Source organism: Ruegeria sp. CDSB117 (genome assembly GCF_059611005.1).
This window is the reverse complement of record NZ_JBXWOS010000020.1, coordinates 1-54220: the sequence shown is the minus strand read 5'-3', so window position 1 is coordinate 54220 and position 54220 is coordinate 1. Positions and strand designations below refer to the sequence as shown.

At 56.9% G+C, this 54220-nt stretch carries 70 protein-coding genes, 1 tRNA gene and 1 pseudogene (1 of these 72 cut by a window edge); 18 read left to right on the top strand and 54 right to left on the bottom strand.

Annotated features, from left to right (window positions below):
• Positions 1–228: the 3' portion of a hypothetical protein gene (locus AC2FJC_RS19140; protein ID WP_496740824.1), read on the top strand. Its footprint begins 30 nt before the window's first position; 228 of the gene's 258 nt are visible here — the last part of the coding sequence; the start codon falls outside the window, past its left edge; it ends in the stop codon at positions 226–228.
• Positions 229–550: 322 nt separating this feature from the next.
• Here the strand turns inward: AC2FJC_RS19140 and AC2FJC_RS19135 are convergent.
• The 4 genes from AC2FJC_RS19135 to AC2FJC_RS19120 all read right to left on the bottom strand — a co-directional run bounded on the left by AC2FJC_RS19135 (position 551) and on the right by AC2FJC_RS19120 (position 4247).
• Positions 551–627: transfer RNA gene (locus AC2FJC_RS19135), tRNA-Arg, on the bottom strand.
• Between the two features lie 64 nt (positions 628–691).
• Complete coding sequence (locus AC2FJC_RS19130; RefSeq protein WP_282120566.1) at positions 692–2074, bottom strand: ATP-binding protein; 1383 nt, start codon at positions 2072–2074, stop codon at positions 692–694.
• Positions 2075–2092: 18 nt separating this feature from the next.
• Complete coding sequence (locus tag AC2FJC_RS19125) at positions 2093–3511, bottom strand: dihydrolipoyl dehydrogenase family protein (RefSeq protein WP_496740822.1); 1419 nt, start codon at positions 3509–3511, stop codon at positions 2093–2095.
• Positions 3512–3515: 4 nt separating this feature from the next.
• A complete protein-coding gene (locus AC2FJC_RS19120) occupies positions 3516–4247 on the bottom strand; it encodes a TVP38/TMEM64 family protein (protein WP_496740820.1) in 732 nt (243 codons plus the stop codon).
• 296 nt (positions 4248–4543) lie between these two features.
• Here AC2FJC_RS19120 and rpmH point away from each other — a divergent pair, with 296 nt between their 5' ends.
• The 14 genes and pseudogenes from rpmH (at position 4544) to AC2FJC_RS19050 (ending at position 16942) form a co-directional block, all read left to right on the top strand.
• Positions 4544–4678: a 50S ribosomal protein L34 gene (gene rpmH, locus AC2FJC_RS19115; protein WP_005632162.1), complete on the top strand. Its 135-nt coding sequence runs from the start codon at positions 4544–4546 to the stop codon at positions 4676–4678.
• Positions 4679–4703: 25 nt separating this feature from the next.
• Positions 4704–5130, top strand: a pseudogene (gene rnpA / locus AC2FJC_RS19110) (ribonuclease P protein component).
• A complete protein-coding gene (gene yidD / locus AC2FJC_RS19105; RefSeq protein ID WP_496740818.1) occupies positions 5127–5366 on the top strand; it encodes a membrane protein insertion efficiency factor YidD in 240 nt (79 codons plus the stop codon). Before rnpA ends, yidD begins: the two are co-directional and overlap by 4 nt.
• Before the next feature lie 76 nt (positions 5367–5442).
• A complete protein-coding gene (locus AC2FJC_RS19100) occupies positions 5443–7059 on the top strand; it encodes an acyl-CoA dehydrogenase family protein (protein WP_496740816.1) in 1617 nt (538 codons plus the stop codon).
• Between the two features lie 44 nt (positions 7060–7103).
• The gene (gene ttcA, locus AC2FJC_RS19095; RefSeq protein ID WP_496740814.1) at positions 7104–7997 is read left to right on the top strand and encodes a tRNA 2-thiocytidine(32) synthetase TtcA; all 894 of its coding nucleotides are present in this window, start codon (positions 7104–7106) and stop codon (positions 7995–7997) included.
• A gap of 71 nt (positions 7998–8068) precedes the next feature.
• The gene (locus AC2FJC_RS19090) at positions 8069–9601 is read left to right on the top strand and encodes a putative bifunctional diguanylate cyclase/phosphodiesterase (protein WP_496740812.1); all 1533 of its coding nucleotides are present in this window, start codon (positions 8069–8071) and stop codon (positions 9599–9601) included.
• Positions 9602–9724: 123 nt separating this feature from the next.
• Positions 9725–11554 carry a membrane protein insertase YidC gene (gene yidC, locus AC2FJC_RS19085; protein WP_496740810.1) on the top strand — a complete coding sequence of 610 codons (1830 nt, stop codon included), beginning with the start codon at positions 9725–9727 and terminating at the stop codon, positions 11552–11554.
• Positions 11551–12288, top strand: coding sequence for an MOSC domain-containing protein (locus AC2FJC_RS19080; protein WP_496740808.1), 738 nt, complete (start codon positions 11551–11553; stop codon positions 12286–12288). The genes yidC and AC2FJC_RS19080 overlap by 4 nt, the downstream gene beginning before the upstream one ends.
• A complete protein-coding gene (gene yihA / locus AC2FJC_RS19075; RefSeq protein ID WP_058276193.1) occupies positions 12285–12938 on the top strand; it encodes a ribosome biogenesis GTP-binding protein YihA/YsxC in 654 nt (217 codons plus the stop codon). Before AC2FJC_RS19080 ends, yihA begins: the two co-directional genes overlap by 4 nt.
• A complete protein-coding gene (locus tag AC2FJC_RS19070; protein ID WP_496707453.1) occupies positions 12935–13303 on the top strand; it encodes a DUF2946 family protein in 369 nt (122 codons plus the stop codon). Before yihA ends, AC2FJC_RS19070 begins: the two co-directional genes overlap by 4 nt.
• Before the next feature lie 67 nt (positions 13304–13370).
• Positions 13371–14774: a PepSY-associated TM helix domain-containing protein gene (locus AC2FJC_RS19065; RefSeq protein WP_496740806.1), complete on the top strand. Its 1404-nt coding sequence runs from the start codon at positions 13371–13373 to the stop codon at positions 14772–14774.
• Between the two features lie 105 nt (positions 14775–14879).
• Positions 14880–15743 (top strand): acetylglutamate kinase, encoded by an 864-nt coding sequence (argB, locus tag AC2FJC_RS19060; RefSeq protein ID WP_496740804.1) that lies wholly within the window; start codon positions 14880–14882, stop codon positions 15741–15743.
• Positions 15744–15761: 18 nt separating this feature from the next.
• Complete coding sequence (locus AC2FJC_RS19055; RefSeq protein ID WP_496740802.1) at positions 15762–16448, top strand: ferredoxin; 687 nt, start codon at positions 15762–15764, stop codon at positions 16446–16448.
• Positions 16445–16942, top strand: coding sequence for a SixA phosphatase family protein (locus tag AC2FJC_RS19050; RefSeq protein WP_496740800.1), 498 nt, complete (start codon positions 16445–16447; stop codon positions 16940–16942). Before AC2FJC_RS19055 ends, AC2FJC_RS19050 begins: the two co-directional genes overlap by 4 nt.
• Positions 16943–16990: 48 nt before the next feature.
• Here AC2FJC_RS19050 and AC2FJC_RS19045 read toward each other — a convergent pair whose 3' ends face one another.
• The 21 genes from AC2FJC_RS19045 to AC2FJC_RS18945 all read right to left on the bottom strand — a co-directional run bounded on the left by AC2FJC_RS19045 (position 16991) and on the right by AC2FJC_RS18945 (position 35958).
• Entirely contained in the window at positions 16991–17782 is a 792-nt protein-coding gene (locus AC2FJC_RS19045) for an amino acid ABC transporter ATP-binding protein (protein ID WP_058272392.1), read from the bottom strand.
• Between the two features lie 12 nt (positions 17783–17794).
• Positions 17795–19099 (bottom strand): amino acid ABC transporter permease, encoded by a 1305-nt coding sequence (locus AC2FJC_RS19040; protein ID WP_496740798.1) that lies wholly within the window; start codon positions 19097–19099, stop codon positions 17795–17797.
• A gap of 1 nt (position 19100) precedes the next feature.
• A complete protein-coding gene (locus AC2FJC_RS19035; RefSeq protein ID WP_496707458.1) occupies positions 19101–20369 on the bottom strand; it encodes an amino acid ABC transporter permease in 1269 nt (422 codons plus the stop codon).
• Between the two features lie 126 nt (positions 20370–20495).
• Complete coding sequence (locus AC2FJC_RS19030) at positions 20496–21512, bottom strand: amino acid ABC transporter substrate-binding protein (protein WP_496707460.1); 1017 nt, start codon at positions 21510–21512, stop codon at positions 20496–20498.
• Positions 21513–21720: 208 nt separating this feature from the next.
• Positions 21721–22428, bottom strand: coding sequence for an ATP12 family chaperone protein (locus tag AC2FJC_RS19025; RefSeq protein WP_496707462.1), 708 nt, complete (start codon positions 22426–22428; stop codon positions 21721–21723).
• Positions 22429–22432: 4 nt separating this feature from the next.
• A complete protein-coding gene (locus AC2FJC_RS19020) occupies positions 22433–23104 on the bottom strand; it encodes an HAD-IA family hydrolase (protein WP_496707464.1) in 672 nt (223 codons plus the stop codon).
• Positions 23101–24144 (bottom strand): RluA family pseudouridine synthase, encoded by a 1044-nt coding sequence (locus AC2FJC_RS19015; protein WP_496740795.1) that lies wholly within the window; start codon positions 24142–24144, stop codon positions 23101–23103. Before AC2FJC_RS19015 ends, AC2FJC_RS19020 begins: the two co-directional genes overlap by 4 nt.
• A gap of 106 nt (positions 24145–24250) precedes the next feature.
• Positions 24251–25564 carry a replication-associated recombination protein A gene (locus tag AC2FJC_RS19010; protein ID WP_496740793.1) on the bottom strand — a complete coding sequence of 438 codons (1314 nt, stop codon included), beginning with the start codon at positions 25562–25564 and terminating at the stop codon, positions 24251–24253.
• A 4-nt stretch (positions 25565–25568) separates the two neighbouring features.
• Positions 25569–26957, bottom strand: coding sequence for a trypsin-like peptidase domain-containing protein (locus tag AC2FJC_RS19005; RefSeq protein ID WP_496740860.1), 1389 nt, complete (start codon positions 26955–26957; stop codon positions 25569–25571).
• Between the two features lie 79 nt (positions 26958–27036).
• Positions 27037–28092, bottom strand: coding sequence for a TauD/TfdA family dioxygenase (locus tag AC2FJC_RS19000; protein ID WP_496740791.1), 1056 nt, complete (start codon positions 28090–28092; stop codon positions 27037–27039).
• Between the two features lie 158 nt (positions 28093–28250).
• Entirely contained in the window at positions 28251–28673 is a 423-nt protein-coding gene (rplQ, locus tag AC2FJC_RS18995) for a 50S ribosomal protein L17 (RefSeq protein ID WP_058272384.1), read from the bottom strand.
• 119 nt (positions 28674–28792) lie between these two features.
• Positions 28793–29809, bottom strand: a complete 1017-nt coding sequence (locus AC2FJC_RS18990) for a DNA-directed RNA polymerase subunit alpha (RefSeq protein ID WP_058272456.1) — start codon at positions 29807–29809, stop codon at positions 28793–28795.
• Positions 29810–29923: 114 nt separating this feature from the next.
• Positions 29924–30313 carry a 30S ribosomal protein S11 gene (gene rpsK, locus AC2FJC_RS18985; protein WP_037311698.1) on the bottom strand — a complete coding sequence of 130 codons (390 nt, stop codon included), beginning with the start codon at positions 30311–30313 and terminating at the stop codon, positions 29924–29926.
• 14 nt (positions 30314–30327) lie between these two features.
• Positions 30328–30696, bottom strand: a complete 369-nt coding sequence (gene rpsM, locus AC2FJC_RS18980; RefSeq protein WP_058272383.1) for a 30S ribosomal protein S13 — start codon at positions 30694–30696, stop codon at positions 30328–30330.
• A gap of 201 nt (positions 30697–30897) precedes the next feature.
• On the bottom strand, positions 30898–31566 hold the full coding sequence (locus AC2FJC_RS18975; RefSeq protein WP_282153877.1) for an adenylate kinase: 669 nt from the start codon (positions 31564–31566) through the stop codon (positions 30898–30900).
• On the bottom strand, positions 31563–32927 hold the full coding sequence (secY, locus tag AC2FJC_RS18970; RefSeq protein ID WP_058276180.1) for a preprotein translocase subunit SecY: 1365 nt from the start codon (positions 32925–32927) through the stop codon (positions 31563–31565). The genes AC2FJC_RS18975 and secY overlap by 4 nt, the downstream gene beginning before the upstream one ends.
• A gap of 109 nt (positions 32928–33036) precedes the next feature.
• Positions 33037–33510, bottom strand: coding sequence for a 50S ribosomal protein L15 (gene rplO, locus AC2FJC_RS18965; RefSeq protein WP_058272380.1), 474 nt, complete (start codon positions 33508–33510; stop codon positions 33037–33039).
• A gap of 142 nt (positions 33511–33652) precedes the next feature.
• Positions 33653–34492, bottom strand: a complete 840-nt coding sequence (locus AC2FJC_RS18960; protein WP_496740789.1) for a hypothetical protein — start codon at positions 34490–34492, stop codon at positions 33653–33655.
• Positions 34493–34692: 200 nt separating this feature from the next.
• Positions 34693–34908: a DUF1127 domain-containing protein gene (locus AC2FJC_RS18955; protein ID WP_496740787.1), complete on the bottom strand. Its 216-nt coding sequence runs from the start codon at positions 34906–34908 to the stop codon at positions 34693–34695.
• A gap of 213 nt (positions 34909–35121) precedes the next feature.
• The gene (locus AC2FJC_RS18950) at positions 35122–35568 is read right to left on the bottom strand and encodes a hypothetical protein (RefSeq protein WP_496740785.1); all 447 of its coding nucleotides are present in this window, start codon (positions 35566–35568) and stop codon (positions 35122–35124) included.
• A 21-nt stretch (positions 35569–35589) separates the two neighbouring features.
• Entirely contained in the window at positions 35590–35958 is a 369-nt protein-coding gene (locus tag AC2FJC_RS18945) for an antibiotic biosynthesis monooxygenase family protein (protein WP_496725252.1), read from the bottom strand.
• Positions 35959–36035: 77 nt separating this feature from the next.
• Here AC2FJC_RS18945 and AC2FJC_RS18940 point away from each other — a divergent pair, with 77 nt between their 5' ends.
• Positions 36036–36467 carry a MarR family winged helix-turn-helix transcriptional regulator gene (locus AC2FJC_RS18940; protein WP_496740783.1) on the top strand — a complete coding sequence of 144 codons (432 nt, stop codon included), beginning with the start codon at positions 36036–36038 and terminating at the stop codon, positions 36465–36467.
• A 101-nt stretch (positions 36468–36568) separates the two neighbouring features.
• Here AC2FJC_RS18940 and rpmD read toward each other — a convergent pair whose 3' ends face one another.
• The 21 genes from rpmD to AC2FJC_RS18835 all read right to left on the bottom strand — a co-directional run bounded on the left by rpmD (position 36569) and on the right by AC2FJC_RS18835 (position 47006).
• Positions 36569–36757, bottom strand: a complete 189-nt coding sequence (rpmD, locus tag AC2FJC_RS18935; protein ID WP_008757946.1) for a 50S ribosomal protein L30 — start codon at positions 36755–36757, stop codon at positions 36569–36571.
• Between the two features lie 12 nt (positions 36758–36769).
• Complete coding sequence (rpsE, locus tag AC2FJC_RS18930; RefSeq protein WP_058272455.1) at positions 36770–37339, bottom strand: 30S ribosomal protein S5; 570 nt, start codon at positions 37337–37339, stop codon at positions 36770–36772.
• A 115-nt stretch (positions 37340–37454) separates the two neighbouring features.
• Complete coding sequence (gene rplR, locus AC2FJC_RS18925; protein ID WP_010437103.1) at positions 37455–37814, bottom strand: 50S ribosomal protein L18; 360 nt, start codon at positions 37812–37814, stop codon at positions 37455–37457.
• Between the two features lie 11 nt (positions 37815–37825).
• Positions 37826–38359 (bottom strand): 50S ribosomal protein L6, encoded by a 534-nt coding sequence (gene rplF, locus AC2FJC_RS18920; protein WP_058272374.1) that lies wholly within the window; start codon positions 38357–38359, stop codon positions 37826–37828.
• Positions 38360–38371: 12 nt separating this feature from the next.
• Positions 38372–38764, bottom strand: coding sequence for a 30S ribosomal protein S8 (gene rpsH / locus AC2FJC_RS18915; RefSeq protein ID WP_008757119.1), 393 nt, complete (start codon positions 38762–38764; stop codon positions 38372–38374).
• A gap of 13 nt (positions 38765–38777) precedes the next feature.
• The gene (gene rpsN / locus AC2FJC_RS18910) at positions 38778–39083 is read right to left on the bottom strand and encodes a 30S ribosomal protein S14 (protein ID WP_010437098.1); all 306 of its coding nucleotides are present in this window, start codon (positions 39081–39083) and stop codon (positions 38778–38780) included.
• 19 nt (positions 39084–39102) lie between these two features.
• On the bottom strand, positions 39103–39663 hold the full coding sequence (gene rplE / locus AC2FJC_RS18905; RefSeq protein WP_472724504.1) for a 50S ribosomal protein L5: 561 nt from the start codon (positions 39661–39663) through the stop codon (positions 39103–39105).
• Positions 39656–39967, bottom strand: coding sequence for a 50S ribosomal protein L24 (gene rplX, locus AC2FJC_RS18900; protein ID WP_058272372.1), 312 nt, complete (start codon positions 39965–39967; stop codon positions 39656–39658). Before rplX ends, rplE begins: the two co-directional genes overlap by 8 nt.
• A gap of 2 nt (positions 39968–39969) precedes the next feature.
• Positions 39970–40338, bottom strand: a complete 369-nt coding sequence (gene rplN / locus AC2FJC_RS18895) for a 50S ribosomal protein L14 (protein ID WP_008757934.1) — start codon at positions 40336–40338, stop codon at positions 39970–39972.
• A gap of 76 nt (positions 40339–40414) precedes the next feature.
• Entirely contained in the window at positions 40415–40645 is a 231-nt protein-coding gene (gene rpsQ / locus AC2FJC_RS18890; RefSeq protein ID WP_058272371.1) for a 30S ribosomal protein S17, read from the bottom strand.
• A gap of 4 nt (positions 40646–40649) precedes the next feature.
• Positions 40650–40856 (bottom strand): 50S ribosomal protein L29, encoded by a 207-nt coding sequence (gene rpmC / locus AC2FJC_RS18885; protein WP_037311745.1) that lies wholly within the window; start codon positions 40854–40856, stop codon positions 40650–40652.
• Between the two features lie 196 nt (positions 40857–41052).
• Positions 41053–41478 (bottom strand): ester cyclase, encoded by a 426-nt coding sequence (locus tag AC2FJC_RS18880; protein WP_298937828.1) that lies wholly within the window; start codon positions 41476–41478, stop codon positions 41053–41055.
• 199 nt (positions 41479–41677) lie between these two features.
• Complete coding sequence (locus tag AC2FJC_RS18875) at positions 41678–41884, bottom strand: cold-shock protein (protein WP_010437077.1); 207 nt, start codon at positions 41882–41884, stop codon at positions 41678–41680.
• Positions 41885–42141: 257 nt separating this feature from the next.
• Positions 42142–42762 carry a 2OG-Fe(II) oxygenase family protein gene (locus tag AC2FJC_RS18870; RefSeq protein WP_058272454.1) on the bottom strand — a complete coding sequence of 207 codons (621 nt, stop codon included), beginning with the start codon at positions 42760–42762 and terminating at the stop codon, positions 42142–42144.
• A 49-nt stretch (positions 42763–42811) separates the two neighbouring features.
• Entirely contained in the window at positions 42812–43360 is a 549-nt protein-coding gene (locus AC2FJC_RS18865; protein ID WP_496740781.1) for an amino acid synthesis family protein, read from the bottom strand.
• Positions 43361–43522: 162 nt separating this feature from the next.
• Positions 43523–43936, bottom strand: a complete 414-nt coding sequence (gene rplP / locus AC2FJC_RS18860) for a 50S ribosomal protein L16 (RefSeq protein WP_058272368.1) — start codon at positions 43934–43936, stop codon at positions 43523–43525.
• Between the two features lie 12 nt (positions 43937–43948).
• The gene (rpsC, locus tag AC2FJC_RS18855) at positions 43949–44659 is read right to left on the bottom strand and encodes a 30S ribosomal protein S3 (protein ID WP_058272367.1); all 711 of its coding nucleotides are present in this window, start codon (positions 44657–44659) and stop codon (positions 43949–43951) included.
• The gene (gene rplV, locus AC2FJC_RS18850; protein ID WP_039538267.1) at positions 44659–45039 is read right to left on the bottom strand and encodes a 50S ribosomal protein L22; all 381 of its coding nucleotides are present in this window, start codon (positions 45037–45039) and stop codon (positions 44659–44661) included. The genes rpsC and rplV overlap by 1 nt, the downstream gene beginning before the upstream one ends.
• Before the next feature lie 3 nt (positions 45040–45042).
• Complete coding sequence (gene rpsS, locus AC2FJC_RS18845) at positions 45043–45321, bottom strand: 30S ribosomal protein S19 (protein WP_010437056.1); 279 nt, start codon at positions 45319–45321, stop codon at positions 45043–45045.
• A gap of 3 nt (positions 45322–45324) precedes the next feature.
• On the bottom strand, positions 45325–46167 hold the full coding sequence (rplB, locus tag AC2FJC_RS18840) for a 50S ribosomal protein L2 (protein WP_008757664.1): 843 nt from the start codon (positions 46165–46167) through the stop codon (positions 45325–45327).
• 266 nt (positions 46168–46433) lie between these two features.
• A complete protein-coding gene (locus AC2FJC_RS18835; RefSeq protein ID WP_496737488.1) occupies positions 46434–47006 on the bottom strand; it encodes a TetR/AcrR family transcriptional regulator in 573 nt (190 codons plus the stop codon).
• Between the two features lie 146 nt (positions 47007–47152).
• Between AC2FJC_RS18835 and AC2FJC_RS18830 the strand changes: the two genes are divergently transcribed.
• Positions 47153–48292, top strand: a complete 1140-nt coding sequence (locus AC2FJC_RS18830) for an MBL fold metallo-hydrolase (RefSeq protein ID WP_282153869.1) — start codon at positions 47153–47155, stop codon at positions 48290–48292.
• 189 nt (positions 48293–48481) lie between these two features.
• Here the strand turns inward: AC2FJC_RS18830 and AC2FJC_RS18825 are convergent, their stop codons facing one another.
• From AC2FJC_RS18825 to rpsJ, 7 genes are all read right to left on the bottom strand, one after another.
• A complete protein-coding gene (locus AC2FJC_RS18825; RefSeq protein WP_050605905.1) occupies positions 48482–48658 on the bottom strand; it encodes a hypothetical protein in 177 nt (58 codons plus the stop codon).
• Between the two features lie 243 nt (positions 48659–48901).
• Positions 48902–49936, bottom strand: coding sequence for a fatty acid desaturase (locus AC2FJC_RS18820; protein WP_496740779.1), 1035 nt, complete (start codon positions 49934–49936; stop codon positions 48902–48904).
• A 272-nt stretch (positions 49937–50208) separates the two neighbouring features.
• Entirely contained in the window at positions 50209–51219 is a 1011-nt protein-coding gene (locus tag AC2FJC_RS18815; RefSeq protein ID WP_496740777.1) for an aldose epimerase family protein, read from the bottom strand.
• A 132-nt stretch (positions 51220–51351) separates the two neighbouring features.
• Positions 51352–51648 carry a 50S ribosomal protein L23 gene (locus AC2FJC_RS18810; RefSeq protein WP_058272362.1) on the bottom strand — a complete coding sequence of 99 codons (297 nt, stop codon included), beginning with the start codon at positions 51646–51648 and terminating at the stop codon, positions 51352–51354.
• Positions 51645–52262 (bottom strand): 50S ribosomal protein L4, encoded by a 618-nt coding sequence (gene rplD / locus AC2FJC_RS18805; protein ID WP_050605826.1) that lies wholly within the window; start codon positions 52260–52262, stop codon positions 51645–51647. Before rplD ends, AC2FJC_RS18810 begins: the two co-directional genes overlap by 4 nt.
• Positions 52259–52984: a 50S ribosomal protein L3 gene (gene rplC, locus AC2FJC_RS18800; protein ID WP_058272361.1), complete on the bottom strand. Its 726-nt coding sequence runs from the start codon at positions 52982–52984 to the stop codon at positions 52259–52261. Before rplC ends, rplD begins: the two co-directional genes overlap by 4 nt.
• A gap of 18 nt (positions 52985–53002) precedes the next feature.
• The gene (gene rpsJ / locus AC2FJC_RS18795) at positions 53003–53317 is read right to left on the bottom strand and encodes a 30S ribosomal protein S10 (protein ID WP_008756422.1); all 315 of its coding nucleotides are present in this window, start codon (positions 53315–53317) and stop codon (positions 53003–53005) included.
• Positions 53318–53742: 425 nt separating this feature from the next.
• Here rpsJ and AC2FJC_RS18790 point away from each other — a divergent pair, with 425 nt between their 5' ends.
• The gene (locus AC2FJC_RS18790) at positions 53743–53934 is read left to right on the top strand and encodes a hypothetical protein (RefSeq protein WP_496740775.1); all 192 of its coding nucleotides are present in this window, start codon (positions 53743–53745) and stop codon (positions 53932–53934) included.
• A gap of 190 nt (positions 53935–54124) precedes the next feature.
• Here AC2FJC_RS18790 and AC2FJC_RS18785 read toward each other — a convergent pair.
• Positions 54125–54220: EF-Tu C-terminal domain-related protein (locus AC2FJC_RS18785; RefSeq protein WP_480636862.1), on the bottom strand; the 96-nt coding region annotated here is incomplete at its 5' end.

Below are 54220 nucleotides of genomic sequence, written 5' to 3'. Positions count from 1 at the left end.
ACCGTGCTTGGGAACGGGTACTCACGCCTAGGTCTGAGCCGTCGTCTCGGAAAAGACCTTGATGATATCCGGTGGCTTGGCAATTGGCCACGCTATCACGACATCACCTGTCACACGCGTCCAACGAGACGCAAAACCAAGGCTCTTGCGTTCGGCATCCTGAAAGGCGCTGATCCTGACGACCTAGTCTGGCCCGATGGGCGCAAGCCCCACCACTATTATTGGTGAGTATGTGCGGCGGAAGCATTCCATAACTCCGCCGAGCACTTTGGCTCAGGTGGCCGTTGAGACGACCGAAGCAGTTTAGCGGGAACAGGCAGCTTCGCTGTCTGACCTACAAATCAGCTCTGATTTTCCGAAAGGGAAGCCAAAACAAATCAAACAGCGTGCGGGAGCATAATATGGGGGCGGTGTGTTAGTTGATGACGCAAAGATCAAATTCAACTGATGTCCAACGTTGGGGGCGCCTTCTGATGTCGAACGTTCACTGCTTTTCTGGTCCAACTGTGACGGTTGGGTCAGGTTTGTGTGACGTTCAACAGGGGGGAAGTGGCGGACCGAGGAGGATTCGAACCCCCGACCCCTTGATTCGTAGTCAAGTACTCTATCCAGCTGAGCTATCGGTCCGCGTTGGTGAGGCGGTATTTAGACCCGGTGTTCGGGACACGCAAGTCGATTCTTCAAAAAGTTTTCAAAAAGTCCCATCGCCCCGCGGAAGCCTGATTTCAAAGGTTGTCCCCTCGGGCCCGGTATGCGCCAGTATCAGGTCTCCGCCATGCCCACGCACCAGCTCCTGCGAGATGGCAAGCCCCAGCCCAGAGCCTCCCTTACGCACCCCTCCCTGAAATGGAGTGAACAGGTTCTCACGTGCTTTGGGCGGTAATCCGGGGCCGTCATCCCTGATCTCGACGCACCAGTCGTCTTTATACTCGCAGCCGGCGATCGTGATGCTTCCCGGCTTCCCGGATGCCACCAAGGCCTGACGCGCATTGCGCACAAGGTTCATCATGACACGGAATATCTGCTCTGGGTCTGCCCGGGCCACAAGGTCTTTGGGCACGTCGTTCACGATCTCGACGCAGGCATCTGCAACAGCCAGCTGTTCGCTGGCGACGACATCTGCGGCGACATCGTGCATGCGCACCATGGTCAGTGTCGGCGCAGGTTCTTCTGCGCGTCCGAAGGCCAGCGTGCTTTCGCACAACGACACTGCCCGTGTGATCGAGTTCACCAGCTTGGGCGCCATACGCCGCACCAAGGGATCATCGCTGGTCTCAATCCGGTCGGTGAAGAGCTGTGCCGAAGTCAGTATGTTCCGCAAATCGTGGCTGACCTTGGCCACCGCGCCGCCCAGTTGCGCCAGCCGTTCACGTTGCTTCAGGGCCTGAGTCAGTTCGGTCTGCAGCTGCTGCAACGCTTCTTCAGCCTCGCGCAGTTCTGTCACTTTGGAGTTGGGGGAGATGATTCCCCTCGCGTCTTCGGGTGCCCCTGCATAGCGCTGCATATAACCAACAACACTTTTGATCGGTTTGACCAGAACAACGCGCACGGCCAAGAACAAAAAGAACGCGGTGATGATGGAAATTACGAAGGACAGCCCCAGAATGCGCAGGCCATAATCGGTCATCGCCATTCGCAGCGGCATGCTTTCTATGGTGACTTCAATCAGCAGACCTGCCCCTTTGACGGGTTCGCCAATAACGCGGATGACTTCGTTCTCAGTAGTGAACAATCGCGCCAGCGCGTCGCGGATCAACACCCAAGGCCCTGCGTCGCGCAGATCGTAGGTCTTGGTGATCTGTTCCGGAATCGGCGAAGAAAGCATAAGCTGGCGCACCTCATCGCGGCGCAGCACGACGTTATAGACACCCGCGTTGGCCAGCAGTTCGGCCTCAAGGTCTTCAGCCAGCATATCGTCAGCCAGTAGCGCCAAGGACGCGATCTGCGCGCGCTCAAGCCGGTTCAGCAGAAAGTCTTCGCGAAAGCGCGCGATTGAAGGAACAAAGATCAAAATCTCGGCCAACATCACGAAGACCGTCGTCAGGATCAGAAATCGGCCCGACAGCGAATTCAATCTGCTCTCCCTTCTTGGTTAGGGCATCCAGCGCTGGACGAACCTGACCACTTGTTTAACCATCTGATTCTCAAACAGCCTTGGCGAGAAATAGGCACCCGCCACCCGTTTGTTAAGCTCTCCGATCGTCGGATAGGGCGAAACCATCGCGGCGATCTGCCCCATCTTCAGGTTATTGGCCAACGCAAGCGACCACAAGTTGATCAGTTCTCCGGCCTGATGCCCCACGATTGTAGCCCCCACAGGCCGGCCCTTTACGACCATGACCTTGATGAACCCTTTGGTTTTACGCTCAGAAATTGCGCGGTCGTTATGGTGGTAATCAAAACGCGCGATTTCGACCTTGTCACCAAGGTGTTCGCGGGCCTGAGCCTCGGTCAGGCCCGCCTGCGCCAATTCCGGGTCGGTGTAGGTCGCCCAAGGGATATGTGCGGTTTTTGCCTTCGAGGGCAGGCCAAACAACGCAGAACGGATGATGATCCCTGCGTGATATCCAGCGACATGAGTGAATTGAAGACCACCAGCAACATCGCCAATGGCGTAAACTTTGCGGTTCGTCGTGCGCAGCGTATCGTCGACCTTGATCCCGTTGCGGGTTGGTTCAATCCCGGCAGCCTTTAGGTTCAAACGGTCTGTGTTGGCTTTTCGCCCGGCGGCCAGCAGCAGATGAGACCCTGAATAGATCTCACCTGCCTCGGTCACAATCTCTACTGCCCCTTTGTTGTCGCGGATCTGGGCGACCATAGCCTGTTCATGGATAACCACCCCTTCGGCGCGCAAGCTGTCCAGAACAACCGCGGCAGCCTCGGGGTCATCCTTGCCCAGCGCCTTCAGGCCTTCGACAACCGTGACCGTACAGCCCAGTCGGACATGCGCTTGCGCCATCTCCATCCCGATCGGTCCGCCACCAATGATCAAAAGATGTTCAGGCTTGTCGCGCAGGTCAAAGATCGTCTCGTTGGTATAGAATGGCACCTGATCCAATCCCGGAATCGGAGGCACCAACGGCGAAGAGCCGGTCGCGATCACTATGCGCCGTGCGGTGATCATGTTGTCGCCCGCCTGCACCTGTGTCGGAGAGACGAAGCTGCCGAATTCCCGGATCACATTTACGCCGAAACCTTCAAACCGTTCCTGACTGTCCATCGGCTCGATCTGAGCGATAACATCGTGAACGTGGTCTTTGGCGGCGGCGTAGTCGGCCTGCGGTACCACGTCAGCCACGCCCAGCGTGGCAGAATGTGCCTGACCGTAAGCTGCCTTGCCGCTGGCAATCAGAGCCTTGGAAGGGACGCAGCCGAAGTTGAGGCAATCGCCACCCATCTTGTGACCTTCCAGCAGAATCACATCGGCCCCCATTTGGCTGGCGCCAGCAGCGACTGACAGCCCCCCGGACCCGGCGCCAATCACCAGGATATCGGTTTTCAATTCTCGCATGATTTCAGCCGTCCTTTCGGCCACGCAGGGATTTGATGACAATTGGCAACGTGGCCAGCACACACAAACCGATGATCGGGCCAATCACAAATGGTTCCCATAACAGCGATACATCAGGTGTTTCGCCCCGATCGAACACACCACCCAGCCCGACACCGATCCAAGTGTAGACGATACCGCCCGGGATAATACCCAGCGCGGTGGTGATCAGGAAATTGCGGAACCTCACGCCAACCAGTGCAGGCACCAAGTTGGCCACAAAAAACGGCACAACGGGAACAAGACGCAATAGAAACAGCACCGAGATCTCATTCTCGCGTAACCCGTCTTTCAGTTTCTTGATCGTCCCTTCCGAGGACTCAAGCCGTTTGGTCAAGGATTCGCCCAACCCCCAGCGCGCCGCCAGAAAGATTGCAGAGGCTCCGATGGTTGCCGCAAACACGTTGAACACGGTTCCGGCGAACAAGCCAAAAAGAAACCCGCCGGTCATTGACGCCACTGCGGCACCCGGCAGCGAAAACGCGACGATGACAATGTAAATGCCAACGAAAGCTGCAGCCATTGCCCAATAGTTGGCGTCGCGCCAGGTCAATAGCGCCTCACGATTGTCGCGCAGCGTCTCAAAAGTCAGGTAGTCGCCCAGTGTGAAGAACCCCACCGCAGCGACGGCGAGAATCACCAGCAATGGAATATGCCGCGCCAATCCGTTGCGCGGCGCCTGAGTCGTTTCGCTCATGAGGCTGTCCGGTTTACTACGTTTCATTCTGACCCCAACATGCGCTGCTTGCGGCCCTCGCAACAGGGGGCTCACGCTGCCTTGATGTTTTTGGTAGGGAATGTGAGGGTTTGGGGCGATAATCCCGCTGTTTTGAAACCTTTTGCCCGACCCGACTACAGAATTGTTGCAAAAGCCACGAAAACCCCCACCTAGGGGTTTGACTTACCCCCCACTACCCAGTAGAGGACGGGCTTCGAACACCACGGGCAGGCGAATCCGCGCTGCACCCGACCGCATAGATTGGAGACGGAGCGATGAAACGCACCTATCAGCCTTCGAACCTGGTTCGCAAACGCCGCCACGGTTTCCGCGCGCGCATGGCCACTAAGGCCGGCCGCAAAATCCTGAATTCGCGCCGCGCACGCGGCCGTAAGTCGCTGAGCGCATAAACCGCTCACCGATCAGGTTATGAACATGACGCCGCCGGAGGCCCCTCGTGGATGGTAAGAACCAGCCCGGGGAAACGCCCCCGGCGGCGTCCGTTTGCGCGCCTGAAATTTTGACCGTTCTCAGGAAACGATCTGATTTCCTTAAGGCAGCGCGTGCCCGCAGGCAGGGCACATCCTCGATGATGGTGCAGGCTCGCAAACGTACCCCGGACGAGGCGACCGGAATTCGGGTAGGCTTTACCTGTTCCAAAAAGGTTGGCAATGCCGTAGCACGCAACCGCGCCAAGCGCAGGTTGCGCGAGGCCGCTCGGGCTGTTCTGCCCGTCATTGGACATGACGGGTGGGATTACGTTCTGATTGGTCGGGCCGAAACCACAGCCGCGCGACCCTATGAGGCACTTCTGGACGATCTGCGCTATGCGCTTCGCAAAGTGCACAGCGGGCGGAAATGACCCTCTTCTCTCATATCGTGGCTCTACCTGTAAGGGCCTATCGGCTGGTCTTCAGTCCCTGGGTTGGCTTCAATTGCCGATACCAGCCCACCTGCTCGGCCTATGCGCTGGAAGCACTGGAAAAGCATGGGGCCATCAAGGGAAGCTGGCTGGCTGCACGGCGGATTGGCCGATGCCATCCCTGGGGTGGCGATGGGTACGACCCCGTACCCACCCGCAAGGAAGACGACAGCTGATCTTTATGACCCTCCGTCAGCCTTGACCCATTCGGACATGCGCTGAACACTTGAACTCGTACTGCCCGAGGTTCAGATGACATCCGACGCCCGCCATTCCCTGCCGACACATGACGTATTGAATCAGCCGCCTGTGCGCGGGGATTCTAACCTCTGGTCTTCAGATCCCGTCCTGCGAAACGCCGTGCATTTCACGGGCGGTCGCGAAGCGCCTTTGGCTGCTTACGGGGAAACGTTGGGACGGGTGGAAACCCGCGAGCTGGGGCGCGAGGCCAATCGGCACCTCCCCGGACTTCGATTGTTCGATCAGGGCGGTAGGCGCCTGGACGAGGTACGGTTTCACCCCGCCTATCATGAGATGATGCAGATCAGCCAATCTGCCGGCTATGCGGCCTTGGCCTGGGAAGGTCAGTCCGGCGGCCACACGACCCACGCCGCGATGATGTATCTGGCCAGCCAGGTTGAGCCCGGCCATTGCTGCCCATTGACCATGACCTACGCGGCAATCCCGGCTCTTGCTGCAAATGAACAGATCGCCTCCGAGTGGCGACCTAAGCTCATGGCGCGCAGCTATGATCCGAAGACTAAACCGGTCGAACAAAAATCCAGCGCCACATTGGGCATGGCAATGACCGAAAAGCAGGGCGGCTCGGACGTGCGCGCCAATACCACCATCGCTACTCGAGACGGCGAGCACTGGCGTCTGCGCGGGCACAAGTGGTTCTGCTCGGCCCCCATGTCGGACGGTTTTCTGACGCTGGCACAAGCGCCCGGTGGGCTGACCTGTTTCCTCGTCCCTCGCTGGCTGGACGGTGAACGCAACGCCATTCACCTGATGCGACTAAAAGACAAGCTGGGCAACAGATCCAACGCCTCGTCCGAGATCGAATATCACGATGCACTGGCGTACCAACTGGGGGAAGAAGGCGCGGGCGTGCGAACAATTATCGAGATGGTCCATCACACCCGGCTGGATACAGCCGTGGCCCCGGCGGGCCTGATGCGCGCAGCCCTCAGCGAAGCGCATCATTGGGTCGCCCACCGCAGCGCTTTTCAGCGCCGGTTGATCGACCAACCTCTGATGCGCGCTGTCCTGGCGGATCTCGTGTTGGACTGGGAGGGCGCGCTGACGCTGGGGATGCGCGTCGCGCAGGCCTTCGACGGCCAGTCACCCGAAGACAAGGCCTTTGCCCGTATCAGTGTCGCGCTGGCCAAGTTCCTGAGTAACAAGCGATGCCCGACCGTAGTCGTTGAGGCAATGGAGGTGCTGGGTGGCATGGGCTATGTCGAAGACACGCCCCTGCCCCTGCTGTATCGCGAAGCCCCGCTGAACGGTATTTGGGAGGGGTCGGGTAATGTGATCTGTCTCGACATTCTGCGCAGCCTGTCTCGCGACCCGCTGGCCGCTGAGGTCCTGCAGGCCGAACTGGATATAGCAACGGGTGTCGACCACGGCTTTGACGACGCGCTCAAGGCGCATCGTGATCGGTGGCCCGGGCTGCCGCCTGAGAGTGAAGCCCGTTGGTTTGCCGAACGTACTGCATTGCTGCTGACAGCAGCTCAGCTATTGCTTCGCGCACCCGCGGCCGTTGCAAACGGCTTCATCGCCACAAGGCTTTTGGGCAACAGCGGTCGCATTCACGGATCAGTATCCGGGCTGGACACGGACGCCCTGCTTGCCCGACTGGGCTGACCCGGCCACTTGCCCGGTTGCCTCAACTGCTGTAGGGGCTGCGCATGTTTGACGAAGCTGACGATATCCACCCGCTCTTTGCTGGCGCGCCCTCGACCACCGAGTTCAAAAAGCTGCGCAAACGCATCGTGCGCCAGGCCCGTGAGGCCATTGAGCAGTACGGGATGGTGGACCCGTCCGCGCATGACAAGGACGGAAAACCGCCCCGCTGGCTGGTTTGCCTGTCCGGCGGTAAGGACAGTTATACTCTGCTGGCCGTTCTGTACGAACTGAAATGGCGTGGCCTGCTGCCCATTGATTTACTGGCCTGCAACCTCGACCAGGGCCAGCCCGGATTTCCGGCCACCGTCCTGCCCGAGTTCCTGGAACGAATGGGCGTTCCGCATCGGATTGAATATCAGGACACCTATTCCATCGTGATGGACAAAGTTCCACAGGGCCGCACATTTTGCGCCCTGTGTTCGCGCCTGCGCCGAGGCAACCTGTACCGCATTGCCCGGGAAGAGGGATGCTCAGCCGTCGTACTGGGCCATCACCGCGACGATATCCTCGAGACGTTCTTCATGAACCTGTTTCACGGCGGGCGACTGGCCACCATGCCGCCCAAGCTGGTGAACGAAGAAAGCGATTTGTTCGTCTTCCGCCCCCTCGCCCATGTGGCTGAGGCCGATTGCGAGAAATTCGCGACCTCGATGAACTATCCGATTATCCCCTGCGACCTCTGCGGCAGTCAGGATGGGTTGCAACGTCAGCAGGTCAAACAGATTTTGGATCAGTGGGAAAAGAACAGCCCCGGACGCCGTCAAGTGATGTTCCGGGCCCTGACAAATGCGCGTCCGTCGCATCTTTTGGACCCAAAATTGTTTGATTTTCAAAACCTTGCACTCAAACCGAATGAAAATGACGAAAATTCGGGCGAAATTCCGCAGCTCCGTTAACGAGTGACTCAGATTGGTTTCCTAGGGTCGACCTGAGCGTTTCAAACGCAAGGTAGAGGCCCGAAGATCCGATGTGGAAACATATCTCAGTCAGCAGAATTTTTGACTCTCTTGCCATGGTGCTAAGCGGCCCGCCCGCCTTGGCCTTCGCGCCTGCGATCAGTCTGGCCGCGTATTGGATTGGTGGTGAGCGGGCATTGGTTGTCGTGGCACTTACCCTGCCGCTTGTGTTCGCCGCGGTATCGACCGCGCACAAGGTCAGCAATCAGGAAAAAGACGGTAACGGCCTCCTTCCTCTCGACAGGTTTGCGGCCCAGATGGAAACGCTGTTTGCGGAAAATCAGCGCACTGGCCACGAAGCCTCCTGTATGATTGTTGAATTGGACGGGTTTTCTGAATGTCTTGATCTGCACGGAAATGCGGCCGGGAACGTAATGGCTGACCAATTCCGCAGCCGGGTACTTTCGGTCATACGCTCACATGACATTGCCACTGGGCTGGACCAGGGCAAGATCGCAATCGGCCTGCACGCCGCGCAAAATCTGGATCTGGAGGCCTGCATTCAGATGTCGGGGCGCATTCAGGCCGCCGTCGATGAGCCAATCATGCTAAATGGCACCAGCGTTTACATGTCATGTTCAATCGGGTTTTGTCTGCAATCCACTTTGCCCGACATCACCTTTGCCGAGTGGATCGATGCCGCCAACGCAGCCTTGGCCGAAGCACAAAGGAACGGTCCTGCAACCATCCGCGCCTTTTCATCTGAAACGCAGCGGCGGGCACGCGTGCGTGCCAACCTGCGCAACGAGTTTATTGCGGCCTTGGATAGTGGTGAAATCCGCCCATGGTTTCAGCCGCAGATTTCCACCGACACCGGCCACGTTACCGGGTTCGAGGCGCTTGCCCGTTGGGAACACCCACAGAAAGGCGTGCTGGGACCGCCGGTTTTCCTGCCTTTTGCAGAACAAGCCGATCTGATGGAACGCTTGGGTCAGGTGATGCGCCATCACGCTTTCGCCGCCATGCGCCAGTGGAACCTTGCCGGTGTCGTCGTGCCTCGGATTGGCGTGAATTTCTCATCAGAAGAGCTGCGCGACCCGGCGTTGATCGACCGTCTGAAATGGGAGCTGGATCAAAATGACCTGACGCCCGACAGATTGACCGTCGAGATTCTTGAAACAGTGTTTTCCAGGCGGCCCGATGACGTTATCACCCGCAACGTAATAAGCATGTCCAAGCTCGGCTGCTGCATTGACCTCGATGATTTCGGCACCGGCCACGCCTCCATAGCGTCGATTAAGCGCTTTGACGTCTCACGCATTAAAATCGATCGGTCCTTCGTGGCAAAGGCGGATCGGGACGCAAGCCAGCAGCAGTTGGTCAGCGCGATTTTGACTATGGCGGAGCGACTGAATGTCGAAACCCTGGCCGAGGGGGTCGAAACACAAGGCGAGCATGCCTTGATGGCGCAACTGGGCTGCGATCACGTGCAGGGGTTTGGAATTGGAAAGCCCATGCCCTTTGAAAAGACGTTGGACTGGATGGCCGCACATCAAAACAAACTCAACGGAATGCCAAAAATCGGGCGTCAGGCACGTCCTTAGGCGCGAATTAACGCCACAGAACCCCAATCGGTGATGAATTACAGGGCGATTCCGCTTGACCTTTGGGCCCGCACTCTGTTGAACCCAGCGGGTGTCTTTCACTGCTTAAGGTGGCTGTCCCCGATGGACGATCAGAACAAGAACCTCATCCTCGCAACCGCGCTCAGCTTTCTCGTGATCCTGGTTTGGTTCGTGCTGTTTCCACCTCCCGAGCCGACGACCGCACCGGAATCTGCCGAGATCAGCGCAACTGATGGTACAGACGTTCAGACCCCAAGCGCTGCTGGCACCAACACAGTTGGTGAAGCAACCGCGGACGCCACCGAGATTGAGCCCGATGCCCAAGCACCTCGGGTCGAGATTGAAACACCGCGCCTGAAAGGCAGCCTGTCCCTGTCCGGCGGTCGCATCGATGAGTTGTTCCTGAAAGACTACAAAGTTTCGATCGAAGAAGGCGCACCCATTGTTGAGCTGCTGTCGCCCGTTGGTTCGGAATCGGCTTACTATGCCTTGTACGGATGGGCACCGGGCGCAGGCGTTGCCGGTGCTGATGTCCCCGGCCCTAATACGCTGTGGACCGTCGAAGACGGCGAAACCCTGGGGGTCGATACTCCGGTCACTCTGAAATGGGACAACGGCAAGGGCTTGACCTTCCGTCGCAACATTGCAGTGGACCAGGACTATATGTTCACCGTCACCCAGTCGGTTGAAAACAACACCCAGGCCGAGGTCGGCATGGCCCCATACGGCATCCTGGCCCGTCACGGCATGGGCGAAGACGGCGACCTGCCCGATCTGAAGAACTTCTTCATCCTGCATGAAGGCGTTATGGTCATGGCTGACGGCGTTCTGGACGAGATCGACTATGGCGATGTGCGCGACTTTGACATTGACCCGAATGAACGTGCGCAGGCCGAAGTTTTCCAGATCAAGGAAGGCGGCTGGGTCGGCTTTACCGATCACTATTGGATGACCACTCTGATCCCTTCAGAGGGATCTGCTTTCAAGGCTGCAGCAAAATACGACGCGCGCCGCAAGATCTATCAGACCGAAACGGTTCTGCCGACGCTGACTGTTGCGCCCGGAGCAACTGAAGAAGTCACTACCCAACTGTTCGCTGGTGCCAAAGAATGGGAAACCATCCGCGAGTATCAGGCTGACGGTGTGCAGAAGTTCGTCGACAGCATCGACTGGGGTTGGTTCTATTTCCTGACAAAACCGATCTTCTGGCTTCTGCATAACATCAACGCCCTGATCGGAAACATGGGTTGGTCGATCATTGGCCTGACGCTGATCATAAAGGCGATCCTGTTCCCGCTGGCGTACAAGTCCTACGTCTCGATGGCGAAGATGAAAGAGCTTCAGCCGCAGATGGAGGCTATGAAAGAAGCCGCAGGCGACGATCGCCAAAAGATGCAGCAGGGCATGATGGAGCTGTACAAGAAGGAAAAGGTAAACCCGGCTGCGGGCTGTTTGCCGATCCTTTTGCAGATCCCGATCTTCTTCTCACTGTACAAGGTGATCTTCGTCACCATCGAACTGCGTCAGGCCCCCTGGTTTGGCCCGTTCCAAGACCTCAGCGCACCTGATCCGACTTCGATCATGAACCTGTTTGGTTTGCTGCCCTTTGCCGGCCCGCAGCCAGATACCTTCATGGCACTGATCTTCATCGGTATCCTGCCTTTGCTGTTGGGGATCTCGATGTGGTTGCAGCAAAAGCTGAACCCGGCACCAACTGATCCGACTCAGGCGATGATCTTTGCCTGGATGCCTTGGGTGTTCATGTTCATGCTGGGCAGCTTTGCCAGCGGGCTGGTCGTTTACTGGATCGCGAACAACACGATCACCTTCACGCAGCAATACCTGATCATGCGTAGTCAGGGCTATAAGCCTGACGTGTTCGGCAACATCAAATCCGGCTTCAAGCGGACGCCCAAAACGGACGACAAATGAATGCTGAAGTAACCCATATCTGGCGGCATCCGATCAAAAGTCATGGTCGCGAGGCCCTCCAGACCGTATCAGTGACCCCCGGGCAGACCATGCCCGGGGATCGCGTTTGGGCGGTCGCGCATGAGGCGTCGAAAGCGGATGGCTCTCAATGGGTGCCTTGCGCCAATTTCAGTCGTGGGGCGAAAGCACCGCAACTTATGGCTATCTCGGCCCAGCTGAATAACGACACGATAACTCTGACACATCCGGATCGTCCGGATCTGACCTTTGATCCGGACCGGGAACAACAGGCCTTTCTGGACTGGGTCCAGCCGTTGATGCCTGCGGATCGGTCGGCGTCAGCCCGGATCATCCGAGTGCCGGGTCGCGGCATGACCGACAGCGATTACCCTTCGATCAGCCTGTGCAATATGGCATCGCACCGCGCGGTCGGGCAAAAACTTGGCAGCGATCTGTCGATCCAGCGCTGGCGTGGCAACATCTGGTTCGATGGCCTGCCCTTGTGGGAAGAATTCGACTGGCTGGGTCGCGAGGTACAGATCGGTGAGGCCGTGTTCCATATCAAAGAACGCATCCGACGCTGTTTGGCGACAACGGCAAATCCGAAAACCGGCGTGCGCGATGCAGATACACTGGGCACATTGAACAGCTGGGGCCATCAGGATTTCGGCGTTTACGCCGAGGTTGTCCGAGGTGGCGCAATTTCAGTTGGCGATAAGGTTCATCCGTTATGAGCACCCTACCCTTTCCACTGGTCGAAGACCCGGACAAGTTCGCGCTGGAACGCGGCCGCAAGTTGTTTGCGGGACAATCCGAGTTTGTCAAAGGCGTGGTCGCAATGAATGGCCTGCCGACCCCTGACCGGCTTGAGGTCTGCTTTGCCGGACGTTCAAACGTAGGCAAGTCCAGCCTGATCAACGCGCTGACCGGCACCAAAGGTCTGGCACGCGCGTCCAACACTCCTGGCCGCACGCAAGAGATCAACTTTTTCACCCAAGGACCCGAGCTCTATCTGGTTGACCTGCCCGGGTACGGCTACGCCAACGCCCCGGTGAAGGTCGTTGAAAAATGGCAGCGGCTGCTGAAACAGTATCTAAGCGGCCGCCAGACCCTGCGCCGGGCCTTTGTCCTGATTGACTCGCGTCATGGTGTGAAGCCGGTCGACGCCGAGATCATGAAGCTGCTGGATTCCAGCGCTGTTACATTTCAGTGCGTGATGACCAAAGCGGACAAGGTCAAGGCCAACGACCGTCAGAAAGTGTTGGATCAGGTACGCGGCGCGTTGTCCAAACACCCTGCGGCATATCCGGAAATCGTGCTGACGTCGTCCGAAAAGGGTGACGGTATTCCGACCCTTCGTTCGATCATCGCACATCTGGAATGATCCGGATCAGCCGCATTTTCCCAATCCTTACGTTGCTGGCAGTTGTGCTGACCGGCATGATCCCGCAGGGCTGGATGCCCGCGATGGGCAGTGATGGGAAAGTGCTGCTGGTGATCTGTACTGGCGATGGAACAGTCGAACAATGGGTTGACCTGAACCCCGGCGATCCTGTGCACGACGACACGGATTCGCGCGCAATGTGCCCATTCGCGGGCCTAACGGCGGATACACACTTGCCGTCAGTCGGCGAGATCGTCCCTTTTACGGCGAAAATCCAGCCACGCTGGATCCATCGTGATTTCACCCATCGCAGTGCCGGGTTCTACGCCCGCTATGATGCGCGGGGGCCACCCTTCTTTTCCTGATTCACCTCAACACTTTTGAACCCGTGCACGCGCTGCGCGGGGCAGTAATCGAATCCGGAGAACAAAAATGGCACTGGACAGCCAAAACCTGGGGGATACCCCGGCGCAGAACACTGCTGCGCAAAAATTCTATTTCGCCGCCTGGCGGTGGCACTTTTACGCCGGGATCTTCGTCATCCCGTTCCTGATCATTCTGGCGGTAACCGGACTAATGATGATGTTCATCACTCAGTTCGACGGTCGCGACGGCGAAAAAATCGCCGTGGATGTCCACGGGCAAGCGTTACCGGCCTCACAACAGGCCTTTATCGCCCTTGATGAGGTGCCCGGCACGATTGCCGAGTGGATTGGTCCGAAGGCTGATAATCTGGCCACTGTGTTTCGCATCAATACCGAAAAAGGTCAGCGTCTTGTCGCCGTCGATCCTTATGCCGGAGAGGTTCTGCAGGTCTGGGATCGTCGCGCCGGGTGGTATGATCTGGCCGACAACATCCACTCGACCCTTCTGATTGGCACGACCGGAGACCGCATTATTGAAATCGCAGCGGGGCTGAGCCTGCTTTTGGTCTTTACCGGTCTTTACATGTGGTGGCCGCGTGGAAACACCTTGTCTGCCTTTGTCCCCAATCTGCGCGCACGCGGCCGCGCATTGTGGCGGTCGCTGCACGCTGTGATTGGGTTCTGGATGTCCGGGCTGTTGGTGGTCTTCCTGATCTCAGGCCTCTCCTGGGCGGGCGTCTGGGGCGGTATGATCGTTCAGCCATGGAGCAGCTTTCCGGCCGAAAAACGGGACAATGTCCCCCTGTCCGATGACATCCACGCCAGCATGAACCACGGCCACCAGAATGACGTCCCATGGGCGTTGGAACAAACGCCCATGCCCGCTTCTGGGTCCGAGGCCGGGATCGACGGTGTCCCACAAAGCACACAGGTCGATATCGACGCGCTTGTGGCCCTTGGCACCGCTTTGGACATGACAGGCCGGTTTCGTGTGGCCTATCCCAGCGGCGAGGACGGTGTCTGGACCCTGAACCGCGACAGCATGAGCAGCGACTCGACCGATCCGGTGAACGACCGCACTGTCCACGTGGACCAATTTACCGGCAAGATTCTGGCGGATGTCCGGTATGAGGATTACTCGTTGATGGGAAAATCCATGGCCATTGGGATCCCGTTTCACATGGGTCTGATGGGCATGTGGAACTTTGTACTGAATCTGGTGTTCTGCCTGTCTGTCATCTTCGTCTGCGTCTCGGGCGTTGTGATGTGGGTAAAACGTCGTCCCCAGCGGGCCGGACGTCTGGCCGCGCCGCCGATGCCAGCGGAACTGCCATTGTGGAAAGGGGCCGTCCTGATCGGCTTGTTCACCGCGATGGCGTTCCCGCTGGTGGGCCTGACCTTGCTGACCGTACTGGCCGTCGATTTGCTGTTGATCAGCAACATCCCGGCGATGAAACGCGCGATAAGCTGACACACAAACAGCCGCATCCGGGCAACCGGTGCGGTCCCATGCGCGATCCGGTCTTGGCAGAGCTGTACAAAGGCCCTAACACGGGTTCTCAGAGGGACTGCAGCCATGAAGACAAGAGACATGAACCGGGACTGGATCGCCACCGCCGCAACGCTGAACAGCGCACTGCCTTACCTGCAACGCTATGATGGCGCGATTGTCGTCATTAAACTTGGCGGCCACGCCATGGGCAGTGACGAAGCCATGGAAAGCTTCGCCCGCGATGTCGTCCTGATGCGTCAGGTGGGCGTAAACCCGGTTGTTGTGCACGGCGGCGGTCCGATGATCAACGCGATGCTGGACAAGCTGGATATCCAGTCCGAGTTTGTGAACGGCAAACGTGTCACCGACAAAGCCACCGTTGAAGTGGTTGAGATGGTGTTGTCCGGCCTCGTGAACAAGCGCATCGTGCAGGCGATCAATGGCCAGGGCGGCTCGGCCGTGGGCTTGTCGGGCAAAGATGCGCAGTTGATGACTTGTGATCAGACCGATGAATCCCTGGGTTTTGTCGGAAGTCCCGCAAAGATGAACCCTAAAATCCTGCATGACCTTTTTGCGCATGATGTAATTCCTGTCATCGCCCCGCTGGGTGCGGGGCGGAACGGGGAAACCTTCAACGTCAATGGGGATACTGCCGCTGGTGCTATTGCATCCGCGCTAAAGGCCGATCGACTGCTACTGTTGACCGATGTCTCGGGTGTTAAGAATGCCGCCGGGGACGTCGTGACCGAACTGAAGGCGGGTCAAATCCGAGAGATGACGCTGGACGGCACCATTGCGGGCGGCATGATACCCAAGACCGAGACGGCTCTGGACGCGCTGCACAGCGGGGTCCGTGCCGTAGTTATCCTTGACGGACGCGCGCCGAATGCCGTCTTGCTTGAACTTTATACGGAACACGGCGCCGGGTCGCTGATCCGACCGGATTGAGCCTTTGGCGGAGGAGACATGACCAAACGCCATCCCCCCTCCTCTGACCCGGCAGCGCTTAGCTATGCTGATATCGAAAAGGCTGCACAGGACGTTGGCCTGATCATCATGGGCGCGCTGCACCCTCGCGTTGCAGGCGCCAAGCAGTTGGAAGGCGGCACGCTGATCCTGTTGGGTGCAGGGGGGGCTTTCTGGCCCGCCCTGAAATCCTCGCCTGAATGGCAAAGTAATGACCCGGTTGACCGCTGGTCGCTGCGTGTGGTGGGGCAGATGGCACAGGACTTGTCCGCCACAGCCCATTTTCCGTTTGGCGGCCCGCCCTACACGCCCTTTATCGACTGGGCATTGAAATCGGGACGCACGTTCAGCAGCCCGGTGGGCGCTTTGGTGCACGATGAGGTCGGCATGATGATCTCATTCCGGGGCGCGCTGCATTTCACCAACGAATTTCCCATACCCGCACCACCTGGCTCGTCCCCCTGCACCACCTGCGCCGCCCCCTGCGCCCAGACATGTCCCGTGGGCGCTTTGAACAGTCGGGACTTTTATGATGTGTCGACCTGCCATGGACACCTGTCCACTCCTGAAGGGCAAACCTGCATGACCGGCGGTTGTCTTGTGCGGCTATCCTGTCCTCTCAGCTCGGGTGCCGCGCGTGATCCCGAACAATCCGCGCATCACATGAGTGCCTTTCACCCATCATGACACGCACACTGATCCTGACACGCCACGCGAAATCCAGTTGGGACAGCCCGGCCCTTGAAGATCATGATCGCCCGCTGAACAAGCGCGGGCGCAGGTCGGCCCCGGCGATTGCGACGTGGCTGCGTGAAAACGACTGGTTGCCGGATGAAGTTCTCAGCTCAAGCTCGGCCAGAACCCGCGAGACGTGGGAAAGGATGGGCCTGAAGGCAGATAGCGTTTGCTTTCACCGAACGCTTTACCATGCGGACCCCGCAGATATGCTGCTTGAATTATCGGACGCGACGAAACAGACCGTTTTGATGCTGGGCCACAATCCCGGCATCGCCTCTTTTGCAAACCAGATCGTTAAGACCCCGCCGGATCACGCCCGGTTCTTCGACTATCCGACATGCGCAACAACGGTGATCCGCTTTGATATTGGGGATTGGTCCGACGTCCGGTGGCACAGCGGCGATGTGCAGGGGTTTGTTATTCCACGCGAGTTGCTGGAATAGAAAAAGGCGAGGCCAAAGCCCCGCCTTTTCCTGAATAGGTAACCGGGTTCAGTGCCCAAGAATCTGGCTGAGGAACAGCTTGGTCCGCTCGCTCTGCGGGTTGTTGAAGAACTCTTCCGGTTCGTTCTGTTCCACGATCTGACCGGCATCCATAAAGATCACGCGGTTGGCAACCTGACGAGCAAAGCCCATCTCGTGCGTGACGCACAGCATGGTCATGCCTTCCTCGGCCAGCTCGATCATGGTGTCGAGCACCTCTTTGATCATCTCGGGGTCCAGCGCCGATGTCGGTTCATCGAACAACATGATCCGCGGCATCATGCAGAGCGAGCGGGCAATTGCCACACGCTGCTGCTGACCACCTGAAAGCTGACCGGGATACTTATCCGCCTGCTCGGGGATTTTCACCTTCTCCAGGAAGTGCATCGCGCGCTCTTCCGCCTCTTTCTTGGGCGTCTTGCGCACCCAGATCGGGGCCAGCGTGCAGTTCTCCAGAATGGTCAGATGCGGGAACAGGTTGAAGTGCTGGAACACCATGCCTACCTCGGACCGGATCTTGTCGATGTTCTTGAGGTCATTCGACAGCTCGGTCCCATCCACCATGATCGTGCCCTGCTGGTGTTCCTCCAGCGCGTTCAAGCAACGGATCAGTGTGGACTTTCCGGAACCGGAAGGCCCCGCGATCACGATCCGCTCGCCCTGATTGACGGTCAGATTGATGTCGCGCAGCACGTGGAAAGATCCGTACCACTTGTTCATGTTGTTGATTTCGATGGCGACCTCGTCGCTCACCTGCATCTTCGAGCGATCGATTTGACGGTCAATTGCAAGTTCAGACATATGTTGAACTCCTTAATGGTGGCCAGTCTGAAGCTTGCGCTCCAGATACATGGAGTAACGGGACATGGAGAAGCAGACGACGAAGAACAGCGCAGCGATAAACGCGAACAGTTCCCAGTAGATGCCGTTCCAGGCGGTGTCGGCGCGGATGGCAGATGCCAGTCCGATCACGTCGAACAATCCGATGATCGACACCAGTGTCGTATCTTTGAAGATCCCGATGAATGTGCTCACGATGCCCGGAATTGAGATTTTCAGGGCTTGCGGCATGATGATCAGTCGCTGTGCTTGCCAGTAGTTCAGGCCGAGACTGTCGGCACCTTCATACTGACCCCGTGGCAGGGCAGCCAGACCACCCCGGATCACCTCGGCCATATAGGCGGCTGAGAACAGGGTCATCATGATCATCACCCGCAGGATGATGTCAAAGTTGGTGCCCGGCGGCAGGAACAGGTTCAGCAGCAGCGAGGCCACGAACAACAGCGTGATCAGCGGCACACCGCGGATGAACTCGATAAAGCCCACGCACAGGTACTTGACGATCATCAGGTCGGACTGACGGCCTAGCGCCAGTACAATTCCGATCGGCAACGAGACACCAATGGCCACGACACCCAGCAAGATCGCCAGCATGAAGCCACCGAACTGACGGCTTTGTACGGCTTCGATACCGATTGGCAGGATCGAGTCCAGGGCACCGACTAAATAGCTGGACAGAACCAACCACCAGATAACCGACGCTGCGACGCCCGCAATCAAGCCAAACAGACCGCTCAGTTGTTTGCTGACAAGGGTGTAGACACCCCAACCGACAACAAACCCCAACGCTGCCGCGATCGGTCCCCAAATGGTGCCGCCCCACATCAGGAACGGCATCAGGAACGGATAAATCGCAGTGACGATCAGCATCTTGGACGGCACACGATCCGAGTACAGAACCGGGGCCAATGCGACCAACAGCAGGATCAGCGATACAATCGGACGCCAGTACAGGTGGCTCGGGTAGAACCCGAACAGCAACTGCAGCCAACGGTCATTGATCACCGCCCAGCAAGCATGGCCATGGGTTGAACCCCAGGTGTCAATCATAATCTCGCGACATTCGTTCAGCGAGTTGGCGTTCCAGACGGACTGAAAGATCCATGGCAGAACGCCCGACAACACGTACCAGATCGCGTAAAGCGAAACCAACGTCAGGATCGCGTTGAACCAACTGGAGAACAGGTTGTGCCTGATCCACCCGATTGCTCCAACTTCGGACGCTGGCGGGGCTTGTTCCGGCAACATTTCCGTGCGGACAAATGAAACATCACTCATATTACCGCTCCACCAGTTTGACACGGTTGTTGTACCAGTTCATCACCGCCGAAATGCTCAGCGAGATGGCCAGATAGACCAGCATCAGCAGCAGAACGCATTCCAGCTCGCGGCCGGTCTGGTTCATGGTGATGCCACCCAGGGTCCCCGTGATGTCCATGTATCCGACCGCGATCGCCAGCGACGAGTTCTTGGTCAGGTTTAGATAGTTCGAGATCATCGGCGGGATGATCACCCGCAGCGCCTGAGGTAGGATAACCAGCCGCATGGTGCGACCCGGGCGCAAGCCCAGCGCAGACGCGGCTTCGGTCTGACCCTTGGATATAGCCAGAATGCCGGCGCGTACGATCTCGGCGATGAAGGCCGCCGTGTACAGCGACAAAGCCAGCCATAGCGCGATCAGAGAGTTGCGCATATGCGTGCCGCCTCTGAAATTGAATCCTTTCAATTCCGGGTATCCAAGGTGTAAGCCCAGTGCAGTCATCAGGATGATCATCGGGACGAACAGAATGCCCAGCTGGATATGCCAGATCTTAGGACGGTCGCCTGTTGATTCCTGTTTGGCGGCGGCCCAGGCGGACACTTTGCGCATGGTAAAGATGCTGCCACCCAGAACGATCAGAAACGCGACCAGATCCAGCGAAATATCAAACCGAAGGCTTGATGTTCCAAACAAGTGGATGTCGCCCAAACTACGCGAGAACAGGAACTCAGGGATATACACACCTCGATTGGTAACGGCGACGGTGTTGAACAGATCCATCGTTGCCGTGGGGTTATCACCTCGGAACGCATTAGGTGCGGGCAAGCCTTCGATCAAAATGGCCATGGCCAGAACGATCCACAGTAGGACAGGCACGTTACGGAAAATCTCGACATAGAAAGTCATGATACGCGCGACCAACCAGTTGTTCGACAGACGCAGCACGCCGACAAAAACGCCGACTATCGTCGCCGTGATACACCCGAGAACCGCAACAACCAGCGTGTTCAGCAAACCGATGAAGGCGGCGCGTAGATGGCTGTCCTGTGAGGTGTATTCCAGCAATCGCTGGTTAATGTCATAACTTGCGGATTCTGCAAAAAAACCGAATTCGACCGGTTTTCCCAACCCTTCAAGGTTTTGAATGGTATTTGAGATGATCCAGGCTGCCAGAAGCATGAAACCAATCAATGCAATGACCTGAATGGTCGCTGATCGGTACCGCGTATCGTAAAGGAGCATGGACAGCCGGAACTGCTCCTTCGGCGGGTCAGTGAGAGTCGTCATGACCTATGTATTTCCCCGTGCATCCCGTTTTTTGCCGGCGAAGTTGATCTTCGCTCAATCCATCCGGGAGTGTTTCTTATTTATGGAAAAAGGGCGCAGGTTGCCCCGCGCCCTTTCCCGTGGATTTTAGCGGAACGGCGGCGAGTACAGCAGACCACCATCGGTCCACTGGGCATTCAGGCCGCGTGCAAGACCAATCGGAGTTTCCTCACCGATGTTCTTGGCAAATACTTCACCATAGTTGCCACCCGCCTTGATCGCGCTTGCTGCCCAATCTGCGTTTAGACCCAGCATCTCGCCCAGAGTACCTTCGGTACCCAGCAGACGGTTCACTTCCGGGTTGTCGGTGCCAGCGCTCAGCTCTTCAATGTTCGCCGAAGTCACGCCCAGCTCTTCAGCCGAAACCAGTGCGTTCAGAGTCCAGCGGACAATGTCGCCCCACTCGTGATCGCCATGACGGACCAGCGGGCCCAGCGGCTCTTTCGAGATGATTTCGGGCAGCAGAACGTGATCACCGGGGTTTTCGAACGTGGCGCGGGTTGCAGCCAGGCCCGATGCGTCGGTGGTGTAAACGTCACATGCGCCAGCCAGATACTGCTGCTGCGCTTCGGCGTTGGTTTCGATCGGAACCGGCTCATAGCTGATGTTGTTGGCACGGAAGAAATCGGCCAGGTTCAGCTCGGTCGTGGTGCCGGTCTGGATGCAGACGGTCGCGCCGTCCAGTTCCTTGGCCGAGCTTACGCCCAGTGCTTTCGGAACCATGAAACCCTGACCGTCATAGTAGTTGACGCCAGCAAATTCGAACTTGAGGTCGACATCGCGGCTGAAGGTCCATGTGGTGTTACGTGCCAGCATGTCGATCTCACCCGAAGCCAGCGCAGTAAAGCGCGTCTTACCGGTGGTCGGCACAAACTCGACAGCGCTGGAATCGCCCAGAACGGCTGCGGCAACGGCACGGCAGACAGCAACGTCAAAACCTTGCCATTCGCCATTCGCGTCAGGCAGCGAAAAGCCGGCCAGTCCGGAGGACACGCCACAGTTCAGCTTGCCGCGCGCTTTGACGTCGTCAACGGTGCCCGCTGTCGCTGCCGCAGCAGCCAGACCGGCAACTGTGGCCACGCCCAAAATTACGGATTTTTTCATTTTTACCTCTTCCTGTTTACCCGCCCCTATTCCGGGACGGCTCTGTCCGGCACCTCTGGCACCAGAAAGGTTACTCCAAAGGTGTCTCCCCTTTAGTGGGCATGAGTTTGCTCGCATTCATAAACAAACGTCAAGGGTCGGATCAGGGAAAACGATGAGTCAATTCAGCGATGACCGGATCTGTGTCAAAAATTAATGCCCAATAGGCTCAGATAGAGATTTCAATGAACCGTTTAGCGTGTAGAAACGCAGCTTTTTTGATCTCGGCAACCGCGTGCGCCTCGTCATCGTGGCCCCATTGTTCGGTTTGCCAGGCTTCGTCGAGCCTTGAGATGTCCCAGATTTCGTCCGCCGCGCGCCAGTCCATGGCGGCGGCAAATCCCAGTACCAGTGAGCCGGACAGGCTGACCAGATCGTGAAAGGCGGCGAGCTGGAAGTCGTTGAATTCGTGTACGCGGCCTCGAAGTGTGCTGAGCGCTTCTGCAGACTGTGGCTGATGCAGCACACCAACCACAGGAACCAATCGCGCGGCTAGGGTTTCAGCTGCCCAATCTAGGGCCGGGTCCCACTGATCTGCCTGTCGCTGCAGCAACGTTTGCGGGTGTGTCGCCCGGTAACACAACAAATCCGAATCGCCGTAATCGGCCAGCATGTCCGCAACCTCGGCGTGCTGATGACGCACTTTGTCGATGGCCGCATTTGCAGACCGGGTAAACGGCATCAGGGTCGGATCAACCTCTTTTTCCTGCGCATCCCATTCTGCAGCAACCGCGTCGGCCATTGCCTGCGTCGGCAGGATCAATGCGGCCTTGGCCGGGGTCTTGACCCGGCGACCGTCCAATTCGACGGTGTATCCGTCTTCCGCTTGGACAACCGCGCAGGCGGTCCAAAATCGCTTTGGCTTCCAGTCACTCATGTCTTCAGGTCCAGATATTATCCAGCGCACGGGGCAACTGGCCAAAATTTTCAATTATACAGGCCGCGCCGTTCAGGGCTGATCGGTCATGATATCCCCAGGATACGCCGATGCCTGTTACTCCGGCAGCCCGCGCCATATCCATGTCGAACCGGGTATCGCCAATCATCACCGTATCTGCCGCAGAAACTCCGGTTTCAGAACGGGCCGTGTCGATCATCGACGGATGCGGTTTCGAGGGGTGATGGTCCGCAACCTGCCGGGTCACGAAATAGCGCTCCAGGTCATGTGCTTCGATCAGGGCATCCAGACCACGTTGGGATTTTCCAGTGGCCACACCCAGCAGCACCTCGGGGATGTCATGCAGGGTTTCGATTGCGTCCCGCGCACCGGGATAGAGCGGTGAGCTTGCAGCCCCCTGCTCCAAACGATTTGCGTGATAGGCCTGTTTGTAGCCCTCAACAAGATTGTGTTGAACCGTTTCGCTCTGCTCGGGCGCAAGCCGGGCCATGGCGTTGGGCAAGGACAGACCGACGATGGACAAAATCGCCTTGCGGTCAGGGACCGTCAGGGACAGGGCCCCAAAACTGGCGGTCATCGCCGCGACAATGCTGCCCTGGCTGTCGACAAGGGTTCCGTCCACATCAAAAAGCACCAAACGCAACGGTGCGCTCATTGCAGTTCCTCGAACGGATCTTCCGCGGCCAGATCTTCGGTCCAGCCGAACGTGTCCCAGCTGTGTTTCATATGCTCAGGCAGCGGAGCTTTGACGGTTATGGTCTTGCGCGTGACCGGATGCTGGAATGAGGCCTGCCGCGCGTGCAGGTGCAGCTTCTTGCTGATGACCCCGCCCAGTTGCGCCCCCCAACCGTCGCCCAGATTTTCCTGACCCGAGCCACCGTATTTGCCATCGCCAACGATTGGGTGACCGATCGCCGCCATGTGCACCCTCAGCTGGTGCGTACGGCCGGTGATCGGCTCCATCGCCACCCATGAGGCGCGCCCTGCCACGCGATACAGCGTTGCATACAGCGTATGCGCCCGTTTCGCGCCCGGCGTGTCGTTGATTTCGTTCAGATGCACGGCGATCATCTTTTCGCCCTCACCCTGTTTACCGTGACCGGATGCCTTGACCAAACCAGTCTTGATCTCGCCCAGATACGGGGTCGGCACGCCAGCAACCAGTGCCCAATAGATCTTGCGTGTATCGCGATGCCGGAAGGCGGCCGTCAGCCCCTTGGCGGCCTCGCGGGTGCGGGCCATCAGCAATACACCCGATGTGTCCTTGTCCAAGCGGTGCACGAGGCGCGGATTTTCGTCATAGCCAAAGCGCAACGCCTCGGACAGACCGTCCACGTGGCGGGTCTGGCCGCTGCCGCCTTGCACTGGAAGACCTTGTGGCTTGTTCAGGGCCAGAACATGATCGTCGCGATAGATCACGCAAGACTGGATCATCTTGGCGTCGGCATCCGAGATGCCTCGTTTGACTGCAACCGGCTTGTGATCAGCATCCGGCAAGGGTGGCACGCGCACGACCTGCCCGACCTCAAGCCGGGTCGAGGCTTTGACCCGCCCGCCTTCCACGCGCACCTCACCTTTGCGGCACATCTTTTCGATGCGGCCCTGGCTGACAAGCGGAAACAGTCGGCGCAACCACCGATCCAGCCGCTGGTCGCCATCCCCCTCTGCCACGGTGATCAATTGTACGCCACTCATACCGATATCCCCTTCACGCGGCGGTTCCGCGCGGATTGTGTACCCTCAGGTGCCTTAGAAAACATGCGCGTCTGTGGCGTGCCGCACGGCAAGAGTCAAGCCAGCGCTAGGATCTGTTCCGCTGCGAACGAAGCTTAGCAAAGTAGTCCAGCCGCTTTTTTAGTTCCCGCTCAAAACCACGTTCCACGGGTTGATACAGCTCGGGCCGTTCCATTCCGTCGGGAAAATAGTTCTGACCCGAAAACCCATCCTCTGCATCATGATCATAGGCATAGCCGGCGCCATAGCCCTGATCTTTCATCGTCGACGTCGGCGCGTTCAGGATATGCTTTGGTGGCGGTTCGCTGCCCGATTGCTTAGCCAGCCTCATGGCGGCTTTGTAGCCCACATAAGCGCCGTTCGATTTAGGAGCCAAAGCCAGATAGACCAGCGCCTGCGCGATGGCCAGTTCACCTTCGGGGCTGCCCAGGCGTTCGTAGGTTTCCCACGCGTGCAAGCAGATCGACTGCGCCTGCGGATCGGCGAGACCGATGTCTTCGACCGCCATCCGCGTGATCCGCCGTGCAAGATATCGCGGATCTTCTCCACCGGTCAGCATCCGCGCGAACCAATAGAGCGCCGCATCCGGGTCAGATCCGCGCACGGACTTATGCAGGGCTGAAATCAGATTGTAGTGCTCGTCCCCGGATTTGTCGTATTTGGCCGCGCGACGCATCAATCTTGTCGACAACGCATCAGGGTCCAGCGGTGCATCCACCTTCCAAGCCGCAACCTGTTCGATCAGATTCAACAGCGCGCGCCCGTCGCCATCCGCCATCTCTTGCAGAGCTTCGCGGGCATTGACCGTCAGCGGCAGGGCGCGGTCCAGTTCTTTCTCTGCGCGCTGTGTCAGACGTTCAAGGTCGGCGAGGCTGAGCCGTTCAAGGACCAGAACCTGTGCTCGGCTAAGCACAGCGGCGTTCAGTTCAAAGGACGGGTTCTCGGTCGTGGCCCCGACCAGCAGAATCGTCCCATCCTCCATGTGCGGCAGGAACCCATCTTGCTGTGCCTTATTGAAGCGGTGAATCTCATCGACAAACAGCAACGTGCCCTGCCCGTTCTGCCGACGGATCTTGGCCGCCTCAAACACTTTCTTCAGGTCCGGCACGCCAGTAAAAATCGCACTGATCTGAACGAAATGCAGATCGGTTTCCTGCGCCAGCAAGCGTGCAATGGTGGTTTTCCCAACGCCCGGCGGGCCCCAAAAAACCAAACTGGACAGACTGCCCGAGGCCAGCATGACCCCCAGCGGAGCATCCGGTCCCAGTACCTGCTGCTGTCCGATGACCTCGGCCAACGACTGCGGGCGCAGCCGGTCCGCCAACGGGCGGTGCGGGGATGGTGCAGGCTCGCTCGCCCCGGTATCGAACAGGTCGCTCATGGAGTTACAGCCGGAACCGCAGAGATACGGCCCGTCCGCCGCGCAGAACATCCAAATTCAATCTGCGCCCCGGATCGGTCATCGCATCCACCACGTCCACAGGATGCCGAACTTCTGTTCCGTTGATGCTTAGGACCACGTCACCCGCGCGCAATCCGGATCGTCCTCCGTACCGGCCTGCATCCACAATCACCACGCCAGTTTGCGACAGCAACAGCCCCATCTGGGTAATGATCGCTGGGTTGATGCGCGACACCTTCAGGCCCGGCATCACGGTGTCATCGTTCAGAACGGTTTCATCAGCCGGTGGAGTTTCCGGGGCCTTTATCAGGGCAACCTCGATATCCGCACTGTCCTGACCCCGCAGCCGGGTCAGCACCGAAGTGCCACCGACGCCGGCGACGGACATTCGGAACTTCATCTCGGCTGGGGAATTCACCTCATCCCCGTCCACATGTGTCACCACATCTCCCACGCGCAGCCCTGCCTCACCCAGCGGACTCAGGGTGTGCAGGTCCGAGATCACAACACCCATGGGGAATACTAACCCCAGAGATTCGGCGATATCTGCGCTCATGTGCTGACCAGCAACCCCGGCCCAAGGGCTGACAAAGTTGTCATTCCCGGCCTTGGCCTGGCGTAGAAATTCGGCCACCAGATTCGCCGGGATCGCAAACCCGATGCCGTTGGAGCCGCCGGATCGCGTCAGGATTGAGGTGTTAATCCCGATCAGATCACCATTCACGTCGATCAGCGCCCCGCCGGAGTTGCCAGGATTGATAGCGGCATCGGTTTGAATAAAGTACCCACGCGCGTTGCCGGTGGCCGTCCCGGTCCGCGCCAAACCGGAGATGATTCCGGAAGACACGGTTTGGCCCACGCCAAACGGGTTACCGATCGCAAGCGCCAGTTCCCCTACCTCGATCTGGTCGGAATCGCGGAAGTTCAGATGTGGCAAATCCTTGGCGTCTTCCAACCGCAGGATGGCAATATCGCTTTCCTTGTCGCCCAGCACCACTTGCGCTGAAAATTCGCGTCGATCGGTTGTCACCACGCGGATTTCGGTAGCCGTGCCAACAACGTGATAGTTCGACACCACATAACCGTCTTCTGACAGAATAACGCCAGAGCCCAGCGAGTTCTGAACCCGTGGGCGCGGTTCGGCAAATCCCCTGCCAAAGAACTCTTCAAAAAACGGGTCCGAGAAAAACGGATTGGCCCCGCCCTGTCTTACGATCTTAGCATAGATATTGACGACTGCGGGTGAGGCCTGCTTCACCACAGGGGCGAAACCCAGGCTGATTTCGGCCTGCGATGTTGGCACCTTTGTTTCAGCATTTGCTGACACTGCAAGTGTCGCCAGCATCAGAGAACAGAGAACTTTCCGCATGATCCATCCGTCGGTTAATCGCCTATCGGATATGCGTCTACACGTGTCGTAATGCAAGCATCCGTTCTGCGCGTTGGAGGCGTCAATCCAACGGAGCGTGCAGCCGCGTGCCTTCCGTGATGATCCCACCACGCTGGCCCACCTCAATCGTGCCATAACGCTGCCTGAAAACTTCGGGCAATTCGCGGTCTCCTTCCGGCGACAGCCAAAGCCTCAGCAAATGGCGTCGCTCTGCCGGGTCAGGCCAGTCCACGAACCCGGTCCGGTCGTGCAGTTGCGAATGGTTGTACACGAACTGCATGTCACCCGGTTGCAGCCGCATGGAAAGACAGAGGTCGGGATCATTCGCCAGCGCATCAAACCGATCCAGCGCCTCAATGTGATCCGGTGTCAGCCGCATCGCTTCAGGAAATCGTTGCGCACTGTCAATATACTGCCTTTGGTAGAACACCGTCAGCTTACCATCGTGCCAGGAGAACGGCGGGATCGACATAAAAGGTTCCATGCCGTTTGGTACTTCCCCGCGCCGGTCGGTCGCTATGGGGTCAAACAACAATTCCACCATTTCCGGGCATTCTGACCGCATCCTATTATAGATCATCTCGGCACTGACCAGCAGCGAGTCTCCGCCCTCTTTAGCCTCGCGCAGGCACAGCAGGCCGACGATATCGGCGCTGTCGGTGTGAAATGTCTGGCGCTCATGCGTTTGATAGATCCGTGTATTAGGATCGTTCGCATCTGCACCGATGTCGCGCACATGCCCCAGAATGTGCCCCTGCGCGTTCTGCGACCGGGCCGAGCCCAGATGAGCACCGACGCCGCAGAAAATCGTGGCTGCGACCTGTTGCGTATAGTTCTGCACCGGAAGGCCACGGATCACTTCGAAACCAATCCCGTTGATCAGTTTTTCTCGCAGGCTTGCCAGATGCCGGTCAAACCGTTTTAGAGGGAAAGCGGGTTTTGTGATCTCACCGATATCTCTTTCGAGGCTCAGATAGTGACGGGCAGCTTGCTCAAGATCCTCGACGTCGTCCGCCGTCAGATCAATGATCCATTCACTCCGACGCGTACGCATGTCCTGACCGGTCCAGACAGATGGTCCCGTGAGTTCGTTCGGTAATTTAGTTGGGATAGCCATAATCCGTCCTCCACGCTCATCGAGCAGCATGATCCGTGAGGTTCGGGGATTCATCAACGGATATCGCCGAAAATGCTCTAACCGCGACACCAAGGGACCAAAAAGAAAAAACCCCGCGTCCGAAACGCGGGGGTTTGAATTCAGAAAGCCGGGCTTTCTTATTCTTCGTCTGCGGCCTCTTCGGCGGCAACGCGGGCTTTGTCAGCCGCGCCCTTGGCGTCCAGATCACGGTCAACGAATTCGATGATCGCCATCGGTGCCATGTCGCCATAGCGGAAGCCAGCTTTCAGGATGCGAACGTATCCGCCCTGACGTTCGGCGTAGCGGGGGCCTAGGATTTCGAACAGCTTTGCGACATCTTTGTCTTCTTTCAGCTGCGATGCGGCCTGACGGCGGGCGTGCAGATCGCCGCGCTTGCCCAGAGTGACCAGCTTTTCGATGATCGGGCGCAGTTCTTTTGCCTTGGGCAGAGTTGTTTTGATCTGCTCATGTTCGATGAGCGAGCCAGCCATGTTTGCAAACAGAGCCTTACGGTGCTCATGAGTACGGTTAAGGCGGCGGTAACCACGTGCGTGACGCATTTTCTAGTTCCTTCTTCAGCGTTTTGCTTTGTCTGGCCGGCGATGCGTGTCACCGGCTCTCCTTGGGGCGGAAGTGCCCGTATTGTCCCCGGAAAGCCCGGGCATTGGGGAAGACGCGCTTAGAACGCGTCTTCGAATTTCTTCGCCAGATCTTCGATGTTGTCGGGCGGCCAATCCTCGACATCCATGCCGAGGTGCAGACCCATGCCGGACAGCACTTCCTTGATCTCGTTCAGCGACTTGCGGCCGAAGTTCGGGGTGCGCAGCATCTCGGCTTCGGTCTTCTGGATCAGATCGCCGATGTAAACGATGTTGTCGTTCTTCAGGCAGTTTGCCGAACGCACCGACAGTTCCAGCTCGTCTACTTTCTTCAGCAGCAGCGGGTTGAACTCCAGACCATCGTCTTCGTCCTGACGACCAGCCGCTTCGGGCTCGTCGAAGTTGACGAAGATCGACAGCTGATCCTGCAGAATACGGGCGGCAAAGGCCAGCGCGTCTTCCGGGGTGATCGAACCATCAGTTTCGATCTTCAGGGTCAGTTTGTCATAGTCCAGAACCTGACCTTCACGAGTTGGCTGAACGTCGTAGGCAACCTTTTTGACCGGCGAATAGATCGCGTCAATCGGGATCAGACCGATAGGCGCATCTTCCGGCTTGTTCTTCTCAGCCGAAACATAGCCCTTACCGGTGTTGACGGTCAGTTCCATGAACAGGTCGGCGCCATCGTCCAAGTGACAGATGACGTGATCGCGGTTCAGAACCTCGATACCGGCGCTTTCGCTGATGTCACCTGCGGTAACAACGGCGGGACCTTTGGCATTGATCGACAGGCGCTTGGGGCCTTCGACTTCCATACGCAGGGCAACCTGCTTGAGGTTCAGGATGATGTCAGTGACGTCTTCGCGAACGCCAGCGACGCTCGAGAACTCGTGCAATACGTTGTCGATCTGGACGCTGGTGATGGCCGCACCTTGCAGCGAGCTCATCAGAACGCGGCGTAGCGCGTTGCCCAAGGTCAGACCAAAGCCACGCTCCAGCGGTTCAGCAACCAAGGTAGCCTGACGCGCTGGGTCGTTGCCCGGCTTGCCATCCAGCTGTGTCGGCTTGATCAATTCAGCCCAATTCTTATGGATCATGTAATCCCTCCATTCCTGTCCGCGCCCCATGACCAACAAGGTGCAGACGCCCGAGGTTCAAAATGACGTGCTGGGGCCGTGCGAAAACACAGCCCCAGCTCAATTCAAAATCGCTTAGACGCGGCGGCGCTTCGGCGGGCGGCAACCGTTGTGAGCAATCGGTGTCACGTCACGGATCGACGTGATGTTGAAGCCCACAGCAGCCAGCGCGCGCAGAGCCGATTCACGACCAGAGCCGGGGCCCTGAACTTCGACTTCCAGCGTCTTGACACCGTGATCCTGCGCCTTCTTGCCTGCATCTTCTGCAGCCATCTGAGCGGCGTAAGGTGTCGATTTACGCGAACCTTTGAAACCCATGGTTCCTGCCGAAGACCAGGCAATGGCGTTGCCTTGCACATCCGAGATCAGGATCTTGGTGTTGTTGAAGGTCGAATTCACGTGGGCGACGCCCGATGCGATATTCTTGCGCTCTTTTTTCTTGGTACGAGTCTTTTCGCGTGCCATCAGTCAGACCCTCCTTATTTCTTCTTACCAGCAATGGCCTTTGCGGGGCCTTTGCGGGTACGAGCATTGGTGTGGGTACGCTGACCGCGAACGGGCAGGTTACGACGGTGACGCAGACCGCGGTAGCAGCCCAGGTCCATCAGGCGCTTGACGTTCATCTGAACTTCGCGGCGCAGGTCACCTTCAACGGTGAAGTTTGCGTCGATATGTTCGCGGATGGCCAGAACTTCGGCGTCGGACAGTTCATTGACGCGACGGGTCGCGTCGATGCCTACGGCTTCGCAGATCGCTTTGGCCGAGGTGTTTCCGATACCGGTGATATATGTGAGGGCGATAGGTACCCGCTTTGCAGTCGGGATGTTTACGCCGGCAATACGTGCCACGTGTCACTTTCCTTTTTTGTTGCGGTTCCGTAGCTCCGGAACCTTTTTTCACAACACTCGATCTTGGCAGTGACGCCAGAGGATCCAGTATTATTCGAGGTGGTCGGGGCATCCGGAACGAATCCCGCATGCGGTCGTGATTCCCGTTAGGGATGGGGGTCGATATGGGCTTTTCCCGCTCAGGTCAAGGGCAGAAATGGATCAGCCGTTTCCGACGTCGACGCCACCATCCAAAACCTGCGAAATCTCGTTTTGAACGGCGCCAATTTCACCCAGGCCGTCAACCCAGGACAGGTTGCCCTTGGCATAGTAATAGCCGATCAGCATCGAGGTCTTTTTGTAGTACTCCATCAGACGGGTCTTGAGGCTTTCCTCATTATCATCTGCGCGGCGTTTGAAGTCGTTTTCCTTGCCGCAGTTGGTGCATTTTCCGTCCGCCGGGATCGGCTTGGTGACGTCATTGTAGACCTCGCCGCAGCCACCACAGGTCGAGCGTGCGGTGATCCGTTCGACCAGCGCGTCATCGTTGACTTCCATCGCGATGACCGCATCCAGCGTTTCGCCGGTGCTGTTCAGCAGATCTCCCAACGCGTCAGCCTGCGCCAGCGTGCGCGGGAAACCGTCGAAGATGAAACCGCCCTTGGCACCTTGTTCCAGTTTTTCACGGATCAGGCCGATGACGATCTCGTCGGTTACCAGTTCACCTTTGGCCATCACCTCGGCGACGCGGTTGCCCATTTCGGTCCCGCTGTCCTTGGCTTCTCGTAGCATGTCACCGGTGCTCAGTTGCACCATACCACGCGTTTCAACCAGATGACGCGCTTGCGTTCCTTTGCCCGCACCCGGCGGGCCCAACAAAATGATGTTCATCGACGAGCGGGTCCCTTCCTGCCGCGTTTCTTGCTTTTACCGCGCAGCTGGGACTTTTCGATAAGCCCTTCGTATTGATGCGCCAGCAAATGGCTCTGCACCTGCTGGATCGTGTCCATGGTCACAGAGACGATAATCAGAACCGAGGTGCCGCCGAAGTAGAACGGGATGGCGAATTGGTTCCGCAGAATTTCAGGCAGCAAACATACCAACGCCAGATAGGCCGAACCCAGAACCAGAACGCGGTTGACCACGTATTCAAGATATTCGGCGGTTTTCTTGCCGGGGCGAATGCCAGGCACAAAACCATTCTGCTTTTTCAGGTTGTCCGCAACATCATCCGGTTTGAACGAGACGTTGAAGGTGTAGAAATAGGCGAAGAACACGATCATCGACGCGAAGAACAGCAGATACAGCGGCTGGCCGGGGCCAAAATTGGCCAGCAGCCACGACATGACCGGGCCGTTCGTGGCACCCGACGAGAAGGTCGAGATCGTCACCGGCAGCAACAGCAACGAGCTGGCAAAGATCGCCGGGATAACACCCGCCGGGTTCACTTTGACCGGCAGGTGGCTGGAGCCGCCCTCGTATACCTTCATACCGGCCTGACGGCGCGGGTATTGAATGTGGATCTTACGCAGCGCGCGTTCCATGAACACCACGAAGGTAATGACCACGATAACCATGACGATCACACCGATGATCACGGCGGGGCTGATTGCACCCGAGCGACCGGACGCAAAGAACTGCGCCAGAGCGGCTGGAACCTCGGCAATGATGCCGACGAAGATGATCAGAGAAATACCGTTGCCGATGCCGCGCGCGGTGATCTGTTCACCCAGCCACATCAGGAACATCGTGCCGCCAACCAGAGTGATCATGGTCGACATGCGGAAGAAAAGCCCGGGATCGGTGGCCAGATCGCCTGATTCCAGCGAAACCGCCAGACCATAGGCCTGAACAGTGGCCAAGGCCACGGTGCCGAAACGGGTGTACTGGTTGATTTTCTTGCGCCCCTGCTCGCCCTCTTTTTTGAGCTGTTCGAGCGCGGGAACCATTGATGTCAGCAGTTGCACGATGATCGAGGCTGAAATGTAAGGCATGATGCCGAGGGCAAAGATACCCATCCGCCCCAGCGCCCCGCCAGTGAACATCGAAACCATGCCGCCGATGCCCTGTCCCGCTTGCTCCATGAACTCGCGCAGTGCTTGTCCGTCAATCCCCGGCACCGGAATGAAGGTGCCCAGACGATAGACGATCAGCAATGCAAGCGTGAACAGGATGCGGTTGCGCAGATCGGTGGCTTTACCAAGGGCAGACCAGCTTGTGTTGGCTGCCATTTGTTCTGCTGCTGATACCATAAATCGGTCTCTCTTATGAAAACACCGCCCGGAACCGTTTTCCGGCTCGGGCGGCGTCTTGGAAAACTCTGAGGTCTATGTAAGCGGGTCTTGGCCCGCTCACAAGCGCTTACTCTGCCGCAGCAGCTTTTGTGACCGTAAGTGAGCCGCCCGCTTTCTCAACTGCTTCAACAGCAGCTTTCGAAGCACCGGTGACTTCCAGGTTCAATTTGGCGCTGATTTCGCCTTTGGCCAGAACGCGGATACCGTCCAGCTTGCGACGAACCAGACCGGAGGCAACCAGTGCATCCTCGGTGATCGCAGCTTTGGCGTCCAGTTTGCCGGCGTCGACGAATTTCTGGATCAGGCCCAGGTTGATAACGGCGAATGCCTTGCGGTTCGGCTTGTTGAAGCCACGCTTGGGCAGACGCTGGTACAAAGGCATCTGACCGCCTTCATAGCCATTGATGGCCACACCCGAACGGGATTTCTGGCCTTTGATACCACGGCCACCCATTTTACCTTTGCCGGAACCCGGACCACGGCCAACGCGGGTGCGTTTCGGTGTGGCGCCAGGATTGTCGCGCAATTCGTTCAGTTTCATTTCGCTTCTCCTAAGCCGGAAATGACCCGCGAAGCGTGATGGGTCAGACACGGCATTTCTTGGTTTTGATTCGTATGGCGCAAAGCCACCGCAGGCGTATAGGACTGTTGGGACAAGTTGGCAAGCCCGCAGCCCTTCTACGTCATTCGTCAGACACGTCGGCAAGGTCTTCCGTTGCGGCTTTTTTCTGCAAGGGTGCTGCGTGCGGGTCGATCCCATGCTTTTCGACCAGCCGGCCAACCATGCTTTCCGGATGTGGGATTCCGTTGAACCGATTGAGTATGAACGAACGCATGCGACGGCCATAGAAATGGATCGACATGGTGTTCTCAGTGAGGAATCGCTCAGCATTGCCGTTGGAACGCACCATAGTTCGTCGGTCCTTGTACGTTACAGGGTACAAAACTTCTTGCGGCTGAGAAAACCGATCTTCGTTGTTTTGTCGCAAAAGCCAAGTCAAAGCGCGAGGCCCCCACACTCCCCAGAGCATGTCTCCGGCATGTTTCTGATTACCTTCAAGCGCATCCTGGATAAGATTGTGCCTCGCCTTCACGGGCAGCCACGGCGGGATCCGGTAGGGGTTTTCTGTATAGTCAATCAAATCATAAAGGGTTGGGCTATCTGTCGGAAGCCTCAGAACACCATTGTTGATTTCATGCGCGGCAAGGCGGCCGTGGAAATGGCCATTGCCAGTTTTGAATGGCTTGACGCAATATGCATCCGTGTCGGCCCAGATCATGTCCTCTCGCTGCGCCAGCATACGATACCGGAACTTATCGGCATGAACAGCAGGGCTGCCGGTTCGGGTATGTGTTATGATATTGTCATCCGACAAAACTTCGCGTGCGTCTCGCTGTTCTGCGCCTTCGGGGATATTTGGAACAACGCCATATGTGTACAGACACACATGTTGACCGACATCGAGAAACGATTTGATGCACAACTGCTCTAGAAAGCTGAGAGGGCCTTCAATCCAAAGCATGCCAACCTGATACTCTTTCACCGGATCTGGCCCTTCGTTTTGTTCTTAGTTGCGGCACCGACAGGTGCACTGTCGCGTGTTTGGCCGATTTCCAGTTACGCTGCAACGTTTCGGGTCAAAATTCCCGATCACTGTGCCAAGAGCACCCCGGAATCAAAAGAGACGCCCTCAGGCGTCTCTTGGTCAGGTTGTCGGTAAGGTCACGAACAGTAAACGTGGTCCCGAGCGATGTCCTTAATATCGCAGCGGCGGACTCCGATGTCGTCCAGTTCACGATCTGTCAGACTCTGCAATTCAGAATAAGTCTGATCATACTGAACACGCAGGGCATTTGCCTCTTTAACGCGCTGGAAAAAGTTCGCGATGCGGGCGCTCAGGCCAAAGCCGTCGCGGGAATATGTTGCTGTATGTGCCATAGTTTATTTCCTTTCTCTGCCCGGGGCGAATTCCCCGGATACTGTTTGCGTTCCTTGTTTGGACAGGGCTGAGATAGGTCCAGGCGATATCGCTAACAACCGAAGATTCGGTCTAGCCGTTATGCATCTATTGAATAGCTGAGCAGCAGGGATCGATGCTGCGAGACCGATAGCATGCGATGAAACGGCGGCTACGGTTAAAGCCTGATCCAGCTACTTTCCCGCACGTCTTCTGCGAGCAGTCATCGCCCAGCCGTCGCGTATACTCAGCCCCATCAGCGTCAGGTTGGCTGCCCCCGCGAGCAACTCAACGACCTGCACAGAGTAAAAGCTGGCATCGAAGTCCCCTGCGTTTGCTTTTGAGCTGAGATAGATTGCGGCGGGAACAAGGATCAACAGGCCGTTCATCGCGATGATCGGCATTCGCTTCTTCTTGGCAAGCGCCCGCGCGTCCTTGCGTCGACGCCCAAGGGACATGCCGGATGCACCCACGATCACCATCGCGGGCACTAGGATAAACAGCCCACTGACGATCATGGACTTTACGGCCGCGACAGTGGCATGGGTCGCAAAGAACTCGCTGTACAAAGTGGATGTCCAGAACATGAATATTGTCAGGAATCCTATTATACCGGCGATGGGGTGAATTGATTTTATCATGTGCCTACTCCGCTTTTGGCATCAGGCGACGCAGTGGTTTTCGACTGTGAGTTTTCTTAGAAGATGTGGACGTGCCACGGCGCTTTCGGGATAGTCTGCAATTCGACGCTGGAACTCTGGATGGGTGAAGGCGTCGCGAAAGCTTTTGACGTCCTGCCAGATCGCATAATTCACGAAGGTCGAGCTGCCAGCGATCCCCTGATGAAGCTGGGTCGAGATGTATCCCGGCTGGAACTTCATGAAGTCCGCATCGTGTGCCCAGGCCTTCAACAGCGCCTCTTCGTCTTTCGCGTCCACCGTAAAAACGTTGATCAGCACCACGGGGCCTTCCTCGGCCTGCATCTGATCAGCCAGTGTGACGACCTTATCCATCTCTTCGATATGAGCCATTTCCATTCCTCTTCATTCACTTGTATAGCTTGCTATATATTATTGCATAGCTTGCTATTCAAGTGTAAATCTCAAGCATGGATTTCGAAAAAGAGAACTCGGCCGGATATCTGGTCAATCACATGGCGCGATTGTTCGCGAAAGAGCTGCAACACCACATTGCGCCTTTGGGCATCGTTGTTGGACAGTTCCCAGTCTTACTGGAGCTTTGGCTCAAAGACGGAGTCACCCAAAAGGATCTGCTGGCCAAGATTGACGTCGAACAGGCGACCCTGGCCAACACGCTCAACCGTATGGAGCGCGACGGCTTGATCAAAAGAACGAAAAACCCCGCTGACGCCAGGGCTCAGTTGATCTGGTTAACCGAAAAGGCCGTCGCGCTTAGAAACAGCGCCTATGAGTCGGCCCAGAACGTGAATTCCCAAGCCTTGCAAGTTCTGACTGAGCCTGAGCGGGCGCAGTTCATGGATTTTATGCGGCGGGTAATAAGCGGAATACGTACAAGTTGAACTAAAACCACATCGGGTGAGGCGACAGTCAACACTGCCCTTAGACAAAAAAACGCCCCCGAACTGATCGGAGGCGTTTCTAGCTCTTAGAAGCAAGGCGCTTAGCCGCGCTCTTCGATGATCTCAACCAGATGCGGGATCTTGTTGACCATGCCGCGCACCGAGGGGGTATCCTCAAGCTCGCGGGTTTTGTGCATCTTGTTCAGGCCCAGGCCGATCAGAGTTGCGCGCTGTTCAGCGGGGCGACGGATCGGGGAACCGATTTGCTTGACGACGATGGTTTTTGCCATGGGTCGCTCTCCTTATGCTTCTGCTTCAGCAGCAGCTGGTGCTTCGTCCCGCTTGGGCAGGATGTCAGCAACCTTTTTGCCACGACGCTGGGCAACCGAACGCGGGCTCTGCTCTTTCTGCAGGCCGTTGATGGTGGCGCGGATCATGTTGTACGGGTTCTGCGAGCCCAGCGACTTGGACACAACGTCCTTCACGCCCAGCATTTCGAACACGGCACGCATCGGACCACCGGCGATGATACCGGTACCTTCAGGTGCGCTGCGCATAACCACTTTACCGGCGCCATGACGGCCTTCGATGTCGTGGTGCAGGGTACGACCTTCGCGCAGTTGCACGCGGATCATCTGACGCTTGGCTTGTTCAGTCGCTTTGCGGATGGCTTCAGGTACTTCTTTCGCTTTACCTTTGCCAAAGCCTACGCGGCCTTTCTGATCGCCTACGACCACCAGAGCGGCGAAGCCAAAGCGCTTACCACCTTTTACGGTTTTCGATACGCGGTTGATCGCAACCAGACGATCTGCGAATTCCGGAGTTTCGTCGCGGTCACGTCCACGGCCCCGGCGGTTATCACGTTCTGCCATTTTGGCATCCCTTTTCTTTGGTGACGCTTGCGGCGTCGTTTGTTCAATCCAAGTGGGCCCCGGCATTGCCAAGGCCCCCGGATCATCGGGGCGGATCGAAACCCGCCCGCAAGTCTTAGATCTTCAGACCACCTTCACGCGCAGCGTCGGCGACAGCCTTCACTTTGCCGTGGAACAGGAAGCCGCCACGATCGAAATAGGCCTCTTCGACGCCTGCCTTCTTGGCACGCTCGGCGATGGCCGCGCCCACTTTGGTGGCCGCTTCGACGTTGTTCTTGCCAACAACACCCAGATCTTTTTCCAGGGTTGAGGCCGAGGCCAGGGTCACGCCACGTACGTCGTCGATCAACTGAACAGAGATGTTCTTGTTCGAACGGTGTACGGACAAACGCGGACGACCCGCGTTGACCTTGCGAAGTTTGTTCCGAACGCGCAGGCGGCGCTTCAGAAACAGGGTTCTTTTGCTGTTTGCCATTGTTTGCGTCCTTACTTCTTCTTGCCTTCTTTGCGGAAGATGAACTCGCCCTTATAGCGGATGCCTTTGCCCTTATAGGGCTCGGGACGGCGCCATTCACGGATTTTCGCCGCGACTTCGCCCACCTGCTGCTGGTCGTTACCTTCCACAATGATCACGGTCTGCTTCGGCGCGGTGATGGTGACACCTTCCGGAGCAACGAAATCAACGTCATGGCTGTAGCCCAGGTTCAATTTCAGGGTATTGCCCTGCATCTGAGCCCGGTAACCAACACCCTGGATCTCCAGCTCTTTCTTGAAGCCTTCGGTCACACCGGTCACCAAGTTTGCGACCATTGTGCGGCTCATGCCCCACTGCTGGCGCGCGCGCTTGGACATACCGCGAGGGTTGATCTGAACCACGTTATCTTCGACCGACAGCGTAACGTCGTCGGTCGCAGTGAAGCTGCGGGCGCCTTTCGGGCCTTTGACTTCGATGGTCTGGCCGGAAACCGAGGCAGTTACGCCGCTGGGCAATTCGACCGGACGTTTACCAATACGAGACATTGACAGACCTCCTTAGAAGACGGTGCAGAGCACTTCGCCACCAACATTGTTGGAGCGTGCGTTCTGGTCCGACATCACACCTTTCGGAGTGCTGACAATCGACACACCCAGACCCTGACGGACCTGCGGGATGTCATTGACGCCCATGTATACGCGACGACCGGGCTTCGAGACCCGCTTCAGTTCGCGAATGACAGGGGTGCCTTCGTAGTATTTCAGGCTGATTTCGATGGCCGGATGACCGTTTTCACCGGTCGTCGCTTCGTAGCCACGGATGTAACCTTCGTCCGCCAGCACGTCCAGAACCCAACCACGCAGCTTGGAAGCCGGGGTGGAAACGGTGGACTTGCCACGCATTTGCGCGTTGCGGATGCGGGTGAGCATATCGCCGATAGGATCGTTCATATCATTCTCTCCCTTACCAGCTCGATTTCACCATGCCGGGGATCTGACCAGCAGAACCCAGCTCGCGCAGCGCGATACGGCTGACCTTCAGCTTACGGTAGTAAGCGTGGGGACGACCGGTCAGCTGACAGCGGTTGTGCAGACGAGTAGCCGAGCTGTTGCGCGGCAGTTTCGCCAGTTTCAGACGCGCTTTGAAGCGCTCTTCCATCGGCTTGCTCTCGTCATTCGCGATTTCTTTCAGCTCGGCACGCTTTGCGGCATATTTGGCCACCAGGCGTTCGCGCTTCTTCTCGCGTTCGATCATTGCTTTTTTAGCCATGTCTCAATCCTCCCGGCGCTTACGCGTTGAACGGCATGTTGAAAGCTTTCAACAGTGCCTTTGCTTCAGCGTCGGTTTTCGCTGTGGTGGCAATTACGATGTCCATGCCCCAGACTTCGTCAACTTTGTCGAAGTCGATTTCCGGGAACACGATGTGCTCTTTCATGCCCATGGCAAAATTGCCCTGACCATCGAAAGACGGCTTCACGCCGCGGAAGTCACGAATACGTGGCATCGCGATGGTGATCAGACGATCCAGGAATTCGTACATCCGGTCACCGCGCAGGGTCACTTTCGCACCCAGCGGCATGTCTTCACGGACGCGGAAGCCAGCGATCGACTTCTTCGCCTTGGTGGAAACAGCCTGTTGACCAGCAATCGCAGTCAGATCCTCGACAGCAGCTTTCGCTTTCTTCGAGTCTTTAACCGCTTCGGCACCACAACCGATGTTCAGAACGATTTTGTCCAGCTTGGGCAGCTGCATGTCGTTCTTGTAGCCGAACTCTTCTTTCAGAGCGGCACGGATGGTTTCAGCGTACTGAGCTTTCAGACGCGGGGTATAGTTTGCGGTATCAAGCATCGATCACGTCCCCCGTGGTCTTGGCGAAGCGCACTTTCTTGTCACCTTCCATGCGGAAGCCAACGCGAGTTGCTTTGCCGTTCTTGTCCAGCAGAGCCAGGTTCGACAACTCGATCGGGTTTGCCTGAGGCAGACGACCACCCTGAGAGTTCTGGGTCTGGCGAGTGGCACGGATGGCGATGTTGATACCGTCAACAACAGCTTTTCCGGCAGATGGGTTAACCGAGGTGATAGTTCCCTCTTTACCCTTGTCCTTGCCGGCCAGCACGACGACCTTGTCGCCTTTGCGGAGTTTAGCAGCCATGATTACAGCACCTCCGGAGCGAGCGAGATGATTTTCATGAAGTTCTTGCCACGCAGTTCACGAACAACCGGGCCAAAGATACGCGTACCTACGGGCTCGTTGTTGTTGTTCAGGATGACGGCGGCGTTGCGATCAAAACGGATCGCGGTGCCGTCTTCGCGACGGACTTCTTTGGCGGTGCGTACGACGACGGCCTTACGGACGTCACCTTTCTTTACGCGGCCGCGCGGGATGGCTTCCTTCACCGAGACGACAATGATGTCGCCGACGGAGGCGTATTTACGCTTGGAACCACCCAGGACCTTGATGCACTGAACTCGGCGTGCGCCGGAGTTGTCAGCGACATCCAGATTGGTCTGCATCTGGATCATGTGGTTTCTCCCGACCTGTGGGGGCTGGTCTGGTTAGATCCCCCAGGGTTTCGACAAATGGAAAAATCCTGAAAGCTTACGCTTCCAGAACTTCCCAACGTTTCGTCTTCGATTTCGGCGCGCATTCGATGATGCGAACAGAGTCACCGACCTTGAAGGCGTTCTTTTCATCGTGAGCCCGGTATTTCTTGGACTTACGGATGGTTTTCTTCAGAACCGGATGCGTAAAGCGGCGCTCGACGGACACGGTTACGGTTTGTGCGTTGGCATCGCTGGTTACGGTGCCGGACAGGATACGCTTGGGCATAGGATTACTCCTCCGATGCCGCAGCAGCGGCCTTTTCGTTCAGAATGGTTTTGACGCGGGCAGCGTTGCGGCGGGCCGCTTTGATGCCGGCGGTGCTTTCCAGCTGACCGGTTGCCTGTTGAAAGCGCAGGTTAAAGCTTTCTTTCTTCAGGTTGGCCAGTTCCTCGCGGAGCTGGTCCGGGGTCTTGTCACGCAGTTCTTGGGCGTTCATCGCCTTTTCCTTTGCTCAAAACACCAGAAGGCCCCTTACAGGGTCACCTTTGACCTGGTGGATGAATGATAGACATACGAATCCCCCGACTCGGCCGGGGGAACGCAAGATGCCGCTCTATAGGGGAGTCGCTGGTGGGTGGCAAGGGAAACTTTGGGAAGACACAAGCAGCTACTCTAAGCACGCTATTCCTTGCTTACTTAACTAAGCCCAAATGTCGTGCGATGGTGGCGCTGTCGTAATAGTCTCTTCCCTCAACAACCATGCCACCTTTCACCCGCATCACCGAGCAATAACGCACTTCGTATCGCTTTCCGGTCGGTTCGAATTCACCAAGGCTTGAATGCAGCACACCTGTATGAGTGCCGGTGTTGTGGAACTCGACGATAGCCCATTCACCGCAATCGCTGACGATCACATTGTCAACGATGCATTCTCCATCTGGGAATGCCAGTCGCCAGCGCTCGTAGTCCTCTTTGTATGCTAACTTGCCAAGTTGTTTTTCTTCACGAGCAACATCCTCAAACTGGCAATCTTCGGCAATTACCTCGGCTCCGCGATCAGGATCGCGCATACCCCAACTCTCGTGGAATTGGCGAACCACTCGTTCAGCTTCTTTCACAGCAAACACCCCCCATGATCCAAGGAGCATACAAGATACTATATGAGCTGGCTCCAGATTTTCTCAGATTGTGTTACTGACCATTCCAATCGAAGGTGTGTGGCAACTCAGTCAAAAATCTAGCTAGGTCTAAATTGAAACGAAAAACGCGGCCTCGTTTGCACGAGACCGCGTCTTCAACTGTCTAAGTCTAAGTGACTTACGCCAGAGCGATGTTCACAGCCGACTCGCGACCGTCACGGCCGGGCTCGATGTCGAATGTTACTTTCTGGTCGTCAGCCAGGCCGGTCAGACCCGAGCGCTCAACAGCAGAGATGTGTACAAACACGTCTTTGCCACCGGTCTCCGGTGCGATGAAGCCAAAACCTTTAGTTGTGTTGAACCATTTTACGGTGCCATTGGCCATATCCGTAGTCTCCTATTAAATTGCTGTCCGCGGAATTGCGACAGCGCGGCGTTGTAGGTCTGGATCGAGAGACTGAACGCCGAAGATTCGGGAGACAGTGGTCGAAAAAGAAAAACGTAAGCGTGCCTCACATGGTTCATGACGACACATATTGCAAGGTTTTTCGACAACTCGAAGTGAAAAGTGATTGGCGGGGGCGTCGCCCATTCGTCCCGCAATCGCTACATTAGTACAATTGCTGTGTCGTGACCCGGGGTTCACTCCCACTTATAGTTAAAGCTGACACTGATCCGCTCATCCTCGGCCATATTCATCGGCACCTCATGGCGCAGCCAGCTTTCCCACAGCAGGACATCCCCCACCTGCGGCTTCATATAGATGAACGGCTGCAAATCCCGCCGCCCGCCCTTTAGCCGCGTCGGTGCCGCCATCATGCGGGCCGAGCGGGGGTCCTCCAGTTTCAGCGCGCTCGCCCCTTCGGGCATCGCCACATAGGTCGTGCCGGAAATCACGCTGTGCGGGTGCAGGTGGCTGGAGTGCATTCCGCCTTCAGGGAGAATGTTGATCCACAGGTCTTCGAGCTTTAATTCACCCTCGCCCAGATCGAACTCCAGATCCTTGGCAAAGGCTGCCACATGCTGATCCAACGCCTTGACCAGATCGGCAAAGATCGGGAACCGCCAGGGCAGATCGGTCAGCGAGGCATAGCTGGTGTAGCCGGGATAGCCGTTTTCTTCGCACCATTCCTGCCCGGCCTCATCATCCTCGGCGATGACAAGACAAGAGTTTTCCATTTCCTCGGGATCGATCTTGGGATCGAATTCGGAAAGTGCTGCGCGATAAAGACGAGTAACGAAGAGTGATTCAATCTGTGCCATGGGCCGGGCATAGCCCAAGCCCTGACCCAAGACCAGCCCCGACCAGCCTTCAGTTTTTGACCGGTCCCGAACCGCAGCGCGGGATCGGGCGTCCGCCATCTGCGTAGGCCAGACACATGACGATCTCGTCCGGTTTCGGCGCATCCGGAATATTCAAAGTCATGGTATCGAAATGGTCAAAGGACCACGGGTTGTCCTTGTGCCCAAGCGGCAGATCGATTGAACATCCCGGTGCCCCGAGCTTGGCATTAGACGGAATGACAGCTTCGCCCCCACCCGCTGTAGCACGCATAGGAGCGCCAAGTTTCGGGTGGATCAGTGCGCCGCCTTGTTCGAGATCGCCATTCGCGCCAACAATCGCTGCTTTACCATACGAAATCGGAGAACCGTCGAGTTGAGAAACAGCCTCGGCCGCGAGGTCAGCGCCGAGCGCACCACCTATTTCAAACAGCTCGGACAAGTCTTCCGAAAATTTACCGGCGAGTGGGTTCTGTATGACTGCCAAAGCTGCAACCCGGCAGACCGGAGCACATAGTTGCCCCAATTGGTCGGTGGTTATAATCTCTTTGATGAATACCTTCTTGCGCAGCTGAAACATATGACCCTCCCATTCACAATTGTCAGCCTATGGGGGCCATGGACAATCGTCGACTTCTTTCACGAAACGATGGGATGGATCACAATAGGCTGACGAAAAAGAAAACCCCCGCCGGCGTCCCGACGGGGGTTAACTTGTTACGAAGGGCTTTCGCCCAATCGCTTACCAGTCTTCGCGGATCACTACGCGGGTCTTGATCGGCAGCTTCATCGCGGCCAGGCGCAGGGCCTCACGGGCGATGTCGTCATTGACGCCGTCGATCTCGAACATCACGCGGCCAGGCTTGACTTTGCATGCCCAGCGGTCGACCGAACCTTTACCTTTACCCATACGAACTTCGATCGGCTTTGCAGTGACCGGAGTGTCGGGGAAGATGCGGATCCAGACACGGCCCTGACGCTTCATGTGACGCGTCATGGCACGACGTGCAGCTTCGATCTGGCGTGCAGTTACACGCTCAGGCTCAAGAGCTTTCAGACCATAGGTGCCAAAGTTCAGATCAGAGCCGCCTTTGGCTTCACCCTTGATCCGGCCTTTGTGCATCTTGCGGAATTTAGTACGCTTTGGTTGAAGCATATCTTTCCCTCCTTAGCGACGACCGCCACCAGCACCACGAGGTGCAGGGCCGTCCTGGAGTTCCTGTGCTTTACGGTCACGTGCCTGCGGATCGTGCTCCATGATCTCACCTTTGAAGATCCAGACCTTGATCCCGATGATCCCGTAGGGGGTCATCGCTTCGGCTTGTGCGTAATCGATGTCGGCGCGCAGCGTGTGCAGAGGCACACGGCCTTCGCGGTACCACTCGGTCCGTGCGATTTCAGCGCCGCCCAGACGGCCAGCGACGTTCACCCGGATACCCAGAGAGCCCATGCGCATGGCGTTCTGAACCGAGCGCTTCATTGCGCGACGGAACGAAACACGACGTTCCAGCTGCTGAGCAATGGACTCGGCAACCAGCTGCGCGTCAAGCTCGGGCTTGCGCACTTCGACGATGTTCAGGTGAAGTTCGCTGTCGGTCATGTGAGCAAGCTTTTTGCGCAGAACTTCAATGTCTGCGCCTTTCTTGCCGATGATGACGCCGGGACGTGCAGTGTGGATCGTAACGCGGCACTTCTTGTGCGGACGTTCGATGATCACACGGGCAATACCGGCCTGCTTGCACTCTTTGTTGATGAACTCACGGATCTTGAGGTCTTCCAGCAGAAGATCACCGTAGTCCTTGGTGTCGGCGTACCAGCGGCTGTCCCAGGTGCGGTTCACCTGCAGGCGCATGCCGATCGGATTTACTTTATGACCCATTAGGCTTGCTCCTCAACTTGACGCACCTTGATGGTGATCTCCGAGAACGGCTTCATAATCTTGCCGAACCGACCACGGGCACGCGGGCGACCGCGCTTCATGACCAGGTTCTTGCCAACCCATGCTTCGGCGACGATCAGCTCGTCAACGTCCAGGTTGTGGTTGTTCTCGGCGTTGGCGATTGCGGACTGCAGGCACTTCTTGACGTCCTGCGCGACACGCTTGTTCGAGAAAGTCAGGTCGGTCAGAGCCTTCTCGACTTTCTTGCCGCGGATCATTTGCGCAACCAGGTTCAGTTTCTGCGGGCTAGTGCGAAGCATGCGCGTTTTCGCCATTGCTTCGTTTTCAGCCACGCGGCGGGGGTTCTTTTCCTTGCCCATGACTTACTTCCGCTTCGCTTTTTTGTCAGCGGCGTGACCGTAATAGGTACGAGTTGGCGAATACTCACCGAACTTCTGACCGATCATGTCTTCCGAGACGTTGACGGGGATATGCTTATGGCCGTTGTACACACCAAAGGTCAGACCCACGAACTGGGGCAGAATGGTGGAACGACGCGACCAAATCTTGATGACTTCGTTGCGGCCCGACTCGCGCGCTGCTTCGGCTTTTTTCAGCACGTAAGCATCGACGAAAGGACCCTTCCAAACAGAGCGAGACATAGATTAACGTCCCTTCTTCTTGGCGTGCCGCGAGCGGATGATCAGCTTCTGGGACGCTTTGTTCTTGTTGCGGGTACGCTTACCCTTGGTGTCCTTACCCCACGGTGTAACCGGTGTACGGCCACCCGAGGTACGACCTTCACCACCACCGTGCGGGTGATCGATCGGGTTCATTGCAACACCACGAACCGACGGACGAACGCCTTTGTGGCGCATACGACCGGCTTTACCGAGGTTCTGGTTCGAGTTGTCGGGGTTGGACACGGCACCAACGGTGGCCATGCATTCCTGACGGACCATGCGCAGCTCGCCCGAGCTCAGACGGATCTGAGCGTAGCCGCCATCGCGACCAACGAACTGAGCGTAAGTACCAGCCGCACGTGCGATCTGACCGCCTTTACCAGGCTTCATCTCGATGTTGTGGACGATGGTACCGATGGGCATGCCTGAGAACGGCATTGCGTTGCCCGGCTTGATGTCAGCCTTGGCGGATGCCACGACTTTGTCACCAACAGCCAGACGCTGCGGAGCCAGGATATATGCCTGCTCGCCGTCTTCGTATTTTACCAGTGCGATGAATGCGGTCCGGTTCGGGTCATATTCGATCCGTTCGACGGTTGCCGCGACATCAAATTTATTCCGTTTGAAGTCAACGATCCGGTAGAGACGCTTTGCGCCACCGCCGCGGCGGCGTGAAGTGATCCGTCCGGTGTTGTTCCGGCCGCCCGATTTGGTCAAACCCTCAGTGAGAGACTTGACCGGACGTCCTTTCCAAAGCTCCGAACGGTCGATCAGCACCAGCCCGCGCTGGCCCGGCGTCGTCGGCTTGTACGACTTGAGTGCCATGCTTTCTGTCTTCCGTTTAGCAAGTGCGGGGATTTCCCCGCTATGTGATAGGCCCCCGTAGGTGCCAAAGTTATAGGGCCCCGAAGGTCCCCGGTTTCAAATATCATAGGCCCCGGAACGAATCCGAGGCCGCAAGATTGGGTGCATTTAGCAGTGTTGGGGATGGGTGTCTACAGAAATCAAAAACATTATGTATGTGTCTCACTCCCCCTTTATTCCCTGATCGAAAGAGCGCCTTTAGAACCTCTTGTTGGTTCGTATACCAATTAGCGTTTTTTAGTGAGAAATTCATGCCTCAGGAGTGTTTCGCTTGCTGAATCGTACGAGCTTTGGGGCGTGTACACAGACCGGCGCGCGCTTACAAATACAAGAAACAACCTGACCCGCATTTCTAGATCGGCACCCTCAAATCCAATAGCCTCAAAAACCCCCTTCACAAACTCATATCGCCTGCGATCGACTTCTTTCAGGGCTTCGGCCACAACGGGGTCCTGAGCCGCCCAAGATCGGAAAGCGATATCAAATTGATCAAGTCCTTCAGACTCGACATATTGCGTTAACGACAACAGGCGCTCTGACGGTGAAGCCTCGGACGTATTGACATCGTTGATGACCGACTCCGTAAACTCCTTGGACCAGTAGTCGATCAGCGCCCGAACAAACTCATCACGGTTTTTGAAGTGGTGATAGAAACTGCCCTTCGTCACGCCAAGGTTTTTGACGAGAGAGTCGATTCGCAGCCGCGCACCTCCCTCAGTTGCAAGGACATTAAGGGCTGTTTCTAACCATCTTTCGCGGTCATATCGAGGAAGAGGCGGTGATTTTTGAGTGTCGCGCATGCCTTGTTTTTAAGCCAAAATTGCGTTCCGTCAAGACATACATACCAAAAAGTACTTTACAGACTATTAGGTATGGAGCATACCATAAGGTACCCGATATACATATTCGAATGGATAGGGTTTTCAGACCTCAAGGGGGATGTACGATGCCTAAGAAACTTTTATCAGCAACGCTCGCGACAGCTTGCGTCATTGCAGCAACTGCAACTGCGCAAACCTGGGAAGAAAATCTTGCGGCCGGTGCTGCAACAACAGAGCAGAACCATCTCAACGTGCCGTTCACGCAAATGAAGAATATGAAGACGGCCTTCAGTTCGCCCGGAAACTGGCCAATATTTGAGAACCGAGGGCCACTAGATCGCTCGCCTACCGACAAGCCGTCCAAAGTTCTGGTCATGGGAAGCGGCGACCCGAATCCCAACCCCTATCGTTATGGCCCGGCTCTGGCGGTAATTGTAAACGACTATCCCTATTTCATTGACGCTGGAGAAGGCTGGTGGCGCGCGCTGGGTAAATCGGTTCAGTCTCAGGACGCAATGGATCTGGCAACGATCATGAACGTCCCGAACATCAAATACATGTTCCTGACCCACCTGCACGAAGATCATACCGTTGGATTGCCGTCTTTCATTTTGAATCCGTTCAAATTCGGGTCGAACCTGGCCGTCGTCGACAAGAAAGTTTACGGCCCCGCCGGTGTCGACGAGATGATGGCCAGCATCAACGACGCATGGCGAATTGACCGCAACGAAATGGCACAAGGATCGACAGTGCAGAAATTTGACGGCGCAACCGCAGTTGGGGTGCCAGTCTGGCCACATGTTGACGTCAACGGACGTAAGATTTTCGAAGATGACAATGTTCTGGTCGAAGCCTTCCCAACAGCGCACGGGTTTTTAGAGAATACCCACGCCTACAGGTTTACGACCAAACCCGACGGCCGTGTTCTCGTCTTTGGCGGTGACGGGCACTACTCGGAAGGCCTGGTGAATGCAGCCAAAGATGCTGACTTGCTATTTATCGAGGGCATTACCCGCAAGAATATCAAGTACGCACCTTGGGGCGGTGACTCCGAGGAAGAAAAAGTGAAGGTCATCGGCGCCTACCACATGTTCCCCAGCGACATGAAGAAGTTACAAGATGACAGCGGCGTCAAAGGAATCGTCATGGTTCATGTTCAGAACTACAACAGCCCTGAAGACTTTGACCGGCTCAGCGTTCTGCAAGAGATGATCGACGAAGGCGTGGTCAACATCCTGCAGGCTTCGGACGGCGACCTCTACTAAACACGATCAGCGTGCCAAAAACAGCTTGGTACCAATCCTCACAAAGTAAGGCCCCTGCTAGCGCTGGGGCCTTTGTCGCTCCCAAAACGAATCGACCTGAGACCGCTGGACACGTCGATGTGTGCTCCCCTCTTCGAGGGGCACATATCTATTTGAAGTCTTTCCGCTTGCCCAACCGGCCTCGCACAATCACTTCTTGTCGCGCGCGGCCTTCTCTTCTTTGGTCAGTTTGGCGTTCCAGACATTCTTGCTCAAACCCAGCTCTGCAGGCGCGGGTTTGGTCTTGCCGACGCTGACTTTGCCTCCTTTATCCAGGAACTCCTGAATAAGGGCCTCATCTGTTGTTTCTTTGGGGACATGTTTCATACATGTATGCCTATCTGCTCTGTGCACTCGAAGCAACGGCAGCTTCACAGAGCTAATCTGACAGAGCAGGTTCAGAACAGACATTCAAATAGCAAAAGACCCCCGCTTGCGTGGGGGCTTTCATCTTTTTCCAAGGCAGTTGTGATCGGAGGCCGGTGGGCACGTGGATGGTGTTACCCTCTTCCAGGGTCACCTGTGCTTGCTTGACGCTTTCCCGTTGTGTTCCACCCAGCGGAACACCCCTCACCCATACAGCGCACGCGCCTCAGCGAAGGACAACAAACGGCGGTTATTTTCGTCCCACAGGTGCAACCGCGCGTTGGCGAGGCTCTCACGGATGGTCATCTTGTTGCTGTTGGCCAGCTCATCATGGTCGCGCAGCACTTCGGTCAGGCGATAGAACGGGATGCGGCTGTACAGGTGGTGCACGTGGTGAATGCCGATATTGGCGCTGAACCACTGCAGCACGGATGGCAGGATGTAATGCGAGCTGCCGTGCAAGGCAGCCTCATGCAGTTGCCAGTCCTTATCAGCGTCCCAATGCGTATCCTCGAACTGGTGTTGTACGTAAAACAGCCACACGCCCGCGGTCGCGGCAATCAGGGTTGAGGGCAGAAAGATCAGCAGCACCGGCATCAGGCCGCCAAAATAGTATACGGCCACGAGCGCAGCCAGAATGGCAAGGTTGGTGCTCATCGCGCTGACCCAAAACCTGACGCTGCCCGTCAAACCCAGCGGGAGGCGGTTCTGGAACAGAAACAGGTAGCCGGGGCCAAGGACAAACAGTGTAATGGGGTTGCGATAAACCCGATACCAGAACCGGTTCATGGGCGTCTTTGACCGGTACTCGGCGACTGTCAAAGTATGGATATCGCCCATTCCGCGTTTATCCAAATTGCCCGAGCTGTTGTGATGGTTGGAATGCGTGCGGCGCCAGACGTCATACGGCGTCAGGGTCAAGACACCGATGACCCGCCCAACCCAGTCGCTGACCGACCGGTTCTTGAAGAACGCTCCGTGCCCACAATCATGCTGGATCGCAAACAGGCGCAGCAGGAAGGCCGCGTTGAGAACGGCAATCGCAAAAGCCAACCAATAGCTGACCGAAAGCGACATCCAGGACAGCGCCCATAGCACGAAAAAGGGGACAATGCTGATACCCAGCTCAAATGAGCTGCGCCACTGGTTCGGCTCGCGGTATTTGGCAAGTGTCGTAACCCAATCCCGCGCGGCGGTCACATCCGGTTTGTCCGGGGTCGAGAGATAGGGTTTTGTCATACGCCTGCCATGTCACTTACGTTTGTAGAAACCGCATAGACTACCGTTCCGGCATAGCAAGCGAATTCTGGCTGAGGCGATTGTGTCGCGCTCATTTTCTCTGATTTTGTTGCTCAAGAAAACCTCCGCCTTCGCGGGGGCCCTCAGGCTTATCCATTGATGGATCCGATCACAGATAGGTGCTCGCGTCGATGGTGTAACCCTCTGCCTAGATCAAAAGTGCTTTTTTGTCCCTTTTCCGGCGACCCAACTGGCCATGGAACCGCCTGACCTTAAACCTCGCTCTGAAACACATATCGTGAAACATGGCGATAGGTTTGACCCCTGCGCAGTACCGTACTGGGAAACCCTTGCTGATTGATTGAATCGGGCCAGACCTGTGGTTCTAACGCAACGCCGGAATAGGGTCCGTAGGACTGGCCACCCAAGCCAACGCGTGGACCTTCATCAAAAGACACACCGGAATAGACCTGCAAACCCGGCTCGGTCGTCTCGAGCTGCATCGTAAGACCCGATGACGAGCCGGTCAGCGTCGCCACCGTACGGCAGGGCATTCGCTGATCGGACAGGCAGAAATTGTGGTCATATGCCCAACCGCCCAAAGGTCGCGGTGACCGCAGGTCAAAGCGCGTGCCCGCAACGCTGAGCGCTTCGCCTGTGGGAATGAGGTCCCCGTCAACAGGGGTGTAGTGTTCTGCGCGCAGCATTAGTTCGTGCTTGCGGATGTCTGCGCCACCGTCGAGGTTGAAATAGATATGCGGGGTCAGGTTGCAGAGGCTTGCCGACGTTGTCCGCGCTTCCATTTCGATGCTTAATGTGGCCTCTGCCTCAATCCGGAATGTCACGGTCACTTCCAAGTCGCCGCCAAAGCCCATATGGCCATCTAGCAGGGTCAACTGCAAAGTGACTGCGCCCGGTGTGACTTCGGAAACTCCCCAGATCAGGCGATCCATACCTTGCGTTCCGCCGTGCAATGTGTGGATGCCCAAGTAGTTTCGATCCAGTTGATGGCTTGTACCATCCAGACTGTATGACGCGCGCGCGATCCGATTGGCACAACGGCCGACCAAGGCCCCTAAATATGCGGTGCTGTCTTCATAACCTGCGATGTCTGGCCACCCCAATATCAGAGGATGCCCAAAACCCTGCAAACGCAGATCCTGCAGCGTTGCTCCATAGGTCAGGATACGCGCAAAAAGCGCCCCCTGCCCGATATCGATGCTTTTGACGATCTGACCATCCCGGGTTTTCCCGAAATCGCGAACCTGCTGTTCAGCCTGCATATCACCCGCCTCACTGCCTTGAAGTCACTGTGCACAGGTCCGGGCCAAGTTCAACGCGGCCAGAAGAGCTGCCCAACAAAAAAGGCCCCTGCATCAGCAGGGGCCCTTTGTTTTCTCCAAAGACAGTTCCGGTCAGAGACCGGTGCTTACGTCGATGGTGTTACCCTCTTCCAGGGTCACATATGCTTTTTTGACGTCTTTCCGCTTGCCCAACTGGCCGCGGAACCGCTTGACTTTGCCTTTGGTGATGGTGGTGTTGACCGCCTTCACCTTGACACCAAACAGCGATTCAACCGCTTCTTTGATCTGCGGTTTGTTGCTGTCGATCGCCACTTCAAAGACAATCGCGCCGTTTTCAGACGCCATGGTCGACTTTTCAGTGATGATCGGCTTGCGGATCACGTCGTAGTGTTCTGCCTTCGCGCTCATTTCAGACGAGCCTCCAGTGCTTCGACAGCCGCTTTGGTGAGCACCAGAGTGTCACGCTTGAGGATGTCATAAACGTTTGCACCCATCGATGGCAGGATATCCAGACCTTCGATGTTGCGCGACGCCTTCAGGAAACCTTCGTTCACGGTCGCCCCGTCGATGACCAGAGCGCGTTTCCAGCCCAGGTTTGCAACCTGTTTGGCCAGTGCAGCGGTCTTGCCTTCGGCTTCGGCGTTTTCGATCACAACCAGTTCACCAGCTGCCATTTTGGCAGACAGCGCATGGCGCAGACCGAGTTTACGGAACTTCTTCGGCAGGTCATGACCATGCGAACGCACGACCGGACCCTTGTAGACGCCACCACCCCGGAAGATCGGTGCCGAGCGAGCGCCGTGGCGTGCGCCACCGGTGCCTTTTTGGCGATAGATCTTCTTGGTCGAGTAGGACACTTCCGAGCGGGTCTTGACCTTGTGGGTGCCAGCCTGCGCGTTGTTGCGCTGCCAACGGACCACACGGTGCAGGATGTCCGCGCGCGGCTCAAGGCCGAACAGATCGGCGTCCAGCTCGATGTTGCCGGCTTTGCCGCCGTCCAGTTTGATTACATCAAGTTTCATGCTTCACCACCTTCCGCGGGAGCTTCTTCCGCAGGTGCTTCAGTTGCAGCACCTTTTACGGCTGCCGGGAAAGGCAGGCCTTCCGGTGCTTTCTTCTTGACGGCGTCCTTGACGGTAACCCAGCCCGATTTCGGTCCGGGAACGGCGCCTTTGATGAAGACCAGACCACGGTCGGCGTCGGTTTTGACGACTTCCAGGTTCTGGGTGGTTACACGGGCAGCACCCATGTGACCGGCCATCTTTTTGCCTTTGAAAACCTTGCCCGGATCCTGACACTGGCCAGTTGAACCGTGCGAACGGTGGCTGATCGAAACACCGTGCGAGGCGCGAAGACCACCGAAGTTGTGGCGCTTCATTGCACCGGCAAAGCCTTTACCGATCGAGGTGCCCGAAACGTCAACTTTCTGACCTTCCAGGAAGTGTTCTGCCGAAATCTCGGCACCCACTTCGATCAGGCCATCTTCAGAGACGCGGAACTCGGCCAGCTTACGCTTGGGCTCGACCTTTGCAGCGGCATAGTGACCGCGCATGGCCTTCGAGGTGCGTTTTGCCTTGGCAGCACCAGCGCCCAGCTGAACGGCAGTGTAGCCGTCTTTGTCAGCGGTCCGCTGTGCAACGACCTGCAGGCCGTCCAGGTGAAGAACGGTTACAGGGATCTGCTTGCCGTCTTCCATGAACAGGCGGGTCATGCCTACTTTTTTTGCGATAATACCAGAGCGCATAATCTATACCCTCCGATCTTACGACTGCAACTTGATCTCGACGTCCACACCAGCGGCGAGGTCGAGCTTCATCAGCGCGTCAACGGTCTGGGGGGTCGGATCAACGATGTCGAGCAGACGCTTGTGCGTGCGGATCTCGAACTGGTCGCGGGATTTCTTGTCAACGTGAGGGCCACGGAGAACCGTGAACTTCTCAATCTTGTTCGGCAGCGGGATCGGGCCGCGCACGTTCGCGCCGGTCCGCTTGGCAGTGTTGACGATCTCTTGCGTGCTGGCATCCAGAACGCGATAGTCAAATGCCTTCAGCCGAATACGGATGTTTTGGCTTTGCATAATAACAGCCTTTTATCAGGCGTTGAGGTTGAGAGGAGGACAAGCGCGCATCGCCAACCCTCTTCGAACCCAAAAGGCGGGAATCACCCCGCCTCGATGTTCTTGTAGAGAACTCGCGCGATCTACAGGGGTGTAAGGGGTTTGGCAAGGGGTTTTCTCTGCAACTCTCGTTTGAGAAATCAACCTAGAACACCTCTCGAAGAGACTGCAAACCTTGGAAGCCTCATCTTTCTCATTTGGATCTCGATGGAACTTCAATGAGCGAGAAGCTCAAATTCCACAGACAACAAAAGATTCCAATCAATCACTCACCTAACACAACTCGTAAGAGGGAATTTTTTCTAGTTTTTTTACATTGTCTAAATTGATTATTAAAATATCTCACATACTTGACTTACACCCACGAACAAAAAGGAAACAGAGTAATGAGCAAAACGCTAAGACCTGGCCAAAAAGCCCCTGGTTCTGGTCAGGTCGAAATAGTCGGTCCACGCGGTGGAAAGACAGGACAAGAACGAACTACAACAAAAGGAAATCCTTTGCCTCCAACTCCCAAACCCGGACAACGGTACGTGCCGGTTGATGGAACAAAAAACAAAAGCGGTTTCAAAAAATGAGCCTCAAGGTGTTTTTCTACTAATAACGCCCAAACGTCCTTTGAAGCGTTGCCGTCGAGAAATTAGCGCATAGCAGCTCGAAATGAACAAAGAAGGCCGCCCCGGATTGGGACGGCCTTCTTTCGTTCGATGGTGTGGGCTCTCATTGCTCTTTCAGAGCAACTGCCGCCCACCAGTTCGCAAAGCCGCCTTACTCGATGATTTTCGAGACGACGCCGGCGCCGACGGTGCGGCCGCCTTCGCGGATGGCGAAACGCAGGCCGTTTTCCATCGCGATCGGTGCGAT

Coding starts and splice junctions, on each gene's coding strand:
- AC2FJC_RS19125 (WP_496740822.1), bottom strand. CDS start 3,511: ATGCGAGAATTGAAAACCGATATCCTGGTGATTGGCGCCGGGTCCGGG.
- AC2FJC_RS19120 (WP_496740820.1), bottom strand. CDS start 4,247: ATGAGCGAAACGACTCAGGCGCCGCGCAACGGATTGGCGCGGCATATT.
- rpmH (WP_005632162.1), top strand. CDS start 4,544: ATGAAACGCACCTATCAGCCTTCGAACCTGGTTCGCAAACGCCGCCAC.
- yidD (WP_496740818.1), top strand. CDS start 5,127: ATGACCCTCTTCTCTCATATCGTGGCTCTACCTGTAAGGGCCTATCGG.
- AC2FJC_RS19100 (WP_496740816.1), top strand. CDS start 5,443: ATGACATCCGACGCCCGCCATTCCCTGCCGACACATGACGTATTGAAT.
- ttcA (WP_496740814.1), top strand. CDS start 7,104: ATGTTTGACGAAGCTGACGATATCCACCCGCTCTTTGCTGGCGCGCCC.
- AC2FJC_RS19090 (WP_496740812.1), top strand. CDS start 8,069: ATGTGGAAACATATCTCAGTCAGCAGAATTTTTGACTCTCTTGCCATG.
- yidC (WP_496740810.1), top strand. CDS start 9,725: ATGGACGATCAGAACAAGAACCTCATCCTCGCAACCGCGCTCAGCTTT.
- AC2FJC_RS19080 (WP_496740808.1), top strand. CDS start 11,551: ATGAATGCTGAAGTAACCCATATCTGGCGGCATCCGATCAAAAGTCAT.
- yihA (WP_058276193.1), top strand. CDS start 12,285: ATGAGCACCCTACCCTTTCCACTGGTCGAAGACCCGGACAAGTTCGCG.
- AC2FJC_RS19070 (WP_496707453.1), top strand. CDS start 12,935: ATGATCCGGATCAGCCGCATTTTCCCAATCCTTACGTTGCTGGCAGTT.
- AC2FJC_RS19065 (WP_496740806.1), top strand. CDS start 13,371: ATGGCACTGGACAGCCAAAACCTGGGGGATACCCCGGCGCAGAACACT.
- argB (WP_496740804.1), top strand. CDS start 14,880: ATGAAGACAAGAGACATGAACCGGGACTGGATCGCCACCGCCGCAACG.
- AC2FJC_RS19055 (WP_496740802.1), top strand. CDS start 15,762: ATGACCAAACGCCATCCCCCCTCCTCTGACCCGGCAGCGCTTAGCTAT.
- AC2FJC_RS19050 (WP_496740800.1), top strand. CDS start 16,445: ATGACACGCACACTGATCCTGACACGCCACGCGAAATCCAGTTGGGAC.
- AC2FJC_RS19045 (WP_058272392.1), bottom strand. CDS start 17,782: ATGTCTGAACTTGCAATTGACCGTCAAATCGATCGCTCGAAGATGCAG.
- AC2FJC_RS19040 (WP_496740798.1), bottom strand. CDS start 19,099: ATGAGTGATGTTTCATTTGTCCGCACGGAAATGTTGCCGGAACAAGCC.
- AC2FJC_RS19035 (WP_496707458.1), bottom strand. CDS start 20,369: ATGACGACTCTCACTGACCCGCCGAAGGAGCAGTTCCGGCTGTCCATG.
- AC2FJC_RS19030 (WP_496707460.1), bottom strand. CDS start 21,512: ATGAAAAAATCCGTAATTTTGGGCGTGGCCACAGTTGCCGGTCTGGCT.
- AC2FJC_RS19025 (WP_496707462.1), bottom strand. CDS start 22,428: ATGAGTGACTGGAAGCCAAAGCGATTTTGGACCGCCTGCGCGGTTGTC.
- AC2FJC_RS19020 (WP_496707464.1), bottom strand. CDS start 23,104: ATGAGCGCACCGTTGCGTTTGGTGCTTTTTGATGTGGACGGAACCCTT.
- AC2FJC_RS19015 (WP_496740795.1), bottom strand. CDS start 24,144: ATGAGTGGCGTACAATTGATCACCGTGGCAGAGGGGGATGGCGACCAG.
- AC2FJC_RS19010 (WP_496740793.1), bottom strand. CDS start 25,564: ATGAGCGACCTGTTCGATACCGGGGCGAGCGAGCCTGCACCATCCCCG.
- AC2FJC_RS19000 (WP_496740791.1), bottom strand. CDS start 28,092: ATGGCTATCCCAACTAAATTACCGAACGAACTCACGGGACCATCTGTC.
- rplQ (WP_058272384.1), bottom strand. CDS start 28,673: ATGCGTCACGCACGTGGTTACCGCCGCCTTAACCGTACTCATGAGCAC.
- AC2FJC_RS18990 (WP_058272456.1), bottom strand. CDS start 29,809: ATGATCCATAAGAATTGGGCTGAATTGATCAAGCCGACACAGCTGGAT.
- rpsK (WP_037311698.1), bottom strand. CDS start 30,313: ATGGCACGCGAAAAGACTCGTACCAAGAAAAAAGAGCGCAAGAATATC.
- AC2FJC_RS18975 (WP_282153877.1), bottom strand. CDS start 31,566: ATGAACATCATTTTGTTGGGCCCGCCGGGTGCGGGCAAAGGAACGCAA.
- secY (WP_058276180.1), bottom strand. CDS start 32,927: ATGGTATCAGCAGCAGAACAAATGGCAGCCAACACAAGCTGGTCTGCC.
- rplO (WP_058272380.1), bottom strand. CDS start 33,510: ATGAAACTGAACGAATTGCGCGACAATCCTGGCGCCACACCGAAACGC.
- AC2FJC_RS18960 (WP_496740789.1), bottom strand. CDS start 34,492: ATGCTTTGGATTGAAGGCCCTCTCAGCTTTCTAGAGCAGTTGTGCATC.
- AC2FJC_RS18955 (WP_496740787.1), bottom strand. CDS start 34,908: ATGGCACATACAGCAACATATTCCCGCGACGGCTTTGGCCTGAGCGCC.
- AC2FJC_RS18950 (WP_496740785.1), bottom strand. CDS start 35,568: ATGATAAAATCAATTCACCCCATCGCCGGTATAATAGGATTCCTGACA.
- AC2FJC_RS18945 (WP_496725252.1), bottom strand. CDS start 35,958: ATGGCTCATATCGAAGAGATGGATAAGGTCGTCACACTGGCTGATCAG.
- AC2FJC_RS18940 (WP_496740783.1), top strand. CDS start 36,036: ATGGATTTCGAAAAAGAGAACTCGGCCGGATATCTGGTCAATCACATG.
- rpmD (WP_008757946.1), bottom strand. CDS start 36,757: ATGGCAAAAACCATCGTCGTCAAGCAAATCGGTTCCCCGATCCGTCGC.
- rpsE (WP_058272455.1), bottom strand. CDS start 37,339: ATGGCAGAACGTGATAACCGCCGGGGCCGTGGACGTGACCGCGACGAA.
- rplR (WP_010437103.1), bottom strand. CDS start 37,814: ATGGCAAACAGCAAAAGAACCCTGTTTCTGAAGCGCCGCCTGCGCGTT.
- rplF (WP_058272374.1), bottom strand. CDS start 38,359: ATGTCTCGTATTGGTAAACGTCCGGTCGAATTGCCCAGCGGCGTAACT.
- rpsH (WP_008757119.1), bottom strand. CDS start 38,764: ATGAACGATCCTATCGGCGATATGCTCACCCGCATCCGCAACGCGCAA.
- rpsN (WP_010437098.1), bottom strand. CDS start 39,083: ATGGCTAAAAAAGCAATGATCGAACGCGAGAAGAAGCGCGAACGCCTG.
- rplE (WP_472724504.1), bottom strand. CDS start 39,663: ATGCTTGATACCGCAAACTATACCCCGCGTCTGAAAGCTCAGTACGCT.
- rplX (WP_058272372.1), bottom strand. CDS start 39,967: ATGGCTGCTAAACTCCGCAAAGGCGACAAGGTCGTCGTGCTGGCCGGC.
- rplN (WP_008757934.1), bottom strand. CDS start 40,338: ATGATCCAGATGCAGACCAATCTGGATGTCGCTGACAACTCCGGCGCA.
- rpsQ (WP_058272371.1), bottom strand. CDS start 40,645: ATGCCCAAGCGTATCCTGTCCGGCACCGTAACCAGCGATGCCAACGCA.
- rpmC (WP_037311745.1), bottom strand. CDS start 40,856: ATGAACGCCCAAGAACTGCGTGACAAGACCCCGGACCAGCTCCGCGAG.
- AC2FJC_RS18875 (WP_010437077.1), bottom strand. CDS start 41,884: ATGGCCAATGGCACCGTAAAATGGTTCAACACAACTAAAGGTTTTGGC.
- AC2FJC_RS18870 (WP_058272454.1), bottom strand. CDS start 42,762: ATGGCACAGATTGAATCACTCTTCGTTACTCGTCTTTATCGCGCAGCA.
- AC2FJC_RS18865 (WP_496740781.1), bottom strand. CDS start 43,360: ATGTTTCAGCTGCGCAAGAAGGTATTCATCAAAGAGATTATAACCACC.
- rplP (WP_058272368.1), bottom strand. CDS start 43,936: ATGCTTCAACCAAAGCGTACTAAATTCCGCAAGATGCACAAAGGCCGG.
- rpsC (WP_058272367.1), bottom strand. CDS start 44,659: ATGGGTCATAAAGTAAATCCGATCGGCATGCGCCTGCAGGTGAACCGC.
- rplV (WP_039538267.1), bottom strand. CDS start 45,039: ATGGGCAAGGAAAAGAACCCCCGCCGCGTGGCTGAAAACGAAGCAATG.
- rpsS (WP_010437056.1), bottom strand. CDS start 45,321: ATGTCTCGCTCTGTTTGGAAGGGTCCTTTCGTCGATGCTTACGTGCTG.
- rplB (WP_008757664.1), bottom strand. CDS start 46,167: ATGGCACTCAAGTCGTACAAGCCGACGACGCCGGGCCAGCGCGGGCTG.
- AC2FJC_RS18835 (WP_496737488.1), bottom strand. CDS start 47,006: ATGCGCGACACTCAAAAATCACCGCCTCTTCCTCGATATGACCGCGAA.
- AC2FJC_RS18830 (WP_282153869.1), top strand. CDS start 47,153: ATGCCTAAGAAACTTTTATCAGCAACGCTCGCGACAGCTTGCGTCATT.
- AC2FJC_RS18825 (WP_050605905.1), bottom strand. CDS start 48,658: ATGAAACATGTCCCCAAAGAAACAACAGATGAGGCCCTTATTCAGGAG.
- AC2FJC_RS18820 (WP_496740779.1), bottom strand. CDS start 49,936: ATGACAAAACCCTATCTCTCGACCCCGGACAAACCGGATGTGACCGCC.
- AC2FJC_RS18815 (WP_496740777.1), bottom strand. CDS start 51,219: ATGCAGGCTGAACAGCAGGTTCGCGATTTCGGGAAAACCCGGGATGGT.
- AC2FJC_RS18810 (WP_058272362.1), bottom strand. CDS start 51,648: ATGAGCGCGAAGGCAGAACACTACGACGTGATCCGCAAGCCGATCATC.
- rplD (WP_050605826.1), bottom strand. CDS start 52,262: ATGAAACTTGATGTAATCAAACTGGACGGCGGCAAAGCCGGCAACATC.
- rplC (WP_058272361.1), bottom strand. CDS start 52,984: ATGCGCTCTGGTATTATCGCAAAAAAAGTAGGCATGACCCGCCTGTTC.
- rpsJ (WP_008756422.1), bottom strand. CDS start 53,317: ATGCAAAGCCAAAACATCCGTATTCGGCTGAAGGCATTTGACTATCGC.
- AC2FJC_RS18790 (WP_496740775.1), top strand. CDS start 53,743: ATGAGCAAAACGCTAAGACCTGGCCAAAAAGCCCCTGGTTCTGGTCAG.